The organism is Pedobacter nototheniae (genome assembly GCF_032678625.1).
In the GTDB taxonomy this organism is placed as follows: Bacteria; Bacteroidota; Bacteroidia; order Sphingobacteriales; family Sphingobacteriaceae; genus Pedobacter; species Pedobacter nototheniae_A.
On the sequence record NZ_JAVTSO010000001.1, the window covers coordinates 57,361 to 115,031 of the forward strand.

Here is a 57,671-nt window from a genome sequence, read left to right on the forward strand (position 1 = left end):
TCATTAAAATCAAATCGGTTAATGAGCTCACCCGCATATCTCTCCAGGCCTCTCCGTAATCATGATTCTTAGCAAACATTAAGTCCTTGGTTTCATTTACTTTTTCATTGAAAGAATCTTCAACAAACTGGTATGGAAGTTCGGTAGGGTCAGTATCTGTGAGCTCCAGCTGCATCATTGCAATTACGCAATAATTAATAATGCCAATATATTCCGAAGTAATATTTTCACCAACTTTATTAATCTTCTTTTCCTCGAGCGTACGGATTCTTTGTGCTTTAATAAAAATCTGATCGGTAATAGAACTTGGTCTTAAAATACGCCATGCGGTACCATAATCTTTCGTTTTCTTTAAAAATAATGATCTGCAAACGCCGATTACGTGATCAAATTCTGTAGAGGTATTTGTTTCTGCCAAAGCCAATAATTATTTAGTTTTTAGTGTATTTTTGTATCGAAAAAACAAAAGCTAAAGATACATTTTTAAAGCGAAACCCAAATCCCGAAAGGGTTTATTATGCCACAAAACTTTTTTGAACCGAAGCAAAGTATTAATGTTAAAGGCAAATTAATCGACTTGTCTAAGCCTAAGGTAATGGGCATTTTGAATATAACGCCAGATTCTTTTTACAGCAGTAGCAGGACCAATTCTACTGAAGAGGCCCTTAAAAAAGCTGAACAATTCTTAAATGAAGGGGCTACCTTTATCGATATCGGGGGCTATTCTTCAAGACCCGGTGCTATGGACGTAACAGCGGACGAAGAAATTGCAAGGCTTGTTCCGGTTATAGAGACTTTGGCAAAAACATTTCCTGAGGCTATAATTTCTGTTGACACCTTCAGGGCAAAAGTTGCAGAAGAAAGCATTTTAGCTGGCGCACACGTTATAAATGACATTGCGGCGGGAGATATGGACGACCTGATGTTTGATACTGTAGCAAGATTACAGGTTCCATATATCATGATGCATATGCAGGGAACCCCACAAACCATGCAGAAAAACCCCGTTTACGAAAATGTTTTATTGGATGTTATTGATTATTTAGCGAGAAAAATCGCTGCGCTGCAAGCTTTAAAAGTTCATGATCTAATTATTGATCCTGGATTTGGATTTGGTAAAACGATCGAACACAATTATGAATTATTAAATCAGATGCAGGAACTTAAAATATTCCAATTGCCTGTATTGGTTGGCTTTTCGAGAAAAGGAATGATTCATAAAGTTTTAAAAACAACGGCTGCACAGTCTTTAAACGGAACAAGTGTTTTAAATACAATTGCTTTACAAAAAGGCGCTGGTATTTTAAGGGTTCATGATGTGAAGGAAGCGGTTGAATGTGTAAAACTGGTTGATCGGTTAGTTGGTTAATAGGTTATTTATCCGCTCGCCGCGGGGCTTCTCTTCTTTGGGCAACCAAAGAAGCAAAACCGAGCATTTCTGCGAGCTCATTGATACAAATAAAAACATAAACAACTATTAATAGTTGCCGGCTCGCAATCTTTCTTTTAAAGTAACTACTAAGGCTTGTCCAGTGCCCCCCGAAACATTGACCATGCCGGTTTAAAAGCTGAACGGAGAAATAGTAGTTAGGCCTTGCTGGGTGCAAATTGCAAGTTTTACATCATGCGAAACTAACTTTAAATTCCTCTTAACTTACCCAAGTACGCCTCCGGCATAGCAGGATTTCGCTGAATAGGATATTAGAATTCTTGCAGAAATTTTAGTGTTCCGAATAGCCAAGGGAATATGCAGCGGGCGCAGGAATTGTGAAAAGGCTTAAGCCTCATATTGCCACAATAAGAATTCTGATGATGCTATTCAAGAAAGGATGCAAGCCTTGATTTTTGTTTCTTTTTATCAAGAAAAAGAAAAAAGGCCTGTCTGGCGAAGACAATAACTTTATCCGCTGGCCGCGGGGGCTTCTCTTCTTTGGGCAACCAAAGAAGCAAAGTTGCCGGCTCGCAATCTTTCTTTTAAAGTAACTAATAAGGCTTGTCTAGTGCCCACCGAAACATTGACCATGCCGGTTTAAAAGCTTAACGGAGAAATCGTAATTTGGCCTTGTTGGGTGTAAATAGCAATTGCAAAATCATGCTAAACAAACTTTAAATCTTCTACTGTTCTAACCCAAGTACGCATCCGGCATAACAGCATTTCGCAGGAGAGCATATTAGAATTCTTGCAGAAATTTTAGTGTTCCCGAATAGCCAAGGGAATATGCAGCGGGCGCAGGGTTGTGAAAGGACTAAGCCTCATATTACCGCTATTGGAATTCTGATGATGCTATTCAAAAAAGGATGCAAGCCTTGATTTTTGTTTCTTTTTATCAAGAAAAAGAAAAAAGGCCCGTCTGGCTAAGACAATACTATCCAGCCGCTCGCCGCGGGGGCTTCTCTTCTTTGGGCAACCAAAGAAGCAAAGTTGCCGGCTCGCAATCTTTCTTTTAAAGTAACTACTAAGGCTTGTCCAGTGCCCACCGAAACATTGACCATGCCGGTTTAAAGGCTGAACGGAGAAATAGTAGTTAGGCCTTGCTGGGAGATAAGTACAGTTGCTAAATCATGCTAAACTAACTTTCATTTCTCTTTAACGTACCCAAGCACGCCACCGGCATAGCAGCATCTCGCCGAAGAGCATATTAGAATTTTTATACTTCCTTCCATGCTTCGAATAACCAAGGGAATATGCAGCGGGCGCAGGGTTGTGAAAAGGCCTAAGCCTCATATTGCCACTATTGGAATTCTGATCTTGCTATTCAAGAAAGGATGCAAGCCTTGATTTTTGTTTCTTTTTATCAAGAAAAAGAAAAAAGGCCGTCTGGCTAAGACAATACTATCCAGCCGCTCGCCGCGGGGCCTCTCTTCTTTGGACAACCAAAGAAGCAAAACCGAGCATTTCTGCGAGCTCATTGATACAAATAAAAACATAAACAACTATTAAATAGTTGCCGGCTCGCAATCTTTCTCTTAAAGTTAGTAATAAGGCTTTTTCAGTGCCCACCGAAACATTGACCATGCCGGTTTAAAAGCGTAACGTAGAAATAGTAGTTAGGCCTTTTTAGGAGGAAATTGCAAGTTTTCCATCATGCGAAACTAACTTTAAATTCCCCTTAACTTGCCCAAGCACGCCACCGGCATAGCAGCATTTCGCTGGAGAGCACGCTAAAATCCTTGTACCCACTTTCTTGCTTCGAAGCGATTTGGCCGGTCGAATTTCTCTAAAAAGAAGAAAAACAACATCAAACACTAAATCCTCAGCAAACTTCAAGTAGACAAGCACATTATCAATTAATCAGTTATTGAAAATTGTATACTGAAAACAGTTTTACTATCTTGCCGCAAATGAAAACAGCATTAGATTTTGATTTCGTAAAGTTCACGGTTACTGATGTTATAGACATTGTGCTGGTTGCACTACTAATCTACTATGTGTACACGCTTATTCGCAATACATTAGCCGTAAACCTATTAGTAGGCATGCTTATCATTGCTATTTTTTATAGAATAGTTGATGCTTTGCACATGAAACTTTTAACCGCCATCATAGAGAAATTTATGAGCGTAGGAATTATCGCCCTGATTGTAATTTTCCACCCGGAAATACGACGCTTTCTTTTATTAATTGGGAAAAATGCATTCTTACAGAAAAACAAAGCCTGGTGGGGTTATTTATTCGGTCGCAAAGAAATAGAAAGGAATAATCTTGCCCGTATAAAACCTATTATCGACGCTTGTAAAAGCATGAAAAAAACCCGAACAGGTGCATTAATTGTATTTGTTAAATTTTATGATGAACAATTTTTCGCAAATAGCTGCGAAGTTGTGGATGCTAAAATTTCTAAACGCTTACTTGAAAGTATATTTCAAAAGAACAGTCCGTTGCATGATGGAGCTGTTGTTATTTCAGAAAATAAGATTAAAAGTGCCAGTTGCATTTTACCTTTAACAGATAATGATCAGTTGCCTTCCCAATTTGGTTTAAGGCACAGGGCAGGAATCGGGGTGTCAGAAACTACAGATGCCGTGGCGGTTATTATATCAGAAGAAACCGGAGAAATATCTTACGCTAAACAAGGCAGGGTAAGAATGAATGTTTCTTTTGGAGAGCTTGAAAAGCTGCTTAATAAAGATTTTTAAATTTATTATCGGTCAACCTGCGGAACGAAGAATTTCTATATTGGCGTATATAAACAGCCTCAGTAGAGATTCTTCGTGCCTCAGCATGACAAATATTTATTAGCAATATTGCTCAAATGCTCCAATTAAGTTATCCGCAATCATTTGTGCAGGACGGCCTTCAATTTGGTGACGCTCGATCATGTGAACCAATTTACCATCTTTAAACAAAGCCATAGCTGGTGAAGATGGAGGAAAAGGCATCATGTAATTTCTTACCTGATCTACTGCTTCTTTTTCCATTCCTGCAAATACAGTAACCAATTTATCCGGGTGTTTTTCGTGTGCTGCTGCTGCTCTTGCCGCAGGGCGTGCATTAGCTGCCGCACAACCACAAACAGAATTTACCACAACTAAAACAGTCCCTTCGCCTTTAATGGCCTGATCTACTTCCTGTGCATTTTTTAACTCTTCAAAACCTACGTTAGTTAATTCCTTACGCATTGGTTCTACTAAATATTCTGGATACATTTATCTTCCTTTTTTTTATTTACTGATATCAACGTACAAAAATAAGAAAATCGAACAGTAGAAACTGTTCGATTTATATTTTTAAGGTAAAATTAAAAGTTATTCGTCTCTTACTGAAGACCTTTTTGTTGCAATAACTCTTTCATCATCTGTGGATCTCTAAGTGCAGCCCATCCAAAAATTGCGATAGATGCAATTAAAGCGATGATATATAATGCACTTAAAACAACGCCGATGATGGCGCAAATTTTACCTGCTTTAGTGTTTTTATAAGAGGATAATGAATATCCGTTAGGATTTAGGTTGTATTTTTTAATATCACCATTTGATAAAACCCAGGCAATAATTCCAAATACCAAGCCTATACCATAACAGCAGCAGCCAGGAATAGACAAAATACCTAAAACTAATGCGATGGTAGCATTAGGCAAATTTGGTTGCCCCATTCCTCCTCCAAACTGGCCAAATGGCGGCGGTTGTTGAAATGGTGGCGGTTGACCCGGTCCATTACCTATTGGTTCTACAGCATTTGACTCGTTCCTAATTGGTTCGAATGGTTGATTTTCTTGTTCTTCAGACATAGCTAATTTAGTAATTGGTGGTTGTATATTTTGTAAATGTAATTGATTATGATAATTACTGCAATACCTGCAAACACAATTTTTATCAACTGTGCTCCAAATTTAAAATCAAATTTAAGATGCAGCAGCGTAAAAATAACGATAAATATTAAAGGTACTGTTGCCGGATATAGTTTAAATGATTCAATAATATTGCCTCTAAACAAACTGATAACCGATCGCTGCAAGCCGCAACCGGGGCAATCTACACCCAAATGGGATTTCAACGGACAGGTTAAAAGGTGATGGCTTAACCAATCTAAAAAACCACTATGTTGATGCGCCATCTATACTTATTATATTATTCTGCTGGTCTTTCCAGATTTTATATTTCTCTAAATCCTTTACCACTTGTTTATAAACCAAATTTAAAACAAATACGTCATCAATTAAACCCAATACCGGAATAAAATCTGGCACGACATCAATGGGAGAGAGAAAATAAATTAAACCTCCTAAAATTGCTACAATAGAGCCTTTAGGTATTTCGGTATAATTACCATTTACATAATCTTTAGAAACGGCAAACAGCAATAAGAGTTTAGTCCAAACACCTTCTAAATCGCCCTTATTCGTTACGGCTTTACCCAGCGCATCCTGGATAGTTGCCGAAGCCTTTTTCGGATCACTTAGTACAACCGTTGCCTTATCTTTCGATTTTTTAAAAAAATCTAATATTTTTTGCCTGTTCAATTTCATAATAAAATGTATTACAAATTAACGACCAAAAGCATCGTAATTGTCTTCAGCATATTTTACAAAACGATCAATTAGCTTTATATTTTTGTTTTCTATTGCGGTAAGATCATTGTCTACGTTATTAGAAATGGGCACATACCATTCTACAGGATCGAAAAAATTCCTATAAGTTGCTTTTTTAAAAGCATAACCATGCCGCGCAAAAACTGTATTTTTAATAATCTGTAAATCCAGTTTCCGAAGGTTTTTTAAGTCACTTTCTGTTAATGCTGTAGTTGATGCATTTAATTTAAAAATTTCTTTTGAAGCACTTCTGTAAAAAGCATTAGTCATTGTATCTACTTTACCATCGTCTAACGTATCCATTTTACTCATCACTTTATGATCCGTCCAGTCTATATAATCAATTTCGTTTGGAAGCATCAGGTTAGCATTATAAACAAACTGTTTTCTCACCAATTTATACTTCTTTTTGGGCCATTTTAAATCTGTTTTATAAGCGGCCCAAACTCCTTTTAAAGTATCACCGTCTAATTTAATTTCAAAACGACCATCATATTTATCAGAACCGGGTTCGTCTAAAATAAAACTTATTTTACCACCGTCATCAGAAAGCTTACCCAACAAAGGACGGCTGTTTCCCGATACAACACTTTGAGCAATTACGGTATCTTTAGTTATTCTTTTAATTACGATGTTTAGTTTAGGCGTAGCGTCAGACATGTCGCCTTCGTATTCATCTTCAGTATCAACTAAAAAATCGCCTACCCAAAAACCATATAATTCTTTATGAATTTCTGTTTGCGCAACAGCTGTTTCAGTTTTTTGACCTGTTTTTTTCTTCTCTTTACACGAAAATATAAAAAGAGAAACCAATGCGAGGAATAAGAGCTTTTTCATTATACTATTTTTCTTTTAATAAACCATTCGGCGATCAATAAATTAGGTATCCAGCCCAACCAGGCTATAATTTGATAAACATCCATTGGCGCAGGATGAAATAAATATACTAAAATTACTTTCCAAAGCCGCAAAGTAATGGCCGAGCACGCTAAAGCAAAGCTGCGCCACATGTACTTTTTATGGTTAACCACATCACGTTTCAGTATAAAAATTATAGCTTTTAAAGTAAAGTAAAACCATAAAATACCTAATAAAACAAATGAAACTTTTGAAATGATCCCACCATTGGCGAAACAACCAATAAATATACCCGATGGTGCGGCAAACAACAACACTACACCAGCATAGAAATAGCCTAAAACCCGATGAACCTTTTTGTAACTGGATTGAATTTTAGTATTGAATTGTGTAAAGCCTGCAACCAATACAAAAATGGCACTGTAAACATGGAGGTAAAATAAAGGCAGATAAGATTTTATACTGCTTACCTCTGTTTGTTTTATTTGAAGAAAAGCAATTCCATTACTTGCAGGAATGTAGCGCAAGGTAATTTGAAGCATTAAAATAAAGAAATATGCAAAAAACAATACCCAAATGAGTTGTGTATAATTAAAATACTTCTTCATCGGAATTTTAAGGCTTTTTATTAAAAAGAACAAGCAACTTCCGGTCAAACGTTATAGGCACAAGGGTTGTGTTAGCCACATCATCTTCGTAAAGCTGTTTTTTAACCGGATCAAAAACAAACCTTGCAATTACAGGCATTCTGTCTTCATAACTCTCGTGAAGGTTAAAATCATAAGTCTTAGAATAGCTCTGAGCCAAATCAGCTTTAGGGTTAGGACTGCTTTCTAACATTAATCCAAATGATTGCCCGCCGTTTTTAACCACTCTTTCGTAAAGTCCCTTGGTGTATTGTTTGTATTTAGCCGAACTTTGTACAATCTTATAGGTTATACTGGCTTTGTAACTTTCCTTTTCTTGTGCAAAAACACTTGCAGATAGGAAACCAATTATAAAAAAAACAAATGCACTTTTCTTCATCAGGTCAAATTTTAGTGGTTGGATTTAATCATGTCTAAAATATCGTCTACATACTTGCGTTCGTTGGCTAAACGTGGCACTTTATGCTGTCCACCCAATTTATCTTTTGCCTTTAACCAGTTGTAAAATGTATTTGGAGGAGCATTATGTACTTGTGGACGGCGGAGTGCCATATCTTTAAAACGCTTGGCATCGTAATCAGAATTTACGTCTCTCAAGGTTTGGTCCATTATATCCACAAATTTTTCAAAGTCATGAGGTTGCTTATCAAATTCAATAATCCATTCATGTCCACCTGCATGCTCTCCTTTAAAATATATGGGTCCGGCTGTGTAGTCTTTAATTTCGGCACCCGTTTCCAAACATGCTTTTGTTAGGGCTTGTTCGGCATTGTCTATAATTACTTCTTCACCAAATGCATTGATAAAATGTTTGGTTCTGCCCGTAATTTTTATTCTGTAAGGTGATAATGAAGTAAACTGGATGGTATCGCCAATCATGTAGCGCCACAAACCTCCATTGGTAGAAATTACGATCGCATAATTTTTATAAAGCTCTACCTCTCCTAAAAGTAAGGCCATCGGGTTTTCATCATGAATATTTTCCATTGGAATAAATTCATAAAAAATACCATAATCAAGCATCAGCAACATTTCTTCAGAATTATCCTGGTCCTGAATGCCAAAAAAACCTTCGGAGGCATTATAAGTTTCCAGGTAATACATCTCATCTGATGGAATGAGTTGCTTAAACTGTTCGCGATAAGGTGCAAAATTTACGGCACCATGTACGTAAAGTTCTAAATTTGGCCATACTTCTAATAAGTTACTCTTTCCGGTAAGTTCGAGCACTTTCTTAGCCAAAACAATCGTCCATGTAGGCACTCCAGAAATGCTGGTTACATTTTCCTGGATAGTTGCCTCAGCCATCCGATCCATTTTTATTTCGTAATTGCCCATCAAGGCAATTGACATGTCCGGCGTACGGTAATATTCGGCCCAAATTGGCAGGTTTTTAATCAGCACAGCAGATAAATCGCCGTAAAAACAATCTTCATTTAACTGATTTACCTGGTGGCTGCCGCCCAACACCAAACCTTTACCAGTAAACATCTGATTATCCGGACGGTTATTGCAGTAAATAGAAAGCATATCTTTACCTCCTTTAAAGTGGCATTCTTCTAAACTTTCCTCCGAAACGGGAATAAATTTGCTTCTATCGCTGGTGGTACCGGATGATTTGGCAAACCATTTAATATCAGACGGCCAAAGGATATTTTGTTCTCCGGCCAGCATCCTTTCTATGTAAGGTTTTAAAGTATCATAATTTTGAATCGGAACACGTTCCTGATATTGCTGAGGGGTTAAAATAGATTTGTAATCGTATAATTTGCCCCATTCCGTATTTTCTGCACTATCTATAAGTGTATGAAACCACTCTTCCTGAACATCGTGGGGGTATTTCATAAAAAGCTCGATCTGGTGGATCCGCTTTTTCATTAACCAGGTAAAAATCGAATTTACAAATGCCATGTGCTTACCAGAAAATTAAAAATTCTTTCGTTTTAGAACGAAGTTAGAACCCAGGTATACTTTCCTAACCATTTCATTTTCGGCAAGTACCTCGGGCACACCTTGCTCTAAAATTTTACCTTCAAAAAGCAAATATGCTCTATCAGTAATGGAAAGTGTTTCCTGTACATTGTGGTCGGTAATCAGGATGCCAATATTTTTATGTTTCAGCTTTGCAACAATGGATTGAATTTCTTCTACCGCAATTGGATCTACTCCGGCAAATGGTTCATCCAAAAGAATAAAATTAGGATTTGCCGCTAAAGCCCGAGCGATTTCTGTTCTACGCCGCTCGCCTCCTGAAAGTAAATCGCCCCGGTTTTTACGAACTTTATGTAAACTAAATTCATTAATGAGTTCTTCTAATTTATCACGCTGTTCTTCTTTACTCATTTTACTCATTTCCAAAATGGCAAGGATATTGTCTTCAACCGTTAATTTCCTAAAAACAGAGGCTTCCTGGGCTAAATAACCAATGCCTTTTTGTGCTCTCCGGTACATGGCATCCTCTGTGATGTCTTCGTCCTCTAAATAAATACGACCTTGATTTGGCTTAATCAGCCCAACAATCATATAAAATGAGGTGGTTTTTCCCGCACCATTTGGCCCCAAAAGTCCAACAATTTCTCCCTGGCTTACGTTAAAAGAAACATCATTTACAACGGTTCGTTGTTTATATTTTTTAACCAGGTTTTCGGCTTTTAAGATCATATATATTGATATTTCGTCAATCTGAATTTGTTTCAGAATCTATTTAACAAGTTGCTGAAACAAGTTGAGCAAGACGATTGGTTTTAATTGTTAACTTTTATTCCTTTAATGTTTAATTGCAAACGTCTTTTTTCACGCCATACATTTTCTTCAATTGTATAACAAACGGAAAAAGGAACTTTTGGTTGCAAAAGATTTTCAAATTCTGCCAATCCAAAAGCGATGCCTTCAAAAATACTGGAATTTTGTTGTTTTATATTAATTTTTAGATGATTTGCTCCAACAATCATTGCATGCTGGGCAAGGTAGACATTGTGTGTTACAAAAACCGGCGACATATTCTCGGGACCAAAAGGACCCATTTGGGCTAAAACTCTAAAAAACTTACCGTCAATCTGAGCCAGTTCAATCTCGGCATCAATTTTAATCATCGGGGTTAATAGTTCATCTGTAATACTCGCAGCAACAATTTCTTCAAATTTTTCTGATAGGGCGTTTACATTGTCTTGCTGCATGGTTAAACCTGCGGCAAATTTATGCCCACCATACTGGTCCAGTAAGTCGGCACAACCACTCAGCGCTTCATACAAATCAAAACCGGCAACCGAACGACAGGAACCTGCTACCAATCCGTTAGATTTTGTGAGTACAATTGTTGGCCGATAATATTTTTCTGTTAACCTCGAAGCTACAATTCCGATTACGCCTTTATGCCAGTTTTCATTAAAAACAACAGTAGTTTTGCGGTTAATCAAAATTTCACTCTCATCAATTAAGGCCAGCGCTTCACGGGTAATGTCCTGGTCAAACGTTTTCCGCTCTGTATTTTTCAGGTTAATCAGTTCACTTTGTTCTGCAGCATTTACTTCCTCATCGCAAAGCAGCATTGCGACTGCATGTTTTGCATGATCGATACGCCCTGCGGCATTAATTCTTGGGCCTAAAGTAAATACCACATCCATAATGCTATAATTTTCGGTTTTACCAGAAATTTCCATTAAAGATTTTAATCCCTGGCAAGGATTGGTATTGAGTTTTCTTAATCCATAAAAAGCTAAAATTCGGTTTTCGCCAACTACAGGAACAATATCTGCAGCTATACTAACCATTACCAGATCCAGGTATTGCAGATAAGTATTTTGAGGTAAATTATGCTTTTGAGCATAAGCCTGGGCCAATTTGAAGCCGATTCCACACCCGGCCAATTCTTTAAAAGGATATTCGCAATCGCTTCTTTTTGGATCTAAAACGGCAATGGCCTTGGGCAGTTCATCACCGGGTAAATGGTGATCGCAAATGATGAAATCAATATTCAAAGTATTGGCATACTCAATTTTATCGATGGATTTAATTCCGCAGTCTAAAGCAATTATTAATGTAAATCCATTGGCATGTGCATAATCAATTCCGGCTGTAGAAATGCCATAACCTTCCGAATAACGATCAGGAATGTAATATTCAATTTTCTTAGTGAGTTGCAGAAAAAAACTATAAGCCAGTGCAACAGAAGTGGTTCCATCTACATCATAATCTCCATAAATCAGGATTTTTTCTCCATCGGCCATTGCTTTTTCAATGCGGTTAATGGCTACATCCATATCCTTCATTAAAAAAGGATCGTGAAGGTGTTCTATTTGCGGCCTGAAAAAATCTTTTGCCTGGTCGAAATCGCAAATATTCCTATTGACTAAAATTTCCGCAAGCTTTCGGTCTATATTAAGTTGTTCAGCTATTTTTGTTACGGTATCATCATTGCATTTTGATGCCAGCACCCATCTTTTTTCCATCTATTATTGTTTCCGAACAGTAAATATACATTTTAATTGAAAATCTTACCAGTCCTTTTAAGGCCATAAAACATTTCATTTAAAAGCATTATACGAAAAATATTGGTATTTACTTATTTAGAATTGCCCGGATATTCTTTAAAAAGTTTTAAAAGATGCACTTTCTGCTGCACAAATTTAGGGTCATCAATTAAGTTTACCCTTTCAGATGGGTCCCAGGAAAGATTGAATAACTCAACCAACTCCTGATTATCTTTTTTAGTAATTCTTAATTTCCAATCGCCATCTTTCACGCCTTCCAAAACGTAATTGTGGTAATAAATTGGACGGTGTATTTTTTGATCATTTTTATTCGTTAGCAAACCTGAAACAGATTCACCATCATAAATTTTCTCCGGAAGTTTAGTTTTCGTCCACTCAGCAAGCGTTGGAAAAACATCAAGATTAGAAAACGGCTTTGTAAGCTGTCCGTCTGTTAAGGTGTGCCCTTTCCAATATACAATAAAAGGAACGCGGTGGCCACCCTCGTAAGAAATGGCTTTCGACCCTCTAAAAATACCGGCAGAACCTACATGATAAAATTTAGTGAATCCATCTTCGTACATTCTTGCAGGGGCATTAATCCAGGGTCCATTATCACTGGTAAAAATGAAAATGGTATTATCTGCCTGCCCCGAAGCCACAACTTGTTTCCAAATTTGTGCTAAGCCTGTATCCATATCTTCGATCACATCGCCCAATTCTCCTCCGGCTGATTGATTTTTTCTGCTCTTTTGAGCGGCAAAAGCAACAGGTAAATGAGGCATATTCTGAGCTAAGTACAAAAAGAATGGTTTTTTGCTTTTGGCACTTCTTTTTATAAAATCAATAGATTCTTTGGTATACAAGCCGGTTAAAGTACTATCCTGTGGTTTGTAAATCTCAGGCTTGGTGTTTCTGAATATCTTAATGGTTGTATCTGTTTTTACGTAAGGTGCCCGGTAATCGTGGCTGTACAGCATTCCATAAAACTCATCAAAACCCTTTTTATTTGGTAGTGAAACGCCATAATCGCCCAAATGCCACTTCCCTACCAAAGCTGTGTTATAACCAGATGTTTTAAGCATTTGTGCTATGGTTATCTCATCTTCTGGTATTCCTCGTTTATCGCCAGGACCAATTGGCCAGGGCAAATCCATCCTACTGCAATATCGTCCAGTTAACAACGATGCTCTTGAGGGTGTACAGGTTGGCGAAGTGGTTACAAAATTTGTAGCTTTAATCCCTTTACTGGCCATGCCATCCAAAAAAGGTGTTTTTATCAAGGGGTTTCCATAACAGGATATATCACTGTAACCCATATCATCAGCCAGTACAATAATTACATTTGGTTTTTGCTGTGCCGATAAGGCTGTAGCCACGGTTAAAAGGAATATAAAAATTGGCAGTGCTTTCTTCATGGAACAAATTTGCCTCAATTTAGGAATGATTTTTTACAATTAAAGGAAGTAACCAGGCTTTTACCAAAACGATACTGCAAATAGATTGTTAACTTTGCATTGAAAAAATAAATTTAGATATTTTGCAAGTTTACACCTTATTTGAAGGAACTTACTCTGTTGATGCCAGCAAGAAATTTGTTCCGTTTGATCCTGCCATACACAGTTTTAAAGAGCGGCCCGCATCTTTATTTATTAACGTTCAGCCGTTTTTAGTGGAATTGAAAGATGACCTTGTTTTATTTGACACCGGACTGGGTTTCAGCGACGAACAGGGAGAATTAATTTTACATAAAAACATTCGAAATGCAGGTTTCGATCCTACTGATGTAACCAAAGTATTGATGTCGCATTTACATTTTGACCACTCAGGCGGAATGGTGCACAACCAGGGAAATAAAGTAGAATTGAGTTTTCCTGACGCTGAATATGTAATCAATCGGGGCGAATGGGAAACGGCTTTCAGTACAAAGTCTTCTTCTTACCGTACCGAGATATTTGATTTTGTACAACGTAATGCTCAGATTGAATTTGTAGAGGGTAATGGAAAATTAAATGAATTGATTAGTTATGAATTTACAGGCGCACATACGCCAAACCATCAGGTTTTCTTGTTAACAGAAGGTAATCAAAAAATATTTTTCGGTGGTGATGTTTTACCCGAACCTGAGGAGCTGGTTAAAAACTTTATTGCTAAATATGATTTTGACGGGCGTAAAGCAATGGAATTACGCAAAGATTTTGGTAAAAGAGCCGCTGAAGAAAATTGGGAGTGTTTATTTTATCACGGCAAAAGTGCTGCAACAGGCTTTGTAGATGAAATTGAGGGTGGATTTAAAATCAGATAAAATATTTGTAAAACAATGGTTTGGCCTCGCGCGCTGTTTAACCACATCATTAACCTCAAAGGCTAAATCAAAAAGCATAAAAAACAAAAAAGGCTTACTCAATGAGTAAGCCTTTAATTCTCCAATAAGGAAATAATTATTTTTTCGCTACTAATTTCACTGCGATTTCGAAGTTATCATCAATTGCTTTGTCGCCAATGCTATCAAAGAAAGATTTCGAACCGTATCTGATGTCATATTTAGTTCTGTCAACTAAAATTTTACCCGCCAAAGCAGATACAGTACCATCAGCATTTACCGCTACAGTTGCAGGAAAACTTAATGGTTTAGTAATGCCTTTAATGGTTAAGTTACCTGAAACAGTTACGTTAGCACCAGAACCAGCAACTTTAGTAATGACGAAAGTTGAGGTTGGAAATTTAGCAACGCCAAAGAAATCGTCAGCTTTTAAGTGACCTTCTAATTTTTCACTTCCATCAGCATCTTTTATTGAGTTCATATCAATGGTGAAAGTTCCACCAGTTACATTTTTACCATCAACGTTTAACGATCCTGATTTTAAAGTGATTGTTCCGTTGTGAGAACCTGTTACTTTTTTACCAACCCATGTAATGGTCGATTTTGCTGCATCAACAGTATAAGTAACTGGTTTTGTAGGGTTTTTAAAAGCTGACAATGCGACTACTGCCACTAATAAAAAGATTGAGCTGATTTTTAATTTCATTTTCTGGTTTTTTAATTTTTTGTAAAGGTATGTAAATGGTCTATCTCTTGTTATTGACCTATGTTAAGATTTTAAAAATAATTAGAATTATTTTAATTAAGTGGATAGAATAAAAATTAAGCAGAAGGTTTAATCTGTTTATAGATTAATATAGTTCACAGGGATAAAAACTACCTTAAATCGTTACACAGCAGATTAGTTACAACAAAAATTATCGTTAATATTGTGTTATCATTTAACGCTAACCATGAATTTACCTCAAATTTTAATCTTATCCAGATTTTTAAGTGCTCCTGTTATTGTTGCCGCTGCCTATTTTATGGGCGAAAGTTCTAAAACTTTAATTGTTGTGCTCATGTACATTGGGTTATTTACAGATATTTTTGATGGAATTATTGCCCGCAAACAAAACATATCTACAGAGAAACTTCGAAGATTAGACAGCCAAACCGACCTGGTTTTCTGGTTATCTATTGCCATTGCGACATGGATTTTAAGGGCTGATATTCTTAGAGACAACTTAACAGGCATCTGGATTATCCTGATAATGGAAGCGCTTTGTTATGTAATAAGCCTCATTAAGTTTAAGAAAGAAACCTGCACCCATGCCATTATCTCAAAAATATGGGGCATTACGCTAATTATAGCCTTCACAAACCTCATTGGTTTTAATCAAGCTGGTTTTACTTTTTATTTAACACTTATTGTAGGCCTGATATCACACCTGGATGTAATACTGATTATTTTAATTTTGCCTGAATGGAAGCATGATATCCCCAGTTTTTACCATGCCATCCAGATTAGAAAAGGAAAAGAAATTAAACGGAATAAATTATTTAACGGTTAGGCATTTAGAAAAAACAGTCTTAGCAATTGTTGTAGAATCTATTTCCATAGAAATTTAAACATGAAAACTCAGAACAAACTAAATGATACGGATCTTCCGGAAAACCTTAAAAAAGGCCTTGAAGACCTTTCGGGTAGGTGTATAGACGATGTTAAAGTCCATTACAATGCTGGTAAACCGGATCAGCTGCATACTGAAGTTTTTAATCAGGAATCTAATATCCAACAGGAAAATCATTTACCTCATGAAGCGTGGCATGTAGTACAACAAAAACAAGGAAAGGTTAAGCCAACTGGGGTTATACAGCCATCAAATATTAATTTAAACGAGGATGAAACTTTAGAAAAAATTGCGGATGAGATGGGCGAAAAAGCTTTAAAACAATCAAAATAATTAGTCATTTCCACGTGGTAAAAATCTGAAAAACAACAGATAAAAAGGAGCATTCTTTTAAAATTTCATCAATATAGATTCTTCTTTTTAAAAGGTCATTTTATATATTAGTGCATCATTTACTAATTATTCTTTATTTTTTTAATTATATCTGAACTAATATTTAATCGCTAACCGGATTAATTTTACCTATTGTAAACTAAAATCTAAGATAAATGGGAGAACTATTATTCGAAATTAAGAGCAGAAAGTCCTTAATAATCATTCATTGCATTATTGCCTTTGCGGTAGCCCTTATAGCCATTGCCTACAGTGTTTCGGTATGGACGGAAATGGGAACTGGATTTAAAATATTTGTATTGTTTATAGCTGCATTATGTTTGTGGTATGGCTATGACAGGATAAAAACTTTAAAAAGTAAAATCTCTTTTTACAGTGACGGAATGGTTATCCATAGAGGATCATCTGTAAAAACCTTAATGCTAACCGATATTCAAAGCTATAAATATGTTCAAAAGCGTGATGAATTTGAATTCATTTTTACCAAAACCGATGACAGTACAATCGCACTAAGTTCTGATGATTATGAAAACTTAACTACTTCCCTTGATCAATATGGCAAGTTGGTGGGTTTTGAACTAAGAACCACATTTCAGTAACCAATAAATTTTAAATATATGCCTCTTTCTTTAATCATTACACTTATCGTTATTGTTGCATGCGTTCCAATTGCATATGGTTTTTTCATCGGGAAAAAACTAAACGATTATTTAAAAAACAATCCCACAAAAGCTTTTATCGCCTTTTTAGGAAGTGAACGTCGACAAGGTGTTTACGTGCATAAGGTTTTAAGTCAAAGCTTAGATAATGAGTATAAAAGAACCGCTTTGGGTCAGCTGAGTGGCTTTACGGTAAATGCCGGCGAAGTTGAATTAGAAATAGAATGGATTTCGCAAAGCCATAATGTTGTGCTTAACAAAATAACCTATACTTATAATGGTAAGGTACAACAGAAATTTCATACAGAAGCCGGCAAAAAGTATACGCTTAAATATGATAAAAAAACGAACGAATTCTTTTTGAAGAGTTAACAATACCCTAAGCAACGGAAAGCAAAGTCCTTGCGTTATCAAAAATAATAGCGTTTAAAACGAATAGCCGGTAAAGTGAAATTGGAATACGGTTCAAAAAAAAAACTGCAAGTTTCATGAAATGAATTCATAAAACTTGCAGATGCTATAGCTATGGAATGACAGTGTTTTAAGGCACTATTTCCTCTAAATAACTTTCAACCGGCGGGCACGCGCAAATTAATGAACGGTCGCCATGGCTATCATTAACACGACCTACCGATGGCCAGAACTTGCGTTCTAACACATATGGAAGCGGGAAAGCTGCCGTTTGACGGCTGTAAGCATGATCCCATTCGTTTGCTGTAATTACCGCCACTGTATGAGGTGCATTTTTTAACGGATTATCCGTTTTATCCAATGTACCGTTTTCTACTTCAGTAATTTCTTTCTTGATTGAAATTAAAGCATCGCAAAAACGATCTAACTCATGTTTAGGTTCAGATTCAGTAGGTTCAACCATTAAAGTACCTGCAACAGGGAACGATACGGTTGGCGCATGGAAACCATAATCCATTAAACGTTTTGCAATATCGGTCACTTCAATTCCGAACGCTTTGAAAGAACGGCAATCTAAAATCATCTCGTGTGCACAACGGCCCTGAGCACCTGAATAAAGTACAGGATAATGTTGCTCTAAACGCGCTTTCATGTAATTCGCATTCAAAATGGCATATTTGGTTGCATTGGTTAAACCTTCGCTACCCATCATGGCAATATACGCATGAGAGATAATTAAGATAGAAGCAGAACCCCAAGGTGCCGATGAAACGGCAGAAATTGATTTTCCTTTATCGATATCTACTACCGCATGGCCAGGAAGATAAGGAACCAAATGCTTAGCTACACCAATTGGGCCCATACCAGGACCGCCACCACCATGAGGGATACAGAAGGTTTTATGTAAGTTTAAGTGACAAACATCGGCACCAATATTAGCCGGACTTGTTAGTCCAACCTGTGCATTCATGTTTGCACCATCCATATAAACCTGCCCACCATTTGCATGTATGGTTTCACAAATCTCTACAATACTTTCTTCAAATACGCCGTGAGTAGATGGATAAGTAACCATTAAACACGATAAATTGGCTGCATGTAATTCAGCTTTAGCTTTTAAATCTTCAACATCGATGTTACCGTTTTCTAAAGATTTAACCACTACAATTTTCATATCGGCCATTGCTGCCGAAGCCGGGTTTGTACCATGGGCAGAAGCTGGGATTAAAGCAACATTACGATGAAAATCACCACGATCATGGTGATAAGCACGGATAACCATTAAACCAGCATACTCACCTTGTGCGCCTGCATTGGGCTGTAAACTCATTGCAGCAAAGCCTGTAATTTCGCTTAACCATTTATCCAGCTCATTAAAAACTGAATAATAGCCTAAAACCTGATCGGCTGGTGCGAATGGATGAACGCGACCGAAGTGAGACCAGGTAACCGGAATCATTTCTGCAGTTGCGTTTAATTTCATGGTACAACTTCCCAAAGCAATCATCGAATGACAAAGCGATAAATCTTTTGCCTCTAATGATTTGATGTAACGCAACATTTCATGCTCTGAATGGTGTGAGTTGAAAACCGGGTGTGTCAAATAAGCAGAAGTACGTTGCAAAGCCGAAGGAATTACCGTTTCTACCTGCTCAGTTACTTCAACCTGATCTGCTGCTATCGCTTTAACTTTAGCAAATATTTTAGCGAGAAGCTGCACATCTTCGAAAGTACTGGTTTCATCAAAAGAGATCGTTACAGCATTACCAGCATAATTTAAATTGATTTCATTATCCAGACATGCAGCATGAATACCACCTTTTAATTCGCCCAAATCAAAACGAACGGTATCAAAGTATGCCGAGTTTAGTTGTTCGAAACCTAAGTTTTTTAATGTAGCGGCAAGACTAACAGCTAAACCATGTGTACGCTCTGCAATTGCTTTTAAGCCTTTTGGCCCATGGTAAGCGGCATAAAAACCAGCCATAATTGCCAATAAAGCCTGTGCAGTACAAATATTTGAAGTTGCTTTATCTCTACGAATGTGTTGCTCACGAGTTTGTAAAGCCATACGCAAAGCATAATCTCCATGACTATCAATGGTTACGCCGATAATACGACCTGGAATTGAGCGTTTATACTCATCTTTAGTTGCAAAAAATGCGGCATGCGGACCACCAAAACCCATTGGTATACCTAAGCGCTGTGTAGTACCCACAACAATATCAGCTCCCCATTCGCCTGGAGGCGTTAATAAGGTTAAACTTAAAATATCAGCAGCAACGGTTAATTTTATATTTTGGTTGTGCAATGCCGACGCGAAGTCTTTATAATCGAAAACTTCACCATTACCGGCAGGATATTGAATAATTGCACCAAAGAAATCTTCAGCAGGCTGAAAAGTTTTATGATCGCCAATTACTAATTCAATGCCGTAAGGATTGGCACGTGTTTTTAAAATATCTATTGTTTGTGCAAAAACCAATTCAGATACAAAGAATCTTTTAGCTGCCTGGTTTTTACGTGTGCTGTATTGCATAAACATGGCTTCTGCTGCTGCAGTACCTTCATCCAATAAAGATGCATTTGCAATTTCCATTCCGGTTAAATCGATAACCATGGTTTGGAAATTTAACAAAGCCTGCAAACGGCCTTGTGCAATTTCTGCCTGATAAGGCGTATATTGTGTGTACCATCCTGGATTTTCGAATACATTACGAAGAATTACGCCTGGTGTAATGGTATCATAATAACCCTGGCCAATAAAGCTTTTAAAAACTTTATTTAACAATGAAGTTTGCTTTAAAGTACTCAGATATTCAACTTCTGATTTCGCTGCAGGCAAATTTAAAGCTTGTTTTAACCTGATTTTTTGCGGAACAGTTTGTTCTATTAGCTCATCGATAGAATTTACGCCAACAGTTTGCAACATTTCGGCAGTATCGGCCTCATTCGGCGCGATATGACGGTTTTGAAAATCTTCCTTGTAATGGATATTTAAGCTCATGCGGTATGAATAATAAATTTCGTGCAAAGATAGGTAAATAGCACCTATTTTTAAGCATGAAACACGAGCTAAAACGTCATATTTTGATGGTATGAATAGTCGGTAAAATCTATATTTTCAGTAGGATTTAGTACCAACATCGTTTTACATAAATTTAAGACCTCTTTTTAAATAAGAAGGTTAGCCTTGTATCCTGCAAATCGTTGTCAGACTTTTTTTAAGTCCCTTTAATTTTACTTTTGAACCTTCCACCCTTCGTCCTTACTTAACTTAAGCTTGTAGGTTTTGGTAATGAAGTTGCTATTCTTATTTGCTTCTTTATCGAATGGTTCAAAGTCAGTTGTCATCATTTTTAGTGATACAGTTACTTTTGCAGTGCTTGAATTTACTTGTTCAAAATCTACAGGTTTCTCACTGGATAAAAGGTACTCTATAACCTTTACCGTTGCTTTATCTCCATCCTGCTTTAAAACTAAAGGACTTGCTTTATCAGTTAGTGTAATTTGATAAACATAGCTACTGTCTTTTGACAGGAATTTTTTCTTAGCTTCTTTTAAGCTTAAATTAACCAACCCCTTACTGGCTAACGTTTTATATTTCCCTAACTCAAACATATCGTTTGTGCCGCTAAACTTCATTTCGCCAAATTTAAATCTGGTGGTCTTGTATTCAGGATTAGCTTTTAAATAATCAGTAATTACTTCTCCGGCTTCATTTTGATTAATGGTGGTTTTGTTTTTACAAGCTGAAAAGCCAATCAGAACAAGAGATAAAATATAAATGGTAAGTTTTTTCATAGTTATTTTTTATACTGATTAAAGATATTTAATTTTTTCCGAAAAACCGGAAGCCGGAGATCAGAAGGTTAAAGCTCGTTAGCAATTTATTCTTAAGGTTTAAATAATTATTGCTTAAAACGTCTTAATAAAATTGGTTTCGCAACCACGGCTAATGGATTATCCTTTCTTTAAATATTTCAAATTAGGTATAATCATTGCAGATAAAATTACCGCCACGCCTACCCAGCGCAAAAACGAAACTTGTTCCTGCAGCACCAGTCCAGCCATTATAATCGCAACTGGCAACTCGGCTGCACTTAAAATTGAGCTCAATGCAGTACCTACTCTTGGCACACCTTCTGCATAAAATAACGGGGGTATAACGGTACCAAAAACCGCTATAATTAATCCCCATTTTAGTAAACTCCCGTCCAGGGCGCCATTAAATAAAAATACAGGTGGGAAAATGATAAATATTAAAATGCAGGCACCGGTAATCATTAGTGCACTTTTCTTTAACACCGGATATTCAGTACCTATTCTACCACTCAACATTAAAAAGCCCGCATAACAAAGTGCCGCAAGCAAACCAAAGCCTATGCCAATAAAATTCAGGCTTTCTAATTTTGTTTCGATCATTCCACTTGCTAAAACCGTACCACTAAGCACCAATAAAATGGCCACAAACTGCTGGCTTGTTGGCTTTTTCTTAAAAATAACAAGCTCCATTAAAATGCTCATCCATATAAATTGCATTAATAAAATAATGGCAACAGAATTTGGCACCAGTTTTACGCATTGATAATAAAAAATACTTACCAGGCCTGTACAACATCCGGCAAGCATCATTTTCCACCAGGGGGTTTTTATTACAATTTGTTTTGCCTTAAAGGCTGGTGTTTTGGTTTGAAAAAAGAAAAGTACCCATAAAATTACAGCTCCAAAAAAAGCCTGGGCGCCGGTTACATCACCTAATGTGTAACCATCATGGTAAGCGAGTTTGACAAAAGTAGATAAGATACCAAAACTACAGGCACCAAAAAAAACAAGGAGAATTCCTTTTAACATGCTATTTTTTATTTGATAATTATGGGCATCATCCTGAGCGAAAAGAAGTATCTAATTTAACCGAAGTTCTATTTTCATTATTTAAAAATCCTTCAATGCGTTCAGAATGACAGAAAAAAGAACGTCAACGGTAGCTTGTCAAAAATTTTAACTTTTTAACAAGTATAATCTGACAATTACAAAACACACTACTTAAATTCGGTTGCTTAAACCAATTGTTGCAGATATTTTTGAACAGTTGTTTCCAGACCTAAGTAAAGTGCATCGCTAATTAAAGCGTGTCCAATCGAAACCTCCAGCAAACCAGGAATACTTTGAGCGAAATAGTGCAGGTTATGCAAATCCAGGTCATGCCCGGCATTTATGCCTAAACCTAAAGCATTTGCCTTATGCGCGGCCGCAACGTAAGAAACAATTGCTTTTTCGCGATCTGCATAGTAGTTATGTGCATAAGCTTCGGTATATAATTCAATCCGGTCTGTTCCAGTTTCGGCAGCACCTTCTACCATTTCTACAACGGGATCTACAAAAATAGAAACCCTTATACCTTCCTTTTGAAAAACAGCAACCATTTCTTTTAAATAGTCTTTGTGTTTTATGGTATCCCAGCCGTGGTTTGAAGTAATCTGTCCTTCGGCATCAGGCACCAAAGTAACCTGGGCAGGTTTATTCGCGAGAACTAAATCAACAAACTTATCTTCCTTACAATTGCCTTCAATATTAAATTCTGTAGCAATAACAGCTTTCAGGTTGTATACATCCTGGTAGCGAATATGGCGCTCATCAGGTCGTGGATGCACCGTGATGCCTTGTGCACCAAAACGCTCACAATCAAGTGCAACTTTTACTAAATCAGGATTATTACCTCCGCGACTGTTGCGCAGTGTTGCAATTTTATTGATATTAACGGAAAGCTTTGTCATGCTGCAAAGATAGGGCTTTAGCTTTCTTAATCTAACGGCTTCAGGAATTTTGACATTTTTATTCCCATATTTGTTATTTCAAATGAATATAACAGAGAATAAACTATATAAACTACTAATTACACTTATTGTAATTGTAAGTGCAGTGGCACTTTTTGGCAATGTATTGGAGAACGATTCGGCACTCTATGCTGCTATTGCCAAAAACATGGTTTTAAGAAACGACTGGTCAAATCTTTATTTCAGAGGGCTGGATTGGCTTGACAAGCCGCATTTAACTTTTTGGCTCGCCGCCCTATCCTTTAAACTGTTTGGCATTACTGGATTTGCATATAAACTTCCTTCTTTTTTATTTGGCCTGCTTGGTGCCTGGTATTTGTATAAACTGGCTAAAGATTTGTATGATGAACAAATTGGCTTAATCAGTGCCCTGGTTTTTCTAACCGCATTGCATATTCTGGTTTCTACTTTCGATGTGCGCGCGGAAGTTTACATTACTACTTTTACACTTGCCTCCATTTATCACTATTATAAAGCTCATTATTTTTCTTTCTGGCATATTGTTGCGGGTTCGCTTGCAGCTGCGTGTGCCATTATGATCAAGGGAATATTTGTTCTAATTCCTGTATTTGCTGGTTTTATTATTTACTGGGCTTTTACCGGCCAGCTCAAACAATTATTAAAGTTAAAATGGTGGATTGCTGTTCTCCTGATTTTCATCTTCATTATTCCTGAACTGTATACTTTATATACGCAGTTCGATCTACATCCCGAACTGTTGGTATTTGGGAAAACAAATGTATCGGGCTTAAAATTTTTCTTTTGGGATAGCCAGTTTGGCCGCTTTTTTAATAATGGACCAATAAAAGGGCATGGAGACATTTCTTTCTTTCTGCACACTACTTTATGGGCTTTTTTACCCTGGTCGGTATTATTTTATGCTGCTGTAATTAATCTTTTAAAAAAGAAAAACAGGATTACCTTACCTGCCGAAACCATTATTATCTGGGCAAGCGCTGCGGTTACTTTCTTAATTTTTTCTTTATCGAAATTCCAGTTACCACATTACATATTAATCATATTTCCGCAGTTTGCTATCATCACTGCTTTATACCTGAAAAAACTCGGCGAAAGAGGTTTAAAAGTTTTTTCTATTGTCCAAAATTCCATTTACATTTTAGTGGTAATTCTACTTTCGGCCTTAGCTATTTATTATGGTGTCGACTATAAATATATCGCTATTGTTATAGTTGTTTTAATTTTCGGAATTGCATTTTTACTCTTCAAAGGGAATGCGGCCAGTGCTATAATTGCCCGAAACACCTTCCTGTCTGTTGGTTTAATGCTCTTTATTTCTGTATTTTTCTACCCTTCTATTATGAAATATGAATCGGGCATGCAGGCCGGAAAATGGTTAAACCAAAACTACCCCAACAGTAAACCTGCTGTTTTGCTCAATAGCGATTCTTATTCTTTTGATTTTTATGCACACGGAGAGCCTCAATATTTCTGGAATTACGAGGATTTGGATAAGTCAGGAGATAAAAAAGACTTCGTTATTTACCTCCCTGAAACGGAAATGAGCAATCTCAAAAACAAATATCAGGTCGAAATTTTAAAAGATTTTGAATATTATCATGTAACCAAATTAAAGGGTAATTTTGTAAACCCTAAAACACGTGCTGAAACGCTGATTAAATATTATTTGGTAAAAATACATTAAACATGAACTTATTTTTCCGCATCATAAAGTTTGGATTAACAGGTTTACTTGGCATGGCGATTGATTTTGGTGCCACCTGGCTTTGTAAAGAGCAACTTAAAATAAATAAATACATTGCAAATGCAATTGGATTTACACTTGCCGTTACCAATAATTATTTAATTAACCGTGTTTGGACATTCGAAAGTACCAATACCCATTGGGGAACTGAATTTAGCAAGTTTTTGGTGGTCAGTTTAATTGGCTTGGGTTTAAATACTTTTATTATTTACCTTTTTCACCAGCGGAAAAATGGCACCAATTTTTATGTAGCTAAGTTTTTTGCGATAGTAATTGTATTTGTGTGGAATTTTCTGGCAAATATGCTGTTTACTTTTAAGTAACGTTTTTACCAATAAAATAAAATACAACCAACCAAATTAGCCCTTTAATCAGGAAGAATAGAAAGCCGATAAGCCCTACCCGCTTAAACCATAATTTGACTTTTTCTTTATTCATGGGATACAGGTAAAGATAACAGATTTGATCTAAATTAGAAAGATTTTAAATAAGGAAAATGAATTTATCTAAAGCCGCGTTTCTGCTCATTTTAATGCTTTGTAAATTTAACAATTTACTATTCGCGCAAAATTTTGATGCGATAAAGCGATACAAATTAAATTATGCTTTGGCTGTTAAAAACAATGAAAAGCTGATTGCATTACGCAGCTTTGTAAACAATAACCAGAAATATTTATTGCTGGTAAATCCTCAAACTTTTTATACAAAGGTTGATTTAGCCAATCAATATTCTACAAGTAGTTTACAATATTCAAATGTGCTTGCCATTTTTAAAAACACGGCTTACGTTAAAGCAATGGAAGCTGCAGCCCAAAAGGAGGTTCAACTTCAAAATGCTGGAATAGATCATTCTATACCGAACGAAAAAGGCATTACCTTAACCATCGACCTTTGTCCTTCGCACAAGGTGCTGGACAGAGTAATTTTTCAAACGGTTTTTGATGAGTTTAGAAAGATAGAACAACCTGCTCCGCTGGCCATTTCGGTTTCGGGCAAATGGATGTTAAAGCATCTGGACGATTTAAACTGGCTAAAGGGTTTTGCAGATAGAAAGGAATTAAATATTACCTGGGTAAATCATTCTTACAACCATGAGGTAAATCGCTTGCCACTTGCCGAAAACTTTCTTTTAGCGCCTGGAACAAATTTGGATGTTGAGGTTTTAGATAATGAAAAGCTCATGTTAAAAAACGGTTTAACACCCTCTGTATTTTTTCGTTTCCCCGGGCTGGTTTCCGATAAAAGCATTGTCGAAAAAATAGAAAATTATGGGCTTATTCCAATAGGAAGCGATGCCTGGTTGGCCAAAGGGCAACAAGCAAATGCCGGGAGCATTGTATTAATTCACGGTAATGGAAACGAAGAAATTGGGGTTAAAGATTTTATTCAGCTGCTAAAAAACAAACAAACCGATGTTAAAAATAAGCAATGGTTACTGTTCGATTTAAGGCAGGGTTTAGAAAAAGAATTTGAATAACGCGATTGCATTAAACAACAAATCGTCATTTCGAGCGCAGCGGAGAAATCTTTGAATATGAATTAAACGAAAGCCGCTTAAAAGATTTCTCGACATCATTGCATTTCGCCCGAAAAGACGGAGTAACAGTTTACTTCGTTTAATGTCCACAAGACTCAGGAGCATTAACCAACAAAGCGTCATTTCGACCGCAGCGGAGAAATCTTTGAATATGAACTAAATGAAAGCCGCTTAAAAGATTTCTCGACTTCATTGCATTTCGCTCGAAAGGACGGAGCAATAGTTTACTTCGTTTAATGACCACAAGACTCGGGAGCATTAAACAACAAATCGTCATTTCGACCGTAGTGGAGAAATCTTTGAATATGAACTAAACGAAAGCCGCTTGAAAGATTTCTCGACTTCATTGCATTTCGCTCAAAAAGACAGAGCAATAGTTTACTTCGTTTAATGACCGCATGACTCGGAATCATTAACCAACAAAGCGTCATTTCGGTGAAATCTTTGAATATGCTTTAAACAAAGTCTTTCTCGCAATGACGTCTCGATAAAAGGTTTTCGTAGCCCGATTTTTCTAATTCTTTTCTGGCAACAATTTGATTTCTTTTGCCTTAAAACGATTATTTACAATTTCGCCGGTTACTTCTGCTTTGCTTACCGCATTACAAAAACCATGTTCGCCATGGGCATCGCCAAAATCATCAATGTTCTTTCCATCAACAAAGTATGGCTTGCCATCAATACGAACAGCTAACTCACAATCTTTGCCTTTCATTTTAAACTGACATTCCCCACAGGCAACATCTACCACTTGCTTGGTAATCACTTTTACCGAAGCTGATTTTTTAGGTGCTGTTTGGGCGTTCGCAGAAAGTGCAAGTACACCAATAAACAGAGCAAATATTAACTTTTTCATCATTTTATTTTTTCAAATGTAAACTTATTTTTCGAGCAGCCATTTAATAAGATCTGCAGCTTCTGCTATACTCCATGAATGGGGATGTTTTTGCGTATTGTTCCTTATACCTCTATCCTTAGTTAAAATCAGTTCAACTTTATTATCGCTGGCGTTCTGTCGCAGTTTATTGATGTATCCGGCACAATCTGTTACATTCATATCCGATAAATCCATGTTTCTGTTTTCCATCCACCACAAAATATCTGGTTCACAATAAATGCGAAGTGGTGTTGAACTGTAAGATGGCAGGGCTTTCACATCCGTAAAATCGGGATTGTAAACAGACAATTCTACTAAACTCTCCTGCTGAGGCTTATTTGATGTATTTAGCACATCAATTTTTGACACAAAACTGCTTTCACGTCCTTTTAACAACGACTTCCTAAGCCTTACCATATCCAATGGGGGATCAATTGCAAAAACCTTATTAATTTTTATCTCTTTATTTTTGTTCGTATAAAACCTCAACGCAGCCGTACCTCCAATAGAAAAACCACCAATGTATAAATCTGTAGTCTCCTGGATTTTTCTTTTCTGATAAAAATCGCCAATCATTTTATTTAAAAGATTAATGCATTTTTTATCAATTGGAAAATCTTCGTTATTTAAGGTTAGGTTAACCATAACAACTGCAATATTATTTTTATTTGCCGTTTGAACAATGGTAGATTGGGCCATTACTGCAACCGGGCTTTCGAGGAAACCTGGTATCAGAAATAAAACACCAGCATAATTATTCTTTTCAGGGAGACTTTCTATATAATAACATCCTTTGCCAAAAAGTATATCGTTTTCTATTTTGTTTGTGGTTTGCGCTTTTATAGTGAAGCCAAACAAGAAAATAAATGAGGCGAGGATTAGAGTTTTCATAAGTATTATTTCCTCAAATGTAGGGCTTTCAAGAGGAAAATAAATACGCCAAGTCATATTAGAATTGCAGCAACTTTATCTAACGGATGCCTAATGCCTCAGCATGACAATTTGATTAATAAAAAAGGGATGTACAATTTGCACATCCCTTTTGATATTCAGACTCAAGACTCCGAACTTCGGACTCAAGGACTAATTAGTAACGATATTCGTCTGATTTAAACGGACCTTCAACAGGTACACCGATATAATCGGCCTGGTGCTGATCTAAAATATCTAATTCTACACCGATTTTTTCTAAGTGTAAACGGGCAACTTTTTCATCTAAATACTTAGGTAAAACATAAACTTTGTTTTCGTATTTATCTGTGTTTGTCCAAAGTTCTAACTGCGCCAAAGTTTGGTTGGTAAAGGAGTTACTCATTACAAAACTTGGGTGACCAGTTGCACAACCTAAGTTAACCAAACGACCTTCGGCCAATAAGATGATGTCTTTGCCTTCAATGGTATATTTATCAACCTGAGGTTTGATTTCTACTTTGCTTGAACCGTAATTTGCATTTAACCAGGCAACATCAATTTCATTATCAAAGTGACCAATATTACAAACGATGGCTTTATCTTTCATGGTTAAGAAATGCTCGCCACGAACGATATCACGGTTACCAGTTGTGGTTACGATAATATCTGCTTCTTTAACAGCTGTTGCAAACTTTTTAACTTCATAACCTTCCATTGCTGCTTGTAAAGCACAAATCGGATCAATTTCAGTTACAATAACACGTACACCTTGTGAACTTAAAGATTCTGCTGAACCTTTACCTACATCTCCGTAACCACAAACAACAGCTACTTTACCAGCCATCATAACATCAGTTGCACGACGAATTGCATCAACTAATGATTCGCGACAGCCATATTTATTATCAAATTTAGATTTAGTTACTGAATCGTTAACGTTGATTGCAGGTAAATGCAATGTTCCGTTTTTCATACGCTCATACAAACGGTGAACACCAGTTGTAGTTTCTTCTGATAAACCTTTAATCGCTGCAATTAACTCAGGATATTTATCAAAAACCATATTGGTTAAATCACCACCATCGTCTAAGATCATGTTTAACGGTTGTTGCTCCGGACCGAAGTGTAAAGTTTGCTCAATACACCAGTCGAACTCCTGCTCATTTAAACCTTTCCAGGCATAAACCTGAATACCAGCAGCAGCAATTGCAGCCGCAGCGTGATCCTGGGTTGAGAAAATATTACAAGATGACCAGGTTACTTCTGCACCTAAAGCCACTAATGTTTCGATTAATACAGCCGTTTGGATGGTCATGTGCAGGCAACCTGCAATACGCGCACCTTTTAACGGTTGTGTTGGACCGAATTCTTTACGTAAACTCATTAAACCTGGCATTTCTGCTTCGGCTAATTCGATTTCTTTACGGCCCCATTCTGCCAGTGAAATGTCCTTAACTTTGTAAGGGATATAAGTTGTCTCTACTGATGACATAATTTATTGTTTTTAAATGTGATGCAAAGTTACCACATAGCTTTGTGAAAGCCAAATTATAGCGGGTTTGTTAAATGTAAAATAGACCTAAAAAGATAGGTGATAAATTAAAACAAGCTTAATATAAGGTTCAATTAAATTAAATCTCATAAAAAATGGGCAGATGAGTTTTGCTCAATGCCCATTTTAACTGAAGGTGCAAAAAATTATCTTTGAACTCTTACTCCTGTATAAACAACCTCATTCGGTGTATTAGGAAATAATGTTATGTCAACAGCAATGAAGGTGCCATTTCTTCCGATCAAATATATGCCACTAAAATCGGTAATTTCGGTTAAGACGCCATTTGTATTTTTTATAACCCTTGTGATAATGCCATCATTTCCTTCAACTTGGTATACGTCGGCGCCTAAAGTAACCGTACCTAAATATCCATTTATAGTTTCAGAATTGGGTTGTTGATTTGGTGGAATATAAGTTTGGCTAACTATACTAACATGAGTAGGTGAGGTTGGATCTTTAATAAACTGCCCGGTAATTAGAATAATTCCATCTGCAGATCCTCCATACCGTTGAACAGTAAAAGCGGGTGGAGAAGATGAACCGTCATTAGAATTTAAAATCCAGGAATGCCAATCCGTATAATACATGCCTACTGCTGTTCCTATACCATTGACGAATGTTCCGAAAAAAGCAGAAAAGCGAGAATCGTCTTGTAGAAAGGATAACAAATTATTTTGACTTGTAGGACCAGAATATGAAGGTGACCAGCTTTGACCATACTCGGCCGCCGTTACCGTTGTGGGATAAGTAAAAGTAGGACCAAAATTCAATCCTCCGGCATAGGCGGTTTTGTATTCGCCATTCTCATAAACAACCGGTATAGCAGAAGCAGCCGGATTATCACCAGGTAATGTTGCTTTCAGTCCGTTTTTAATAGAGGCTGATGAATAAGATTCAGTTTGGTTCACATCTTTTTTACATGAGATGATCAAGCATAGCCCAGCTAAGGCCGTTAAAATTAGATTTTTTTTCATAAAGTTTTTAATGTAAAAATTTACACAAAATACAAGAAAGTCAGATGACAATGACGCAGTAACGAGTATTTTACCTAAGCATGTAGTTCAAAAAAACTACATAGCTTTTATTTTTCATATACTCATAGCCTTCTATTAATTTATTAGCCATCTATCTGGATCAAATTTCATTAACACACAAAGAGTAAGAAATTAATATATTTACGCCATGAAAAACATATTTCTTCTTATTATAATGACGACATTATTTGGATGCAGCAAAAAAGATAATGTGGTGACCAGACAAGGTATTGATGTTGAATTTACCAAAGATTATACTTTTACTGATGGCGTAACAGCCAACAGGCCATTTAATGTAGCCAGCATGTTAATCTGGAGGGCAGAAGGAAAGCAGTTTACGTATAATGGATTAACAGATAAAGCCACTGCTTATGATGATGTTTCCAAAACAAATATTGCTGCGGATTATACGTACTCAAACATAAAAAGTCAGGTAATTGAATTGCCGGCAGGCGAATATTTTCTGGCTATTCTTACCGATGATGCTGAAACGCCTAAAATGGCTTATACTTATACTTCGTTCTCTCTTAAAGCTGGCGTATTTATTCCAATCAAGAAGAATTTAACAGCACTGCCCAGCAATGCTTATACCCCTTGGTAATCAGCTGCTAACCAAAACAGAAAGCATAAAAAAAGCCTGTCATTGCTGATAGGCTTTAGTATTCTTGAAAAGTGGAAGCTTTCAAGAACGCTGCAAATATAGTCTTTTTAATCATTATTTCAAACAGCCTAATCGTGTTTGCACTTAAAAACATACAAAAACCTAATTTAGAATAAGTTGCATAACGACGATTTATTTAATTTTCCGCCAGCTTATCTATCCATAAAATCTTCTTTCAGCCCTAAACAAAAAAAAACAAAACTTTGATTTTCAGCTAATTATTAGCTAAATTAACATAACCAAATCTAAAGTTATGAAAACCGTTAAACAGTTACTGGATACCAAACAGGTTCAAATATTTTCTGTGTCAGAGCACATTTCTGTTCTGGATGCTTTAAAAGTAATGACCGAAAAAAACATCAGCGCTTTATTAGTTATGGAAACGAATCAGTTATCGGGCATTTTTACAGAGCGTGATTATGCAAGAAAAATTATTCTTCATGGCAAATCATCAAAAGATACCTTGATTAAGGAAGCCATGACTGCAAATCCGATCAGCATTAATTTAAGCGATACGATAGATTACTGCATGGAACTGATGACAGATAAGCACATCCGGCACTTACCTGTTGTTGAAAACAACGAAGTTAAAGGGATGGTATCGATCGGTGATGTGGTTAAATTTATCATCGCCGACCAGAAACAAACCATTTCGCAGCTGGAAAGTTATATTAGCGGATAGACTATTTCCATCTCCATTCGCCTGCAATAGTTAAGGGTTCTTTTAAATTTTGAGATTCTAAAAAGGCTTTTAATTCTTCATCTGTTTGTATACCAACCGGAATATTTGGTGTATTGGCTAAGGCATAGGCAAGCATGGCGCTATAACGAACGGTATTTTTTAATTCCTGTTCATCAACCAGTTTAAAACTATCTCCATCAGAGTGGTAATAAGGCCCTGAGTTATTTGGCAATTTACCTCCAAAACCACCGCCTGTCGGAATTCCTTCTAACATAAATGGCTGATGATCGCTATGCAGGCCTGCGCCAGCCTGGAACAAATTTTTAAAGCCCGTATCTATCTTAACGATATCCGTTCCCCAACTGATAAACAAATCTTTCATTTCAGCCCTTGAAGTTGAAAAACCCTTAGGATCATTGGTCATGTCGTAATTAAGCATAAACTTAACCTGGCCTAAAGTGCCCGCTTTTTTAGCCTGTTCGATATAAGCTTTTGAGCCCAGCAAACCTTGCTCTTCGCCCATAAATAGAACAAATTCTACTGTACGTTTTGTTTTAAGGTTTAATTTTTTGAAAGTACGGGCCATATCCATAATGGCGAATGAACCAATTCCATTGTCTATGGCTCCGGTTGCCAAATCCCAACTATCCAAATGGCCGCCAACAACAATTTTATCTTCCGGCATTTCGGTACCTTTAAAAGTGGCAATTACATTTCTGGCTTTAATCATTCCTGAAAAGTTAGTCATGGAAATACGCGCTTGCTGAGGCTGGGATTTCAGCTTTTCTTTAAGTGCCATACCTGCTTCCAAACCTATACACACGGCGGGGATTGAGATTAACTTACCGGTTACTGATGCTGTTCCGGTCAAAAGTACACCATCCTTCACTGTATTGATGATAATTACGCCTGTAGCACCATATTTGATTGCAATGGCCGTTTTTTCTGACCGGTGAAGAGATTTGGTTCCATCAGGAGAACCAGGCAGAACGCCCAAATAAATTAAGGCTATTTTACCCTTAAACTGTTCAGGATTAGCTTGGTAATCGCGCTCCAGACCATTGCCTGCATCAACAATACCTCCGCTTACATCGGCACTAACCGGAGAATGCGCAAGCGTAACTGCTTTTATCTTCACTAAACTGTTCTGATCTGCGCCTATTTCAACACTCAGCGTTTTTCTATTCCAGCTTTCTACTTCAAATGGCTGAAACCTAACTTCGCAGCCATAAGATTTTAACAGATCGTAAGCATATTTTTCTGCTCTTGCTCCGTTTGACGAACCGGTTAATCGATGGCCAATCGTTTCTGTTTCGAATCTTAATGTTTGGTAAGCCTTAGAATTTTTCTGAACATCAGCATTAATCTGGTTAAAAGCATTGCTGAAATTATCTTGTGCTTTTACAAATAAAGAGGTACAAATTAAGCCTGCGGCGAGTAGGTATTTCATAAAAAATAGTTTAATGGGGCTGAAAGTACAAATTTTAGCGCCTTAATTTTAGCTGTAACGGTTATTTTGCCTTAATCCAATGAAGATCATTACTCAGCGCATATTTTATCCTCGAGAGCAGAGATAAAAATTAGGCAGCAAAACAATTAATAAACGAGTCGTTATTTCGAAGTGCGGGCGATATTCTAAAAATCAATATGAATGATCAACATAAATACAGGGCATACCCTAAAAGCAATTGAGCATATTGCTCCGTTTCGCTTTGTTCCAGTTGCAACGAAAGTTGTTTTTGAAATTAGGCATTAAACATATGTGTTTTTATGCAACGTGTTTAGCTTTCTTTTTGGGGAAAACTAATGAAGCAACAATACTAATCACCAAAATGGCCAAAATGATAATTAAAGAATGTTCGGTTGTAAAACCCAATTTTTCTAAGTAGGTATGGCCAAGCATTTTAACACCTATAAAACTTAACAATACGGCCAATCCTGTTTTTAAGTAATGGAATTTATGGATAATATTTACCAGAAGGAAGAACATAGAGCGTAATCCCATAATGGCAAAAATATTAGAAAAGAATACGATGTATGGGTCTTTAGTTACCGCAAAAATAGCCGGTATAGAATCTACAGCAAATAATAAATCCGTAAATTCTACAATTAACAACACCAAAAACAAGGGTGTTACCATTCTCTTATGGTTAATTCGTACAAAGAAGTTTTTTCCTTCGTACTTGGGATGTATGGCAAAAATTTTTGAGGCCCATCTTACAACAGGGTGTTTTTCAGGATCAATCTTTTCATCTTCTTCTTTGCTAAAAAACATTCTAACCCCGGTAAATACGAGAAATGCACCAAACACATACAATATCCAGGCAAACTTGGTAATTAAGGCGGCCCCCACAAAAATAAAGATAAAACGCATAATAATAGCGCCTAAAATCCCCCAGAACAATACCCGGTGGTAGTATTTTTCTTCTACAGCAAAGGCCGAAAATATTAATACAATAACGAAGATATTATCAACAGAGAGTGCATATTCAATCACATAACCCGTTAAAAATTCAAGCCCAAGGTTTTGCTTGTAAATGGCTAAACTCTGGTCAAAATCATCCGGAATGAGTTTAATGTGATGCTGGTGCTTAGTTACGATTTCTTTGAGGTGAGCAAAATCTTTTATACCGTGCAGCTGGTGTCCTTCTGTAAGTAATAAATAGTAGAAACCCAAAGCCAGCGCTACCATTATTAAACTCATTATACCGGCTTGCTTTAAGCTTACTACATGCTCCTTTCTACTAAAAAGACCTAAATCCAAGGCCAATATTAATACAATAAATAAAAGGAACCCTATGCTGAAAATTAATTCGTTGCTCATTATTTTTTACGTTCTGTAGTATATAGTACAAGTTGTTCTAAACCTGTTCTTGCTTCTCCGGCTTCAAATTGGTGTAAAATATCAAATGCTTGTTGCTGGTATTCCAGCATTTTTTGGTTGGCATAATAAACACCTTCCTTCGCATTCACAAAATCAATAATCGTTTGTATCTTAACCGGGTCGTCCTGATGATTTTTAACCAGGTTAATGATCTTTTTCCGTTCAGTTTTTTCTGCTTTATTCAGCGCATAAATTAAAGGAAGGGTTACTTTCTTTTCTTTAATATCTATGCCCAGTGGCTTCCCTACATCATCCGTTCCAAAATCGAAAGTATCATCCTTGATCTGAAAAGCAATACCTACTTTTTCACCAAATAATCGCATTCTCTCAATCGTATCATCATCTGCACCCGAAGATGCAGCACCAGCAGCACAACAAGATGCAATTAATGATGCTGTTTTCTGCCGGATTACATCGAAATATAATTCCTCCGAAATATCCATTCTCCGTACCTTTTCTACCTGTAACAATTCGCCCTCGCTCATTTGCTTTACAGCCTCTGACACAATCTGTAACAAACGATGTTCATTATTGTTTACCGATAACAGCAAACCTTTTGCCAAAAGGTAATCGCCTACTAAAACAGCAATCTTATTTTTCCATAATGCATTAATCGAAAAGAAACCTCGACGCTCGTAAGCATTATCCACCACATCATCATGCACCAATGTTGCCGTATGCAAAAGTTCGACTAGGGCAGCGCCGCGATGGGTAGATTCAGTAATACCACCGCAAAGCTTCGCGGCAAAAAACACGAACATTGGCCGCATTTGTTTACCTTTTTGCTTAACAATATAATGGGTTATCCTATCCAGTAATGGTGCATCACTGTGCATAGATTCTTTAAAGGTTTTTTCAAACGCTTTAATATCGGCTGCAATGGGTGTTTTTATTTGATCTATTCCCGGCATTAATGGAAAAAATTTTGATTGCAAACTTAGGTTAATTTCCCATAAAAAGGTAATGTATATTCGTAATATTAAGGATTTGAAACGCAACAGCCATAATTGCCAATTTATTTGCGCCTGCAATTACGATGCCCTTGCTAATTATTCTCAACTTGTAGATCAATTGGTACGATTGTTTTAACAGGCAATTAAAAACGCTTCATCATACTCCTTCAATCCTTTAAAAAATTAGCTTTATCTATTTCAAAAGTTTACATTTAAATCAATTTAATTCGTACCAATGAAAAAACGCTATAAAATCCTGCTCGGTCTTTCGGTTCTTATTGTCGGCGCTTATTTTGCCGGTCCTAAACCCAAAAAACCACTATATAGCGAAACACCTGTTAAAGTTCCGGAACTCAAAGATCTTGAAAACTACGTACAATCAATAAACAGCCAGCATAAAATTAAACCTGGAAATGAAGCTGAAATTGTTTGGGCAGATTCTTCCCACCAACAAACTGAATATGCCATAGTATACCTTCATGGTTTTTCGGCATCTAAAACAGAAGGAAACCCGGTACATTTAAATCTTGCTAAAAAGTTAAAAGCAAATTTATACCTGGCCCGGCTTGCCGATCATGGAATTGATACCATTGCGCCCATGCAATATTTTACGGCAGACAGGCTTTGGGAAACCAGCAAACAGGCTTATGCTATTGGACAGAAACTAGGTAAAAAAGTAATTTTAGTAGGCACTTCTACTGGTGGAACTGTAGCGATTAAACTTGCTGCTACTTTTCCTGAGGTAAATAGTTTGATTTTAATTTCTCCGAATATTGCTATCAACGATAAAAATGCCTGGTTACTGAATGATCCCTGGGGATTGCAAATTGCAAGAAGGGTGACGGGAGGTGATGAACGTAAAGCTGAAGGCAAAACAGAAGAATATAAAAAATACTGGTATACAAACTATCGGTTAGAATCGGTAGTAGAATTGGAGGAACTTGTAGAAACAACGATGACCAAAAGTGTTTTTCAAAAAGTTAAACAACCGGTTTTGATGCTTTATTATTATAAAAATGAACTGGAGCAAGATCCTGTGGTGCGCATAGATGCGATGCTTAAAATGTATGATGAACTTGGAACAAGCCCGGATTTAAAGCATAAGGTTGCTATTCCTGGTGGAGCTAATCACGTTTTGGGTTCTTATATCACTTCCAAGGATTTACCATCAGTAGAAAAGGCTATGGAAAGTTTTGTCAGTAACCAACTGAAAATTCCGATACACAAATAACACCGCAATGCGTAAGTTTAAAATGCTCTTGACTGAATTACTTTGGATTGTAATTTCTGCCGCATTAGTCTTATCTGTTTTAGGCTTGGTACTTGGGAAAAGACTTTTTAAGAAAACGATTGATATCAATCTTTATGATACCTATTTTATTACAACAATCTGGGCTTTGTTAATTCCACTCTTTATTTTATGTTGTTTCGTTATCTATTATTTCAAGGAAAGAAAATATGGGTATCAAAGAAAAGGACAGGTTTTGTTTATCATTTTTACGGGATTGGGGATATTAATCTTTCTGTCCAGAATTAGTGGCTTACTATCAAATTTCTCAACAAGAGGCTGGACGGTTTATCCTTCATTAAACCCTATAAAAGAGATAAATAACAACTCATTCGACCTTTCGGATGTTATACTTATTTTTCAGACGATGATGGTATTGTTATTAATCAATATAGGTTATAAATGGGGAAAAGGCGTATCAAAAAACGCTTAATAAAAAACCAAAAATTAATTATCTACCGAACAATGTCTCCCACAATCATTTCAGCATGCACCCTTGAGTTTTCTATAAATAATTTATGGGTATCCATTCCACCACAAACAACACCTGCCAGGTACAAACCCTTAACATTGGTCTCCATGGTTTCCTCGTTATAGACCGGACAAAGATTTTGAGGCAAATCAATACCGAATTTTCTAAGCATATCAAAATCAGGCTGATATCCAGTCATGGCAATTACAAAATCATTTTTAATTGTTTGAATTCCTTCCGGTGTTTCTATATCTACCTCGCCTTCCCTGATTTCGAGCAGCGACGAATTGAAATGTGCAGTAACTTCACCTTCTTTAATCCGGTTTTGAATATCGGGACGAACCCAGTATTTTACATGAGGTCCAAGTTCGCCACTACGCACAATCATGGTTACGTTTGCACCCTTACGAAATGTTTCTAAGGCAGCATCAACGCCCGAATTATTTGCGCCTACAACCACAACATTTTGAAAAGCGTACAAATGTGGATCTTTATAATAATGGGTTACTTTTGGCAAATCCTCACCAGGAATATTCATTAACAACGGAACATCATAAAAACCTGTAGAAACAATTACGTGGCCTGCAGTATAATTTATTTTAGAAGTAGACACTTCAAAAATGCCAGCATCATTCTTTTTAACTGCATTTACCCTTTCGAATAAATTGATATTTAAATTAAATTTCTCTGCAACGCGACGATAATACTCTACTGCTTCGTTACGGTTAGGCTTGGGGCTTATGGTTACAAATGGCACACCTCCTATCTCTAACTTTTGAGAGGTAGAAAAGAAGGTCATGAATACAGGATAATTGTATAAACTGTTTACCAGGGCACCTTTTTCCACTATCACGTAAGTTAACCCGGCTTTTTGTGCCTCTATTGCACAAGCCATACCAATTGGTCCGGCACCGATAATTAATACGTCGTAATGATTTTTATGTTGAGACATTCAAATATTTTTTTTTATTCGCTACAAGATTGCTTTTCCCGAAAGGAGGAGATAAACGGTACCGCTCCATGGCGAAATCAGGAAACTTTCATTGCTTTACTTGGGCATGCAAAATCAGTCCTTTTTAAATTTGTATTTTTTATAGCACCATAACCACCAGCCACATCGATTACATTTTCTACCCCACGCGATTTTAAAATTGAAGCTGCAATCATAGAGCGGTAACCACCTGCACAATGAATGTAATAGGTTTCTTTAGGATTAATTTCACCTGTCCATTCATTAATATAATCCAATGGGCGGCTTAAAGTAAACTCCAAGTGTTCAGATTCGTACTCGCCGGGCTTACGAACATCAAGTGCTTTAACTTCAGCATTGTTAACTACTTGTTCAAATGCATCTGCGGAAATTGATTCAATGGTATCAATTTCTTTATTTGCGGATGTCCATCTTTCAAAACCACCTTCTAAATAACCAATGGTACTGTCGTAGCCTACGCGGCTTAAACGGGTAATGGTTTCCAGTTCCTTACCTTCATCCGTAATGAGTAAAATAGGTTGTTGTAAATCAGTAATTAAGGCGCCTACCCAAGGTGCAAATTGTCCGTTTAACCCAATGTTAATTGCGTTCGGAATAAAACCTTTAGCAAAAACCTGCGGATCGCGGGTATCAAGCATAATTGCACCGGTCTGGTTTGCCGTATCTTCGAACTCCTGAGGGGACAAAGCATTCAGTCCTTTTTCAAAAACTTCATCAAGACTTTCTACACCACCTTTATTAATGGCTGCATTTTTAGCAAAATATTGTGGCGGTGGTAAAATTCCATCTGTTACCTCTTCAATAAACTGCTCTTTGGTAACTGCTTTTAAAGCATAATTTACTTCTTTTTGATGCCCTAAAGTATCAAAAGTTTCTTTACTCATGCTTTTACCACAGGCTGAACCTGCACCATGCGCAGGATAAACGATTACATCATCAGCCAATGGCTTGATCTTTTCATTCAAAGAATCATATAGCATCCCTGCTAAATCCTCCATGGTTAAATTACCTTTTTGAGCTAAATCCGGTCGGCCAACGTCACCAATAAAAAGTGTGTCCCCACTAAAAATACAGTGGTCTTTACCATTTTCATCCGTTAATAAATAGGTTGTAGATTCTAATGTATGGCCTGGTGTATGAAGCGCTGTAATGGTTAAGGCTCCAATTTTAAACTGTTCGCCATCTTCAGCAATATGCGCCTTAAAAGCAGTTTTAGCCGTTGGACCGTAAACAATTTCTGCCCCCGATTTTTCGGCTAAATCAACATGGCCGGAAACAAAATCGGCATGAAAATGCGTTTCGAAGATATATTTTATGGTTGCATTGGCCTTATCAGCTTTCTTTAAATAAGTTGCAACCTCTCTAAGCGGATCTATAATTGCCGCCTCGCCGTTACTCTCAATGTAATAAGCAGCTTCTGCCAAACAACCTGTATATATTTGTTCTATTTTCATGTTAATAAGTATCAAGAAGCAAGCGCATTAAGTTGCAAGGCTGCTTTAAGCCTTAAAACCTACATCTTACACCTCCTTGTTAGCAAAAATAAGGCTAAATACTTACAACCGGAATGACTTTCGTCATAATTGCAGAAGTTTTACTTAATGGGTTAATTCTCCACGAAGTGATTGCTCCATCAGTTTACGACTCTTATCGTTTGATAAATTTAAACCCATTACAAACATTAGTTTGGTTACTGTAGCTTCAAAAGTCATATCATAGCCACTTAAAATGCCCATTTGTTGTAACTTTTTACTGGTCTCGTAACGCCCAAGTTGTACCGATCCTTTTTTGCACTGAGAAATATCCACGATGATTTTTCCACTTGAAATGGCATGTTGCAAACAATCTATAAACCAATCTGCAGTTGTGGTATTGCCCGAACCAAAGGTTTCCAGAACAATTGCATCCACTTCCGAATGGGTTATGGCTTTTACCGCCTGAGGTGTAATGCCGGGGTATAATTTCAGAACTCCGATATTTGAATTGAAGCTGGTATGTAATTTAAGTTCTTCGCCCGAATTTTTAAGTACAAAGTTTCGGTGAAACTCCAGGTGTACACCTGCTTCTGCAAGAATTGGGTAGTTTGGTGAACGGAAAGCTTCGAATTTTTCAGAATTGTATTTGATTGATCTGTTGCCTCTAAAAAGTTGTGAATCGAAATAAATACATACTTCCGGCACAAAAGATTTGCCTCCCTTTTTCATCGCTGCAATTTCGAGTGCAGTAATTAAATTTTCTTTTGCATCGGTCCTGATTTCCCCAATCGGCAATTGAGATCCGGTTAAAACAACGGGTTTATTTAGGTTTTCGAGCATAAAACTCAATGCGGAGGCTGTAAAAGCCATGGTATCAGAACCATGAAGAATTACAAAACCTTCATAATGATCGTACCGATCGTAAATCAACTGCGCAATGGTTTTCCAGATTTCCGGGTCCATGTTTGATGAATCAAGTACCGGATTAAAAGAGTGTACATCCAAATGATAATCCAACCGTTTAAGTTCAGGAACATTTTCTTTGATCTGTTCGAAGTTAAAAGGTACTAACGTTCCTTTAATTGGATCGTTAACCATACCGATTGTACCGCCGGTATAAATTATTAAAATTTTGGTCATTTGGTTGATGAAGGTTGCTCACCGCAAAGAAAGCAAAAATTTATAAATGATATAGCGATATTTCAAAATTCATAATAATAAACATATAAATAGATCATTATTTATTAAAACAATAACTAATTAACCTATATTTTAATAAAACACTAACAGAAGAACATAATCTATCCATTCGTCATTTCGAGCGCAGCTGAGAAATCTTTAAAAACCAACTTATAGATTTCTCCGTTACGTTGCACTCCAGTTGAAAGGACGACCTAAAAACTATAATAGAACTCAAGTAGTCAATTCGTCATTTCGAGCACAGCCGAGAAATCTTTATAAACCAACCTCAGGTTTCTCCGTTACGTTGCACTCATAATCTCATGCTGAATTTATTTTAACATCTTTTAATGGGAAAGACCCTGAAATAAATTCAGGGTGACGTACCAAATAGTCAATTCGTCATTTCGAGCGCAGCCGAGAAATCTTTAAAAATCAACCTATAGATTTCTCCGTTACGTTGCACTCCAGTTGAAAGGACGACCTAAAAACTATAATTAGATTTCCTATATCCCAAAAACCTTTTTAGAATTTTCGGTGGTGATAGTTGCGATTTCTTCTATCGAAGTATTATAAATATCAGCAAGTTTTTGGGCCACATAAATTAAATAGCTGCTTTCGTTGGGTTTACCACGAAAAGGAACTGGAGCCAGATAAGGAGAATCTGTTTCTAAAACCAGATTTTGTAACGGTACGCTGGCAAGTACAACATCCAAGCCTGCTTTTTTATAGGTAACAACACCACCTATACCTAAATAAAAATTTAAATCGATTGCTTGTTTAGCCTGTTGAAGATTACCGGTAAAGCAATGAAAAATTCCACGAAGTTTTTCATCACGTTCGCTTTCCAATAACTCAAAAACTTCATCAAAAGCTTCTCTGCAATGGATTACAATAGGCAAACCTAATTCTTTAGCCCAGTGAATTTGCTTACGAAAAGCATCCAGCTGAATGGCTAAAGTTGTTTTATCCCAGTATAAATCTATCCCTATCTCACCGATGGCATATATTTTACGCCCATCAATGCTTTTGTAAATTTCATCAAGTTGCGCTAAATAGCCTTCCTTAACATCACATGGATGAAGGCCAGCCATAGCAAAACAATTTTCAGGATATTTATTAACCAGGCCGTTAATCATCGCAATAGAAGCCACATCTACATTTGGCAAAAACAAACGGTTAACACTATTTTCAAAACAACGCTCCATTAGCTGAGCCTGCTTTTCTGCATCCTGTTCGTAGTAAATATGGGTATGTGTATCGGTAAAAATCATTTTTAATGTAGTGGTGATTTAAGATTACCCTAAACGGTTAATCTTTCTTTTTCTTCGATTTTTTTACTTCAGTTTTTTCAATTTCAGACGCTGAATTCCAGTCCATTTCTTTTTTCAAAAACTTTCCGGTTAAGCTAATTGGGTTCTGTATTAATCCTTCAGGTGTACCTTCAAATAAAATTCTTCCGCCACCTGCTCCACCTTCTTCTCCAAGATCAATTACCCAATCGGCCACTTTAACCACATCTAAATTATGTTCGATCACCAAAATGGTATTTCCTTTATCAACAAGTTCATTTAACACACCCAGTAAAACATTAATATCTTCGAAATGTAAACCTGTTGTCGGTTCATCAAGAATATAAAATGTTTTTCCAGTATCTTTTTTGGACAGTTCGGTTGCTAATTTTACGCGTTGTGCTTCTCCACCCGATAAAGTAACAGATGATTGCCCTAAAGTAATGTAGCCCAAACCAACATCTTTTAAGGTTTTAATTTTTCTGTAAATGATCGGGATGTTCTCGAAGAATATACAAGCATCTTCGATACTCATATCCAAAACATCACTAATTGATTTTCCACGGAAACGCACTTCAAGCGTTTCGCGGTTATATCTTTTGCCACCACATTCTTCACAAGGTACCTGTACATCAGGCAGGAAATTCATTTCAATTACTTTTAAACCTGCACCCTGGCAAGTTTCACAACGTCCTCCTTTAACATTAAAAGAGAAACGACCTGGTTTATAACCCCTGATTTTTGCCTCGGGCAATTGTACAAATAAGTTCCTGATGTCAGAGAAAACGCCTGTATAAGTTGAAGGGTTGGAGCGTGGGGTACGCCCAATGGGTGCCTGATCGATTTCAATTACTTTATCGATTTCCTTTAAACCACTAATTTTTTCGTACGGTAGTGGTTGTTTTTTTGCCCTGAAAAAATGGTGATTTAAAATCGGGTATAAAGTTTCAGTAATTAAGCTTGATTTTCCACTTCCTGAAACTCCGGTTACGGCAATAAATTTACCCAAAGGAAAATCTACAGAAACTTCTTTTAAATTATGTCCTGTAGCTTTAATAATAGATAATTTATGCCCGTTGCCTTTTCTCCTGGTTTTTGGGGTTTCAATTTTCTTCTTTCCGTTAAGATAGGCGGCAGTTAAAGTTTTCGATTTAAGAATATCTTTTGCGGTACCTTCTGCCACAACTGTTCCTCCATGAATACCTGCACCCGGGCCAATGTCAATTACCCAATCGGCTTCCAGAATCATATCTTTATCGTGCTCTACCACCAATACGGTATTGCCCAGATCACGAAGATTTTTCAATGCATTAATTAAGCGTTCGTTATCCCTTTGATGCAAACCAATACTTGGCTCATCCAGAATATACATCACGTTCATCAACTGGGAACCAATTTGGGTAGCCAAACGAATTCGCTGTGCTTCTCCTCCAGATAGTGTCCTGGCCGTTCTATCCAAGGTTAGATAAGTTAAGCCTACATCGGTTAAAAAACCAATACGGGCTTTGATCTCTTTTAAAATTTCTTTAGCTATAATGTTCTGACGTTCGGTTAAACGTTCATCTACATTTTCAAACCAACTTCTTAAATTGTTCACATCCATTGAGGCGAGGTCGAAAATATTCTTTCCATCTACCTTAAAATGCAAACTTTCTTTTTTTAGCCTTGCGCCATTACATTCGGGGCAAGTTTTTAATTTGCGGAAAGCTTCCATATCATCAACCGCACCTTCTCCCCTTTTTTCATTTTGTTCTTCCAGCATTTTAATAATGCCGTCAAAGGTTATATTGTAATTCTGAACATTCCATTTATTATACTCAACGGCTACATTGATTAAGTCATTTGAACCATTCAGGATAATATTAATCACTTCGTCGCCCAATTTTTCAATTGGTGTAGATAGCGAAAAGCTATATTTTTTTGCCAATGCTTTTAACACCTGAAACATCCAGGTGTCGCGGTATTCGCCCAATGGGGCCAAACCGCCATTTAAAATACTCAGTTTTGGATTGGGAATAACCGTTTCCTTATCTACAACGAAAATATAACCTAAGCCATCACAACGTTCGCAGGCACCATAAGGCGAATTAAACGAAAAACTATTGGGTTGCGGTTCATCATAAGAAATACCCGTTGTTGGGCACATTAAAAACTTACTAAAGTGGGCTACATGATTATCTTTATCACTGATTTTTATCACACCTTTCCCCATTTTCATGGCAATTTGTAAGGAATCTAACAGGCGTTTTTTATCTTTTTCATCTATTATCAGGCGATCAATCACAACTTCAATATCGTGAATTTTATATCGATCGACCTGCATTTTTGCGCTAATATCTTTAATTTCTCCATCAACGCGCACTTTAACATAACCCTGTTTACGGATTTGTTCAAAAAGTTCGCGGTAATGCCCTTTTCTACCTTTAACTACCGGAGCAAGAATGTTTACCGCTACGCCATTAAACTTGTTGAAAATATTTTGCAAAATCTGATCTTCGCTCATGCGCTCCATCTTCTCGCCTGTGTTGTAAGAATAGGCATCGGCAACGCGTGCGTAAAGCAAGCGCATAAAATCATAAATTTCGGTAATGGTACCTACTGTTGAGCGTGGGTTTTTACTGGTTGTTTTTTGCTCAATGGCAATAACCGGGCTTAAACCAGAAACTTTATCCACATCAGGGCGCTCCATACCGCCCATAAACTGGCGGCTATAGGCACTGAAAGTTTCCATATATCTGCGTTGCCCTTCTGCATATATGGTATCGAAAGCCAATGATGATTTCCCACTGCCACTTAAACCAGTAATTACAACCAGCTGGTTGCGTGGAAAACTTACATCAATATTTTTTAAATTATGTACCCTGGCACCGTAAACTTCAACATCTCTTTGCTCTCCAAGATCGACAGATTCTTTGCTCATATATATCAAAAAAGTTTGAAGAATCAGGCCTTAAAAATAAGCCAAATTCCAATCCGCAAAATTGCTAAAAATTTTATCAATCTGAAAGTCTAAACCAATCATTATTAAGGTTTAATTGTCATAATGTTTATGCCGGTTTCTAATAAATCCGGTTGACACGCCAAAACGCATATAACCATAATGATCTTTAAAATAAATATTATAGGGATCCTCTCCGTAATAACCCGCAGCAGCCATTAAAAACACATTATTCATGAAAGGAAAACTATAATTAAAATTTATTTCGGCATTTAAACGTTTCTTTAAATTGATGATATTTTTATTGGGTATATTATTTACCGCATAAGATACCTCAGTATTTAAACGCCATATTTCTTTCACAGTTTTTAGTTTCTCTTGATTTTTGTAATTCTTTTCAATTGGTCCATATTTCCGAAGTGAAAAGTTATGCAGTAAACGCGTAAAACCAAAATCATCTTTCAATGCGGGTTCATAGTTAAACCATTTGTACCATAAAAAACCTACACGCTGATTAACGGAATAATAATTCTCTTCTGCAGGGTTAATTAAATGCCCAAAACGATAAGAAAGGGTAAGGTAATTGGCATTAAAATTTCCTGTACGGGTATTTATTGTTCCATCCGGGTTTAGTGCTGCCACATCCTGCCCGTTAGAGTGATGTGTAAAATCCAGTTCCGCATATTCGTATCGGATCAGACTTTTATTTAAGCGCACATAAAATGCACCACCCAACCTAAAACTGGGTGTTCTTACACCTGCAGAAGCCTCATTTCTTACACGCGCCGTAAAATCAGGAATAATAGCAAAAGCAATGGGAAGTTTATAAGTCGCCAAAACCATGTAAGTGGTGGTAAGCCTGCCATTGAGCACATATTTAGAAGGCGCCCCTATTTCGCCGAAAGGAGAAGTATAGGCAAAATCTGCATTTTCTTTGTATAGGTTGATGTATTCTTTATTGGCGAGCTGCCTCGAGGATTTAAGCGAATCTAAATTTTGTGCATGCAAACACAAAGGGAAGATAAAAAACAAAAGTACAACGTATTTATTCATGAACAGATTAACGTTGTGTATCTCTTAACGGTTTTTTTTTAATAAAAAGTTATTGATTCCAGGTATCGGGATAAAATGAAAAATTATAATATCTATCGTAATTAACAACAATGTATTTACTTTAGCTCCTCAATCAAGCAGAGAAAATGGATAGCAAAGTTTTAATGGATTCGGTTTCGGTAATAAGTTTTGTTATTGATCTTATCTTTTTACTTTTTGTTGTATTTCTGTTAACTGTAAAAACAAATAACAAAATCAGAAACTGGCTGCTCGCTTTCTATCTGATTATTATAGCTTTTGACATTAGTGTATTTTTTTATTACAGATATATTACACTACCTCCAGAGCTTGAAATGCTAAGGGCAATTTGTTTTTCTTTCTTTAAAAATCCCTTGCTCTATCTGTATGTACTATCTTTAATTTATACTGATTTTCGGCTTAAGCCAAAACATTTAATACATATTTTACCCTTTTTATTATCGATATGTGTTCTTATTCCACGGTTTTTTCTTGCAAATAATCCTTCTCAAAGCTTGTTCCTGAAACACTTGAATGATATGCCCGAAGTAACCTTTTTAATGAACTTTATGCAAGCTCTGGGCATTATTTATATCATTGCCATCATTTTAACTATAAAAAAATATAAAGTATTGCTTTTAGAGAATTATGCCAGTAACATTTCCTTGTCCAATTATAAATGGTTAGTTCAGTTAGCCACTATAATTATTACTTTAACCTTAATTACTTTAGCTAAAGACATATTAAAGGTAACCAAGCACACAGAAATAGCCAATACATTAACTATTATTATGTTAATTGGTGGCTTAGGCTTTATCTTCTGGATTGTTTTAAATGCATTATATTTCCCTGATTTATTTAGAGGAATTGACACAAAACTGCAACCGGTAGAAACACTGATAGCGCGCATAAAAAATACTGACGCAATTTATTTAAATGCCGGACAGGAAGAAAAAATTAAAACACTTAAGGCCTATATGGATCAGGAAGAACCTTACCTTGAACCGTCTTTAACGGTACAGGGTTTGGCAAACCAAATGAAAATTCCAGTTCGTGATCTGTCTATATTAATTAATCATCACCTTAATCAACACTTTTTCGATTTTGTAAATGAGTATCGGATTAATAAATCCATGAAACTTTTAAAAGATCCTGCTAAAATTAAATTTACCATTCTTGAAATTTTGTATGAAGTTGGATTTAATTCAAAATCTTCTTTTAATACAGCTTTTAAAAAGTATACTGGCTATACCCCTACAGAATACAGAAATAACTCATTATAAACAACTTACAAAAAAGCCGTACACCTTGTAAAAAAGTCGAACGCTTTTTATTTAAAGAAATGCGTTCGAGTTTTATAAGTCGGTCGTAAATTCTCGCTTTCCGAGGCAACTTGCATCATATTAATTTTTTCATCTAAAAGAAAATTTATGAATCGAGTTATTGCAGTTATCTGTTTCATCTTTCCATTATCTGTTTTTGCACAAGTAAACCTAAAGGGAACAGTGCGAGATCATTTAAATCCAATTCCAGGAGCTACTATAATTATTACAGATCAACAGGGCAAAATGATAAATAGTACCATCACAAAAGATGACGGCTCTTTTGAAACTATTGTTAAAAGTGCTAATTATAAAATAAGAATTGGCTTTATTGGTTACGCCTACTGGGAGAAAGATATATCTCTGGATAAAAACACGGACTTAGGCATTATTATTTTAAAAGAAGTAACCCCCAGCCTGAAAGATGTGGTTATTGTTGGAAGAAAACAGATTATTGAACAAAAGGCCGACCGCATTGTATTTCATGTAGAAAATAGCATTGCTGCAACAGGCGGCGGTGCTACTGATGCTTTACGTGCTGCACCAGGTTTAAGCATACAAAACGGAACCATAAGCATGCTGGGCAAAGGCTCATCGCGAATACTGGTAAATGGCCGCCTAATTGAATTAACAGGACAAGACTTGATTAACTACTTAAATTCCATATCGGCAAGCGATATAAAAAATATAGAAATCATGAGCAACCCACCTGCAAAGTACGAGGCATTGGGAGATGGCGGGATTATCAATATTAACTTAAAAAAGGGTGCTGCCAATGCATGGAAAAGTACAACAACCTTATCCTACGACCAAAACAAGTATGCCGTTTACAGTTTAAGGAATAATTTTTTCTACAACAAGAATAAAGTTAAATTTTCCTTTAACGCCGGTGGTAAATTAGGAAACCTAAAAACAAGAGAGGATTTAGACACTTACTATCCAAATGGTTTGTGGGAATTAAATAGCACGGGCAAACAAAAGCAGGATAACCTATCAGGCGGTTTTACATTTGATTATGATGTTTCGCCAAATACAACTATTGGGGCTCAATATAATGGCAATTATAATAATCCTGATAGAAAAGACAACACAATTATAAAAATTGGCAATCAAAACCAAACGCTTGATTCTACATTGATAAACATTGGATTAAATGATTTACGGTCGGCAAACCATGCCTACAATGTCCATATTCTTACAAAATTAGATACTTCTGGAAGAAAGATTTCTTTTGACGCTGATTACTTCAGCTACAACTCAAAAATTGATAATAATTTTACGGCGACGACTTACGCTCCGGATCTGTCTTTTTTAAATGTTAATCAATCTGCCAGAAACTTATCAAACCAACAGATTAATAACTTAAGTATAAAAGTGGATATGGAGCATCCTTTAAAATTTGTAAACCTTAGTTATGGTGCAAAAATCAGCTTTACCAATAGTAACGGCAACATTCAATATTACGATACCATGAGTGGTAATCAGCTATTAGACCTAAACCGTTCTAATAACTTCAATTACAAGGAGGATAATCAAGCTATTTATTTAAATGGGGTTAAGGATTTTAACAGCCGTTTAAATATGCAAATCGGCTTGAGATTAGAAAACACCCAGACCAAAGGTTTTTCTGAAACACTGAATCAAAACAATAAAAATAATTATTTAAAGCTATTTCCAACCTTCTATCTGACTTACAAGAAAAACGACAACCACACTTTTTTATTCAATTACGGAAGAAGAATTAACAGACCGGGTTTTGAAGTCTTAAATCCGTTCCGTTCTTACCTCAACAGCAAAAGCTATTCGGAAGGAAATCCATTTTTACAACCTTCTTTTAATGATAATTTTGAATTTACACATGTATATAAAGGCAAATTGAGAACCAACGCTTTCTTTAATATTGTTAGTAATGGTTTTGGGGTGGTATTTACGGCTAACCCTGAAAACAATACACAAGTTGTAAGTAGGCAAAACTATTATAAAGAGTATTACTATGGTTTAGGCGAAACTTATTCGGCTAACCTGGGCTCATGGTGGCAAATACAAACCATGGCTTATCTTTTAGGATCAAATAGTAAATTTACCGACGCTTTAAATTCCTCACCAAATAATAGCCCTCAAGTATACTTAAGCACTAATAATACTTTTTCGATCGGTAAGTCTACCAAATTTCAAATTGATTACTTCTATAGTTCACCGTTTAAAAGAGGATTGTATACCTATGGAAATATGACTGGTTTAAATTTGGCGGTTAAACAAAATGTATTAGATAATAAGTTACAACTTGCCTTACTGGCTAATGATATCTTTAATACTTCTTATTTAAAAGATTACACTTCGGTTGTGAATGGCATAACACAAATCTATGACCAGAATAACAGCAACCGCTATTTTAGATTTTCACTTACCTACAGTTTCGGCAACAGTAAAATCAATGTTAAAGGACGAGATTTTGGCAATGATGATGAAAGGAAGAGGACTAATTAGCCATTAAATTATTCACATACACTGCAATTGTTTTTTCGGCTTATAATTGATAGATTTATAACAACTTATATTAAACGCAAACTTAAATTATGAAAACCAACCGATCTCTTTCACGCAGTGAAATGAAAAACATTCTTGGGGGCCTTGAAACTTATCAGCCGCTGTGTCCAATTTGTTACGATTTTTGCTTCGGTCCAAATTACACTCAAAAAAATTGCGTGGAAAACCCTTGCGCCGTACTTTATGATCCAAACAACCCTGACCCTTGTCATCCGGTATTAATTGATCAATAACAAATAAGGCTGCGAATTTGAAAATTCGCAGCCTTATTTGCTTTAGGATTTTTCGCAAATTACCATTCCAATGTTGTTCCATTCTCTGTAGGATGCCCTGTGCAAACCAAAACCCGTCCTTTTGCAAGTTCATCATCAGTAAGCACTTCATTATAATCCATGCGTACACCACCTTTAGTGCAGTTGGTTACGCAGGTACTACACATGCCCGCATGGCAACTGTAAGGTAATTTTATTTTATGCTCAAGGGCAACATCCAATATCCTCTTAGGCCAGGGAATATCCAGGTGATATTTTTCGCCCTGAAACTTTAAAATAACCGAATATGTATTTTTATCGACTACCTTTTCTGCTGAACCATCATCTTCATCCATTTCATCTTCAGGCAACACAAAAGTTTCCCTTTTAATTTGTTTAATATCGTAACCCATTCCCAATAAAGTTATACGGCATAAATCCATATAAATGATTGGTCCGCAGGTATAAAAAAGGGCATTATCCCGATTAAACTTTAAATGTTCTTTCAACAGCCGCTCTATGTAAAACTTATTTAACCTGGCTGTCATCAGGTTTTTGCTGTTACTGAAAACGTAGATAATTTTTAATCTTTCAGGGTACTGATGCTGCCAATGGCTTAGTTCATCAAAAAACAAGGTATCTTCTTTTGATCTGTTGCTATATACTAAGGTAATTATCGATTTTTTCTCGGTTACCAATGCAGTTTTCAGAATGGAGAATAATGGCGTAATACCAACACCTGCCGCAAACAGGAAAACATCTTTTTCCAAGTCATCAGGCAAATAACTAAACATGCCTTGCGGTTCTTGTGCCAGCAAAGTATCGCCTGCAGTTGTTTTATGATGAAGTAATCTTGAAATTTCTCCATTCTCTACCCTTTTAACCGTAATTGCCAATGGTTCGTTCACATCAGGCGAACTGTTAAATGAATAGGAACGCCTGATTTCCTTGTGCTTTCCTTCAAAAATCAATGAAATAAACTGTCCTGCTAAATATTTAGGATATTCTTTTTCGACAGGTTTTAATTGAAAAGTTATATTTTCTCCTGGCTGGTTAATGATTTTTTCGATTCTCAGTTTATACATTCCTTCAAAAATAAAAAAATTATGCTGTGCAAAATATGAATCATAAAAAAAGCGTCCTGTTTACCAGGACGCTTTACCAAATGCTTGTCTTTTATTTTTATTATTCGGCGTTGTACGCCAATAGTTGTTTAGGCTTTTCATAACCATAACGAACAGGATTTTCCATAATCTGTTTCATAGAAATTAGCTTATAAACGTAACCACCGGTTTCACGGTTCAGTTTCATTTTATAATAATTATCCTGATTCTGATCATTGATTTGCCTGCGTAAACGGCCATCGCCAACATTGTATGCCGCAGCAACCAATGTCCAGCTTTCTAAACCGCTATACATTTCTTTAATGTATTTGCACGCTGCAATAGTAGATTTGCGCAAGTTGTAACGTTCATCAACGTTACCATTAACTTTTAAGCCATACATGCGGGCAGTACCCGGCATAAACTGCCAGATTCCGGCTGCGCCTTTTGGCGATACGCCACCTTGCAAACCGGATTCGACCAGTGCAACGTATTTAAAATCATTAGGAATTCCATAAGCGGCCAGAATAGGCTCAATTATCGGAAACCACTCTGCTGCTTTTCTGTGTAAGCGATGCGTTTGCAGATTACCATACGTGTGGGCTGCAAGAACTTTTTTCATTTTACTTTCTACCTTTTTATCGCCTAATGGCAAGGTTTCTTTAGCAAAATTTAACTGGGCCATTAAAGATACTGATTCTTCTTTCGGGCTTTCAGTTGCGGGTATTGTAGTGTTTAATTTTTCTTCTTTTAAAAGACTTTTTTGTGCTAAGGGCATTTGGTAAGCGAACACTTTTGCCATAATAAATAATGCTGCCACTATTAAAAATGGTACTATGTGTTTCTTTAACATCTTCCTCCTTTTTTTGGTGAACTTATAAAAAACGTTGGCAAAGGTAAAAAATAATAGTCAGATTACCAAGTAGTTACAAAAAATAGCGTCAAAATCAAGCTTTAAAGTACTTTAAACGTGGGTTTTAGATTTTGATTTTTGGTTCATTTTCCCTATATTAGAGGCTATTTTTTGATCAAATTTTTACGCTTCTCAAAATTGTATTATTCATCAATTTTGCATAAATTTGCAGCCCGCATTTTTGATGTGGTTAAAAGCGTATCATGATAAATAAAAACAACAGGAACAGTCGGGATGACAAGTCCAAACCGGGCAACCGGAGAAGCGAAGGCAAAAGTTATTCAGCCGGATCAGAAAAAAAAGGTAGCTCTGAAGACAGAGACAGTAAATTCAAAAAATCATCCGATCAAAGAGAGGGTTCCCGCCCAAGAACATCAGGAGGTAAAGATTTTAAATCAAAATCTTTCGGAGACAAAAAAGATTTCAAACCAAGAACGGGAGACCGTGATTTCAAATCGAGAGAGGGGGAATCAAAAGGCTTCAAATTTGGCGACAGGGAGTTTAAATCAAAAGATTCTACTTCAAGAGGTGGTGATCGCGATTTCAAACCGAGGGAAGGTGGATCAAGAGATTACAAACCCCGAACAGGCGATCGTGACTTTAAATCGAGAGATGGCGGTTCGCGCGATTTCAAACCAAGAGAAGGTGGTTTAAGAGATTTCAAACCTAAAACGGGTGACAGAGATTTCAAATCAAAAGATGGTGCAAGAGATTATAAACCAAGAACAGGAGACAGAGATTTCAAATCTAAGGATAGAGATTCGAGAGATTTTAAACCGAAAACTGGCGACAGGGATTTCAAATCAAGAGATGGCGGATCAAAAGGTTTTAAACCATGGGAAGGTAAATCAGATGGTTTCAAACCAAGTGCCGGAAGCTCAAGAGATGTAAAACCAAGAGAAGGTGCAGATAGCCGACCGTTCAGAAAACGCGAAGAATCGCAACCGAGAGATACTGAATTCAATCGTCCGGAAAGAACAGTTATCGCCCCGGTTCGTAAAACAAATGAAGATAAAGGCTTAATTCGCCTAAACAGATATATTTCAAATGCAGGCATTTGTTCTCGCCGTAAAGCCGATGAACTTATTGCTGCAGGTATTATTACCGTAAACGGTGAGGCCGTTACTGAACTTGGACACAAAGTGGATCCTGCTAAGGACCAGGTTCGTTATAATGGCGAATTGCTTAAACGTGAGAAAAAAGTTTACGTTTTATTAAACAAACCTAAAGATTACATTACCACTACTGACGATCCACAGGAGCGCCGTACCGTAATGCAACTGGTTGATAAAGCAAGTCGTGAACGTATTTACCCTGTTGGCCGCTTAGACCGCAATACAACGGGTTTACTTTTAATGACCAATGACGGAGATTTAGCGGATAAATTATCTCATCCAAAAAACGGAATCACCAAAATTTACAATGTAGAATTGGATAAAGCTTTATCACAAGGAGATTTAAATAAAATCTCTTTCGGCTTGGAGCTTGAAGATGGTTTAATTAAACCTGATAACATTTCTTATGTTACCGGTGGTACTAAAAAAGAAATTGGCATTCAAATCCATAGCGGTAAAAACCGTATTGTACGTCGTATTTTCGAACATTTAGGTTATAATGTAGAAAAGTTAGATCGTGTAGTTTATGGTAATTTAACCAAAAAAGATTTACCAAGAGGAAGATGGCGTTATCTTGAAGAGCATGAGCTTATTCAAATCAAACATCTGATCAGATAATACATTAAAGGCAATCGAAAGATTGCCTTTATCGTTTTTCAACAGTACAGTGTGGCAATGGTTGTTTTTGTTAAGTTTTTCTCATATTTGTTTATATCAATAAATACTTATGAAAAAGATCGGCTCCCTGTTCTTACTTATTGCAATTTCTATTTCTGCATTTGCACAGCAAAAACAAGTTACCTATAACCTTCTTATTGGCACCTATACGAACACAGGCAAAAGTGAAGGGATTTACACTTATGGCTTTAATACCTTAACCGGAGCAACCAAGCTAAAAAACATTACAAAAAATGTGGCCAATCCAAGTTACCTGGCCTTAAATCCGGGTGGTAAATTTGTTTACGCGGTAAATGAAACTGGAAACACCAGCAGTGTTAGTGCTTTTGCTTTTAATGCAGCCAGTGGACAGCTTAACTTTCTTAACAAGCAGGAAAGCCATGGTGCTGACCCATGCTACATTACAGCCGACAACCAGAACGTAATTATCGCAAATTACAGCGGTGGAAGTCTTGCCGTATTTGGGCGCAACACGAACGGCACATTAACTGATCCAAAACAAATTATCCAGCATAGCGGAAAAAGCATCGATCCGAAAGGCAGGCAGCAAAGTGCACATGTGCATATGGTAAAGTTCACACCTGATCATAAATATTTAATATGCAATGATTTAGGCGAAGACCAGGTCTACATCTACAACTACAATCCAACAGCTAAGGATAAAGTTCTGTCCATTAAAAATGTATTAAAAACCAATGCAGGGACCGGTCCTCGCCACATTACGTTTAGCCCGAATGGGAGGTTTGCTTACTTAGTTCATGAATTTAATGGCAGCATTACCGCTTTTACCTATTCGAAAGGGAGCTTAAAAAAAATTCAGGAAATTGGCACAACGGAGAAAAGCTTTAGCGGCAAAATTGATGGGGCTGACATTCACATTTCTGCCGATGGAAAATTTCTTTACGAAAGCAATCGTGGCGATGCCAATTCTATCTCTGTGTTTTCGATCTTATCTACGGGTATTTTAAAACATGTGGAAACTATAGGTACTTTAGGTAAAGGGCCAAGAAATTTTAGTATTGATCCAAGTGGGAAATTTTTGTTGGTAGCCCATCAATACACGAACGATGTGGTCATTTTTAAACGCGATAAAATTTCAGGCAAATTAACCGATAGTGGTAAACGTATTGAAGTTGGTGCTCCGGTTTGTTTGGTTTTTGGCAAATAACATAATTACTTATGGAAAACTTCGATTGGACAAAATTTACCATCAGAATTGCTATTAAGGCCGCTATTGAAGATGTGTACAATGCCTGGACAAAGGCCAGCGAAATTGAGAAATGGTTTCTTAGTGATGCAGCGTTTTATGATGAGAATAAGGTTTTGCTCAGCAAAACACAAAACGTACTAAGCGGCGATAAATACAAATGGATCTGGTACTTGTATGATGATATCGAAAATGGAACGATTACAGAAACGGATGGCAAAAATCACGTTCAGTTTACTTTTGCAGGCGCATGCCTGGTTGACATTAACCTTAAAGAAGAGTTTGAATATGTAATTGTAGAACTGACTCAAAAGAATATCCCGTTAGATGATAATTCAAAAAGAAACATCCGCTTAGGCTGTCACAATGGCTGGAGCTTTTACCTCCTAAACTTAAAATCAGTTTTAGAAGGTGGTTTAGATTTAAGGAATAAAGACAATCGGTTTAAACCTATGCTGAACAATTAAACAGATGAAGGCAGAAGAAATAAACCTGCAATACATGCATATTAAAAACCAAAGCAACCTGGCCAAGTTTTTTATTGCATTTGTATTCTTTTTTAGCTTTATCTCTCTTTCTAATCTAAGTTATTCTGTTCAGCCACAAAAACAACATAACCAAACTGAATACTTTAGCACAAAAATAAGTGCCAATAAAAAATGTACTGTTTCTTACCTTGCCCAAACCTTTAATCAGGTTTTCAGCCTTACATACCTTCATGTTTGCTCATTACTCGCTTTAAATAAGCAAATAACAATCAAATTTATTAACCTAAAGGCGCAAAGCCATGTGCTCAAATCCTTAAAAACACAGCTTCTTCATAAAATAATCATACAATCCTTAAAATTTGGAAGCCCGCTTTAAGCCGTTTCATTTTTAAAGAACGATTTGATTAACCTGCAACCATTTTCTTTTTAAAGGAAATCTTTGTTGCTTATTTATGATAACATGAAGTTTATGAAGAGATTACTCAGGCTAATTGCCCTGGTTTTTCTGCTCAGTTTGGCATCAATTGGCATAGGCTTAGGTGGTGGAGTGCCCATTCCTGCATCTGGCAGAAAAGAAAACGCCATAGAAATTGTAGCCGCATATAAAGCAAATGAGGAGGAGGATGAAATTAACGAAATACCTTAAATAGTTACCATTAAGATTGCAGTCATTTACATCAAACACGCTGAAAGCCTTTTAAAGAATATATCCAGCAGGCGGATATTTCAGGCAGCTATGTAGCTTAAGGTTTATAATGTAAAAGGCTCACCATAAGGTAAGCCTTTTACATCTTTACAAGTTATGTTATTAAGCTGGCTCAGCCACTTTAGCTACGTTACGATAAGGGAAAGAGCTACAGATATGACGGCGGGCAAAACGGCCAGGCGAATCTGCATTGACTAATTTAATATAAATCGCTCTTGGAACATCAAAATATTCGTAAGCACTTCCATCAAAAAACTGAATGTTTAAAACAGATTGCTTGTATTCAAAATCTAAAATGTTAGAGTTTGTAATGGTTTGAGTATATGATTCTATATTTTGCTCACGTGTTTCTGGGGCAATGCTAACCAGGAAATGATACGCTTCGATGATGTCTTTACTTCTGGCTTCAGCCGCTAACCGCTCCTCCTCAACCTGAAATTTATCTGGATGGCACTCTTTCATTAAAGTACGGTAAACCGATTTAAGCGCCGCAAGCTCAGCCGTTTTATCCACGTTTAAAAGCTTTCTGTAATCTACTATTTTTTTCATTTGGCGCAAAGGTACGATTTATAATGATT

The 57,671-nt window shown here is 36.6% G+C and carries 54 protein-coding genes (1 of these 54 running past the window's edge); 21 read left to right on the top strand and 33 right to left on the bottom strand.

Going from position 1 to position 57,671, the window contains the following annotated elements; genetic code table 11:
- Nucleotides 1–418: the 5' portion of a DUF1599 domain-containing protein gene (locus R2Q77_RS00310; RefSeq protein WP_316801710.1), read on the bottom strand. Its footprint begins 128 nt before the window's first position; the window shows 418 of its 546 coding nt (coding positions 1–418); its start codon is at nt 416–418; the stop codon falls past the left edge of the window.
- Nucleotides 419–517: 99 nt separating this feature from the next.
- On the opposite strand from R2Q77_RS00310, the gene folP reads away from it, so the two are divergent.
- Nucleotides 518–1,369 (top strand): dihydropteroate synthase, encoded by an 852-nt coding sequence (gene folP / locus R2Q77_RS00315; protein WP_316801711.1) that lies wholly within the window; start codon nt 518–520, stop codon nt 1,367–1,369.
- A gap of 1,973 nt (nt 1,370–3,342) precedes the next feature.
- The gene (gene cdaA, locus R2Q77_RS00320) at nt 3,343–4,137 is read left to right on the top strand and encodes a diadenylate cyclase CdaA (RefSeq protein WP_316801712.1); all 795 of its coding nucleotides are present in this window, start codon (nt 3,343–3,345) and stop codon (nt 4,135–4,137) included.
- A 99-nt stretch (nt 4,138–4,236) separates the two neighbouring features.
- Here cdaA and R2Q77_RS00325 read toward each other — a convergent pair whose 3' ends face one another.
- The 11 genes from R2Q77_RS00325 to R2Q77_RS00375 form a co-directional block, all read right to left on the bottom strand.
- Nucleotides 4,237–4,647 (bottom strand): BrxA/BrxB family bacilliredoxin, encoded by a 411-nt coding sequence (locus R2Q77_RS00325; protein WP_316801713.1) that lies wholly within the window; start codon nt 4,645–4,647, stop codon nt 4,237–4,239.
- 110 nt (nt 4,648–4,757) lie between these two features.
- The gene (locus R2Q77_RS00330; protein WP_316801714.1) at nt 4,758–5,228 is read right to left on the bottom strand and encodes a CCC motif membrane protein; all 471 of its coding nucleotides are present in this window, start codon (nt 5,226–5,228) and stop codon (nt 4,758–4,760) included.
- A 2-nt stretch (nt 5,229–5,230) separates the two neighbouring features.
- A complete protein-coding gene (locus R2Q77_RS00335) occupies nt 5,231–5,554 on the bottom strand; it encodes a DUF2752 domain-containing protein (RefSeq protein ID WP_316801715.1) in 324 nt (107 codons plus the stop codon).
- The gene (locus R2Q77_RS00340; protein WP_316801716.1) at nt 5,538–5,966 is read right to left on the bottom strand and encodes a YkvA family protein; all 429 of its coding nucleotides are present in this window, start codon (nt 5,964–5,966) and stop codon (nt 5,538–5,540) included. The genes R2Q77_RS00335 and R2Q77_RS00340 overlap by 17 nt, the downstream gene beginning before the upstream one ends.
- 18 nt (nt 5,967–5,984) lie before the next feature.
- Nucleotides 5,985–6,866: a YARHG domain-containing protein gene (locus R2Q77_RS00345; protein WP_316801717.1), complete on the bottom strand. Its 882-nt coding sequence runs from the start codon at nt 6,864–6,866 to the stop codon at nt 5,985–5,987.
- Complete coding sequence (locus R2Q77_RS00350) at nt 6,866–7,495, bottom strand: DUF2306 domain-containing protein (protein ID WP_316801718.1); 630 nt, start codon at nt 7,493–7,495, stop codon at nt 6,866–6,868. The genes R2Q77_RS00345 and R2Q77_RS00350 overlap by 1 nt, the downstream gene beginning before the upstream one ends.
- A gap of 7 nt (nt 7,496–7,502) precedes the next feature.
- Nucleotides 7,503–7,913, bottom strand: coding sequence for a hypothetical protein (locus tag R2Q77_RS00355; protein ID WP_316801719.1), 411 nt, complete (start codon nt 7,911–7,913; stop codon nt 7,503–7,505).
- Between the two features lie 11 nt (nt 7,914–7,924).
- Nucleotides 7,925–9,445 carry a GH3 auxin-responsive promoter family protein gene (locus R2Q77_RS00360; RefSeq protein ID WP_316801720.1) on the bottom strand — a complete coding sequence of 507 codons (1,521 nt, stop codon included), beginning with the start codon at nt 9,443–9,445 and terminating at the stop codon, nt 7,925–7,927.
- A 15-nt stretch (nt 9,446–9,460) separates the two neighbouring features.
- Nucleotides 9,461–10,195, bottom strand: coding sequence for an LPS export ABC transporter ATP-binding protein (gene lptB / locus R2Q77_RS00365; RefSeq protein WP_316801721.1), 735 nt, complete (start codon nt 10,193–10,195; stop codon nt 9,461–9,463).
- Nucleotides 10,196–10,278: 83 nt separating this feature from the next.
- Complete coding sequence (recJ, locus tag R2Q77_RS00370; protein ID WP_316801722.1) at nt 10,279–11,982, bottom strand: single-stranded-DNA-specific exonuclease RecJ; 1,704 nt, start codon at nt 11,980–11,982, stop codon at nt 10,279–10,281.
- A 113-nt stretch (nt 11,983–12,095) separates the two neighbouring features.
- Nucleotides 12,096–13,421 carry a sulfatase-like hydrolase/transferase gene (locus R2Q77_RS00375; protein WP_316801723.1) on the bottom strand — a complete coding sequence of 442 codons (1,326 nt, stop codon included), beginning with the start codon at nt 13,419–13,421 and terminating at the stop codon, nt 12,096–12,098.
- Nucleotides 13,422–13,543: 122 nt separating this feature from the next.
- On the opposite strand from R2Q77_RS00375, the gene R2Q77_RS00380 reads away from it, so the two are divergent.
- The gene (locus tag R2Q77_RS00380; protein WP_316801724.1) at nt 13,544–14,308 is read left to right on the top strand and encodes an MBL fold metallo-hydrolase; all 765 of its coding nucleotides are present in this window, start codon (nt 13,544–13,546) and stop codon (nt 14,306–14,308) included.
- Nucleotides 14,309–14,444: 136 nt separating this feature from the next.
- On the opposite strand, the gene R2Q77_RS00385 is transcribed toward R2Q77_RS00380, so the two are convergent.
- Complete coding sequence (locus R2Q77_RS00385) at nt 14,445–15,032, bottom strand: YceI family protein (protein WP_316801725.1); 588 nt, start codon at nt 15,030–15,032, stop codon at nt 14,445–14,447.
- Nucleotides 15,033–15,279: 247 nt separating this feature from the next.
- Here R2Q77_RS00385 and R2Q77_RS00390 point away from each other — a divergent pair, with 247 nt between their 5' ends.
- The 4 genes from R2Q77_RS00390 to R2Q77_RS00405 all read left to right on the top strand — a co-directional run bounded on the left by R2Q77_RS00390 (nt 15,280) and on the right by R2Q77_RS00405 (nt 17,363).
- Nucleotides 15,280–15,879 carry a CDP-alcohol phosphatidyltransferase family protein gene (locus tag R2Q77_RS00390; protein ID WP_316801726.1) on the top strand — a complete coding sequence of 200 codons (600 nt, stop codon included), beginning with the start codon at nt 15,280–15,282 and terminating at the stop codon, nt 15,877–15,879.
- Between the two features lie 60 nt (nt 15,880–15,939).
- Complete coding sequence (locus R2Q77_RS00395; protein WP_316801727.1) at nt 15,940–16,272, top strand: hypothetical protein; 333 nt, start codon at nt 15,940–15,942, stop codon at nt 16,270–16,272.
- 215 nt (nt 16,273–16,487) lie between these two features.
- Complete coding sequence (locus tag R2Q77_RS00400; protein ID WP_316801728.1) at nt 16,488–16,931, top strand: DUF6585 family protein; 444 nt, start codon at nt 16,488–16,490, stop codon at nt 16,929–16,931.
- Nucleotides 16,932–16,949: 18 nt separating this feature from the next.
- On the top strand, nt 16,950–17,363 hold the full coding sequence (locus R2Q77_RS00405; protein ID WP_316801729.1) for a hypothetical protein: 414 nt from the start codon (nt 16,950–16,952) through the stop codon (nt 17,361–17,363).
- A gap of 169 nt (nt 17,364–17,532) precedes the next feature.
- On the opposite strand, the gene gcvP is transcribed toward R2Q77_RS00405, so the two are convergent.
- From gcvP to R2Q77_RS00425, 4 genes are all read right to left on the bottom strand, one after another.
- On the bottom strand, nt 17,533–20,409 hold the full coding sequence (gcvP, locus tag R2Q77_RS00410) for an aminomethyl-transferring glycine dehydrogenase (RefSeq protein WP_316801730.1): 2,877 nt from the start codon (nt 20,407–20,409) through the stop codon (nt 17,533–17,535).
- 233 nt (nt 20,410–20,642) lie between these two features.
- The gene (locus R2Q77_RS00415) at nt 20,643–21,206 is read right to left on the bottom strand and encodes a hypothetical protein (protein ID WP_316801731.1); all 564 of its coding nucleotides are present in this window, start codon (nt 21,204–21,206) and stop codon (nt 20,643–20,645) included.
- A 159-nt stretch (nt 21,207–21,365) separates the two neighbouring features.
- Complete coding sequence (locus R2Q77_RS00420; RefSeq protein WP_316801732.1) at nt 21,366–22,256, bottom strand: DMT family transporter; 891 nt, start codon at nt 22,254–22,256, stop codon at nt 21,366–21,368.
- Between the two features lie 206 nt (nt 22,257–22,462).
- Nucleotides 22,463–23,179 (bottom strand): pyridoxine 5'-phosphate synthase, encoded by a 717-nt coding sequence (locus tag R2Q77_RS00425; RefSeq protein ID WP_316801733.1) that lies wholly within the window; start codon nt 23,177–23,179, stop codon nt 22,463–22,465.
- A gap of 82 nt (nt 23,180–23,261) precedes the next feature.
- Here R2Q77_RS00425 and R2Q77_RS00430 point away from each other — a divergent pair, with 82 nt between their 5' ends.
- The 3 genes from R2Q77_RS00430 (at nt 23,262) to R2Q77_RS00440 (ending at nt 26,439) form a co-directional block, all read left to right on the top strand.
- A complete protein-coding gene (locus tag R2Q77_RS00430; RefSeq protein ID WP_316801734.1) occupies nt 23,262–24,902 on the top strand; it encodes an ArnT family glycosyltransferase in 1,641 nt (546 codons plus the stop codon).
- A 2-nt stretch (nt 24,903–24,904) separates the two neighbouring features.
- Nucleotides 24,905–25,285, top strand: a complete 381-nt coding sequence (locus R2Q77_RS00435; protein ID WP_316801735.1) for a GtrA family protein — start codon at nt 24,905–24,907, stop codon at nt 25,283–25,285.
- 173 nt (nt 25,286–25,458) lie between these two features.
- Nucleotides 25,459–26,439, top strand: coding sequence for a polysaccharide deacetylase (locus tag R2Q77_RS00440; protein ID WP_316801736.1), 981 nt, complete (start codon nt 25,459–25,461; stop codon nt 26,437–26,439).
- A 574-nt stretch (nt 26,440–27,013) separates the two neighbouring features.
- On the opposite strand, the gene R2Q77_RS00445 is transcribed toward R2Q77_RS00440, so the two are convergent.
- The 4 genes from R2Q77_RS00445 to R2Q77_RS00460 form a co-directional block, all read right to left on the bottom strand.
- Nucleotides 27,014–27,358: a DUF6370 family protein gene (locus R2Q77_RS00445; protein WP_316801737.1), complete on the bottom strand. Its 345-nt coding sequence runs from the start codon at nt 27,356–27,358 to the stop codon at nt 27,014–27,016.
- Between the two features lie 21 nt (nt 27,359–27,379).
- Nucleotides 27,380–28,267, bottom strand: coding sequence for a hypothetical protein (locus R2Q77_RS00450; protein ID WP_316801738.1), 888 nt, complete (start codon nt 28,265–28,267; stop codon nt 27,380–27,382).
- Between the two features lie 196 nt (nt 28,268–28,463).
- The gene (gene ahcY / locus R2Q77_RS00455) at nt 28,464–29,780 is read right to left on the bottom strand and encodes an adenosylhomocysteinase (protein ID WP_316801739.1); all 1,317 of its coding nucleotides are present in this window, start codon (nt 29,778–29,780) and stop codon (nt 28,464–28,466) included.
- 206 nt (nt 29,781–29,986) lie between these two features.
- Nucleotides 29,987–30,817, bottom strand: coding sequence for a hypothetical protein (locus tag R2Q77_RS00460; RefSeq protein ID WP_316801740.1), 831 nt, complete (start codon nt 30,815–30,817; stop codon nt 29,987–29,989).
- A gap of 208 nt (nt 30,818–31,025) precedes the next feature.
- Between R2Q77_RS00460 and R2Q77_RS00465 the strand changes: the two genes are divergently transcribed.
- Nucleotides 31,026–31,478 (top strand): hypothetical protein, encoded by a 453-nt coding sequence (locus R2Q77_RS00465; RefSeq protein WP_316801741.1) that lies wholly within the window; start codon nt 31,026–31,028, stop codon nt 31,476–31,478.
- Nucleotides 31,479–31,791: 313 nt separating this feature from the next.
- Nucleotides 31,792–32,220, top strand: coding sequence for a CBS domain-containing protein (locus R2Q77_RS00470; RefSeq protein WP_316801742.1), 429 nt, complete (start codon nt 31,792–31,794; stop codon nt 32,218–32,220).
- Nucleotide 32,221: 1 nt separating this feature from the next.
- Here R2Q77_RS00470 and R2Q77_RS00475 read toward each other — a convergent pair whose 3' ends face one another.
- The 3 genes from R2Q77_RS00475 to R2Q77_RS00485 all read right to left on the bottom strand — a co-directional run bounded on the left by R2Q77_RS00475 (nt 32,222) and on the right by R2Q77_RS00485 (nt 36,015).
- Nucleotides 32,222–33,670: a M20/M25/M40 family metallo-hydrolase gene (locus R2Q77_RS00475; RefSeq protein ID WP_316801743.1), complete on the bottom strand. Its 1,449-nt coding sequence runs from the start codon at nt 33,668–33,670 to the stop codon at nt 32,222–32,224.
- Between the two features lie 318 nt (nt 33,671–33,988).
- Nucleotides 33,989–35,044, bottom strand: a complete 1,056-nt coding sequence (locus tag R2Q77_RS00480) for a TerC/Alx family metal homeostasis membrane protein (RefSeq protein ID WP_316801744.1) — start codon at nt 35,042–35,044, stop codon at nt 33,989–33,991.
- Nucleotides 35,044–36,015: a polyprenyl synthetase family protein gene (locus tag R2Q77_RS00485; RefSeq protein WP_316801745.1), complete on the bottom strand. Its 972-nt coding sequence runs from the start codon at nt 36,013–36,015 to the stop codon at nt 35,044–35,046. The genes R2Q77_RS00480 and R2Q77_RS00485 overlap by 1 nt, the downstream gene beginning before the upstream one ends.
- 277 nt (nt 36,016–36,292) lie before the next feature.
- On the opposite strand from R2Q77_RS00485, the gene R2Q77_RS00490 reads away from it, so the two are divergent.
- Together R2Q77_RS00490 and R2Q77_RS00495 are read left to right on the top strand one after the other, a co-directional pair.
- Entirely contained in the window at nt 36,293–37,288 is a 996-nt protein-coding gene (locus R2Q77_RS00490; RefSeq protein WP_316801746.1) for an alpha/beta hydrolase, read from the top strand.
- Between the two features lie 7 nt (nt 37,289–37,295).
- Nucleotides 37,296–37,778: a hypothetical protein gene (locus tag R2Q77_RS00495; RefSeq protein ID WP_316801747.1), complete on the top strand. Its 483-nt coding sequence runs from the start codon at nt 37,296–37,298 to the stop codon at nt 37,776–37,778.
- A gap of 22 nt (nt 37,779–37,800) precedes the next feature.
- Here R2Q77_RS00495 and R2Q77_RS00500 read toward each other — a convergent pair whose 3' ends face one another.
- From R2Q77_RS00500 to R2Q77_RS00525, 6 genes are all read right to left on the bottom strand, one after another.
- Complete coding sequence (locus R2Q77_RS00500) at nt 37,801–38,769, bottom strand: YpdA family putative bacillithiol disulfide reductase (protein ID WP_316801748.1); 969 nt, start codon at nt 38,767–38,769, stop codon at nt 37,801–37,803.
- Between the two features lie 77 nt (nt 38,770–38,846).
- Nucleotides 38,847–40,262, bottom strand: a complete 1,416-nt coding sequence (locus R2Q77_RS00505) for an MBL fold metallo-hydrolase (RefSeq protein WP_316801749.1) — start codon at nt 40,260–40,262, stop codon at nt 38,847–38,849.
- A gap of 144 nt (nt 40,263–40,406) precedes the next feature.
- Nucleotides 40,407–41,423, bottom strand: coding sequence for a type I asparaginase (locus R2Q77_RS00510; protein ID WP_316801750.1), 1,017 nt, complete (start codon nt 41,421–41,423; stop codon nt 40,407–40,409).
- A 545-nt stretch (nt 41,424–41,968) separates the two neighbouring features.
- Entirely contained in the window at nt 41,969–42,736 is a 768-nt protein-coding gene (locus R2Q77_RS00515) for a TatD family hydrolase (RefSeq protein WP_316801751.1), read from the bottom strand.
- A 37-nt stretch (nt 42,737–42,773) separates the two neighbouring features.
- The gene (uvrA, locus tag R2Q77_RS00520) at nt 42,774–45,674 is read right to left on the bottom strand and encodes an excinuclease ABC subunit UvrA (RefSeq protein WP_316801752.1); all 2,901 of its coding nucleotides are present in this window, start codon (nt 45,672–45,674) and stop codon (nt 42,774–42,776) included.
- A 111-nt stretch (nt 45,675–45,785) separates the two neighbouring features.
- Nucleotides 45,786–46,745: a hypothetical protein gene (locus R2Q77_RS00525; protein WP_316801753.1), complete on the bottom strand. Its 960-nt coding sequence runs from the start codon at nt 46,743–46,745 to the stop codon at nt 45,786–45,788.
- A 557-nt stretch (nt 46,746–47,302) separates the two neighbouring features.
- On the opposite strand from R2Q77_RS00525, the gene R2Q77_RS00530 reads away from it, so the two are divergent.
- Entirely contained in the window at nt 47,303–48,046 is a 744-nt protein-coding gene (locus R2Q77_RS00530; RefSeq protein ID WP_316801754.1) for a helix-turn-helix transcriptional regulator, read from the top strand.
- Between the two features lie 147 nt (nt 48,047–48,193).
- Complete coding sequence (locus R2Q77_RS00535) at nt 48,194–50,572, top strand: outer membrane beta-barrel family protein (RefSeq protein ID WP_316801755.1); 2,379 nt, start codon at nt 48,194–48,196, stop codon at nt 50,570–50,572.
- Between the two features lie 352 nt (nt 50,573–50,924).
- Here R2Q77_RS00535 and R2Q77_RS00540 read toward each other — a convergent pair whose 3' ends face one another.
- The gene (locus tag R2Q77_RS00540) at nt 50,925–51,968 is read right to left on the bottom strand and encodes a ferredoxin--NADP reductase (RefSeq protein WP_316801756.1); all 1,044 of its coding nucleotides are present in this window, start codon (nt 51,966–51,968) and stop codon (nt 50,925–50,927) included.
- A gap of 100 nt (nt 51,969–52,068) precedes the next feature.
- Complete coding sequence (locus R2Q77_RS00545; RefSeq protein ID WP_316801757.1) at nt 52,069–52,839, bottom strand: lytic transglycosylase domain-containing protein; 771 nt, start codon at nt 52,837–52,839, stop codon at nt 52,069–52,071.
- A 263-nt stretch (nt 52,840–53,102) separates the two neighbouring features.
- Between R2Q77_RS00545 and R2Q77_RS00550 the strand changes: the two genes are divergently transcribed.
- The 5 genes from R2Q77_RS00550 to R2Q77_RS00570 all read left to right on the top strand — a co-directional run bounded on the left by R2Q77_RS00550 (nt 53,103) and on the right by R2Q77_RS00570 (nt 57,033).
- Complete coding sequence (locus R2Q77_RS00550) at nt 53,103–54,632, top strand: pseudouridine synthase (protein ID WP_316801758.1); 1,530 nt, start codon at nt 53,103–53,105, stop codon at nt 54,630–54,632.
- Between the two features lie 109 nt (nt 54,633–54,741).
- Entirely contained in the window at nt 54,742–55,860 is a 1,119-nt protein-coding gene (locus tag R2Q77_RS00555) for a lactonase family protein (RefSeq protein WP_316801759.1), read from the top strand.
- A gap of 11 nt (nt 55,861–55,871) precedes the next feature.
- The gene (locus tag R2Q77_RS00560; RefSeq protein ID WP_316801760.1) at nt 55,872–56,366 is read left to right on the top strand and encodes an SRPBCC domain-containing protein; all 495 of its coding nucleotides are present in this window, start codon (nt 55,872–55,874) and stop codon (nt 56,364–56,366) included.
- A gap of 4 nt (nt 56,367–56,370) precedes the next feature.
- Nucleotides 56,371–56,763, top strand: a complete 393-nt coding sequence (locus tag R2Q77_RS00565) for a hypothetical protein (RefSeq protein ID WP_316801761.1) — start codon at nt 56,371–56,373, stop codon at nt 56,761–56,763.
- Nucleotides 56,764–56,856: 93 nt separating this feature from the next.
- Nucleotides 56,857–57,033, top strand: coding sequence for a hypothetical protein (locus R2Q77_RS00570; RefSeq protein WP_316801762.1), 177 nt, complete (start codon nt 56,857–56,859; stop codon nt 57,031–57,033).
- Nucleotides 57,034–57,195: 162 nt separating this feature from the next.
- On the opposite strand, the gene R2Q77_RS00575 is transcribed toward R2Q77_RS00570, so the two are convergent.
- Nucleotides 57,196–57,642: a KTSC domain-containing protein gene (locus R2Q77_RS00575; RefSeq protein ID WP_316801763.1), complete on the bottom strand. Its 447-nt coding sequence runs from the start codon at nt 57,640–57,642 to the stop codon at nt 57,196–57,198.
- Nucleotides 57,643–57,671: the final 29 nt, after the last annotated feature.

Excerpts from the sequence above, each read along its gene's own strand:
- folP (WP_316801711.1), top strand. The coding sequence starts at position 518 with ATGCCACAAAACTTTTTTGAACCGAAGCAAAGTATTAATGTTAAAGGC.
- cdaA (WP_316801712.1), top strand. The coding sequence starts at position 3,343 with ATGAAAACAGCATTAGATTTTGATTTCGTAAAGTTCACGGTTACTGAT.
- R2Q77_RS00325 (WP_316801713.1), bottom strand. The coding sequence starts at position 4,647 with ATGTATCCAGAATATTTAGTAGAACCAATGCGTAAGGAATTAACTAAC.
- R2Q77_RS00330 (WP_316801714.1), bottom strand. The coding sequence starts at position 5,228 with ATGTCTGAAGAACAAGAAAATCAACCATTCGAACCAATTAGGAACGAG.
- R2Q77_RS00335 (WP_316801715.1), bottom strand. The coding sequence starts at position 5,554 with ATGGCGCATCAACATAGTGGTTTTTTAGATTGGTTAAGCCATCACCTT.
- R2Q77_RS00340 (WP_316801716.1), bottom strand. The coding sequence starts at position 5,966 with ATGAAATTGAACAGGCAAAAAATATTAGATTTTTTTAAAAAATCGAAA.
- R2Q77_RS00345 (WP_316801717.1), bottom strand. The coding sequence starts at position 6,866 with ATGAAAAAGCTCTTATTCCTCGCATTGGTTTCTCTTTTTATATTTTCG.
- R2Q77_RS00350 (WP_316801718.1), bottom strand. The coding sequence starts at position 7,495 with ATGAAGAAGTATTTTAATTATACACAACTCATTTGGGTATTGTTTTTT.
- R2Q77_RS00355 (WP_316801719.1), bottom strand. The coding sequence starts at position 7,913 with ATGAAGAAAAGTGCATTTGTTTTTTTTATAATTGGTTTCCTATCTGCA.
- R2Q77_RS00360 (WP_316801720.1), bottom strand. The coding sequence starts at position 9,445 with ATGGCATTTGTAAATTCGATTTTTACCTGGTTAATGAAAAAGCGGATC.
- lptB (WP_316801721.1), bottom strand. The coding sequence starts at position 10,195 with ATGATCTTAAAAGCCGAAAACCTGGTTAAAAAATATAAACAACGAACC.
- recJ (WP_316801722.1), bottom strand. The coding sequence starts at position 11,982 with ATGGAAAAAAGATGGGTGCTGGCATCAAAATGCAATGATGATACCGTA.
- R2Q77_RS00375 (WP_316801723.1), bottom strand. The coding sequence starts at position 13,421 with ATGAAGAAAGCACTGCCAATTTTTATATTCCTTTTAACCGTGGCTACA.
- R2Q77_RS00385 (WP_316801725.1), bottom strand. The coding sequence starts at position 15,032 with ATGAAATTAAAAATCAGCTCAATCTTTTTATTAGTGGCAGTAGTCGCA.
- R2Q77_RS00390 (WP_316801726.1), top strand. The coding sequence starts at position 15,280 with ATGAATTTACCTCAAATTTTAATCTTATCCAGATTTTTAAGTGCTCCT.
- R2Q77_RS00395 (WP_316801727.1), top strand. The coding sequence starts at position 15,940 with ATGAAAACTCAGAACAAACTAAATGATACGGATCTTCCGGAAAACCTT.
- R2Q77_RS00400 (WP_316801728.1), top strand. The coding sequence starts at position 16,488 with ATGGGAGAACTATTATTCGAAATTAAGAGCAGAAAGTCCTTAATAATC.
- R2Q77_RS00405 (WP_316801729.1), top strand. The coding sequence starts at position 16,950 with ATGCCTCTTTCTTTAATCATTACACTTATCGTTATTGTTGCATGCGTT.
- gcvP (WP_316801730.1), bottom strand. The coding sequence starts at position 20,409 with ATGAGCTTAAATATCCATTACAAGGAAGATTTTCAAAACCGTCATATC.
- R2Q77_RS00415 (WP_316801731.1), bottom strand. The coding sequence starts at position 21,206 with ATGAAAAAACTTACCATTTATATTTTATCTCTTGTTCTGATTGGCTTT.
- R2Q77_RS00420 (WP_316801732.1), bottom strand. The coding sequence starts at position 22,256 with ATGTTAAAAGGAATTCTCCTTGTTTTTTTTGGTGCCTGTAGTTTTGGT.
- R2Q77_RS00425 (WP_316801733.1), bottom strand. The coding sequence starts at position 23,179 with ATGACAAAGCTTTCCGTTAATATCAATAAAATTGCAACACTGCGCAAC.
- R2Q77_RS00430 (WP_316801734.1), top strand. The coding sequence starts at position 23,262 with ATGAATATAACAGAGAATAAACTATATAAACTACTAATTACACTTATT.
- R2Q77_RS00435 (WP_316801735.1), top strand. The coding sequence starts at position 24,905 with ATGAACTTATTTTTCCGCATCATAAAGTTTGGATTAACAGGTTTACTT.
- R2Q77_RS00440 (WP_316801736.1), top strand. The coding sequence starts at position 25,459 with ATGAATTTATCTAAAGCCGCGTTTCTGCTCATTTTAATGCTTTGTAAA.
- R2Q77_RS00445 (WP_316801737.1), bottom strand. The coding sequence starts at position 27,358 with ATGATGAAAAAGTTAATATTTGCTCTGTTTATTGGTGTACTTGCACTT.
- R2Q77_RS00450 (WP_316801738.1), bottom strand. The coding sequence starts at position 28,267 with ATGAAAACTCTAATCCTCGCCTCATTTATTTTCTTGTTTGGCTTCACT.
- ahcY (WP_316801739.1), bottom strand. The coding sequence starts at position 29,780 with ATGTCATCAGTAGAGACAACTTATATCCCTTACAAAGTTAAGGACATT.
- R2Q77_RS00460 (WP_316801740.1), bottom strand. The coding sequence starts at position 30,817 with ATGAAAAAAAATCTAATTTTAACGGCCTTAGCTGGGCTATGCTTGATC.
- R2Q77_RS00465 (WP_316801741.1), top strand. The coding sequence starts at position 31,026 with ATGAAAAACATATTTCTTCTTATTATAATGACGACATTATTTGGATGC.
- R2Q77_RS00470 (WP_316801742.1), top strand. The coding sequence starts at position 31,792 with ATGAAAACCGTTAAACAGTTACTGGATACCAAACAGGTTCAAATATTT.
- R2Q77_RS00475 (WP_316801743.1), bottom strand. The coding sequence starts at position 33,670 with ATGAAATACCTACTCGCCGCAGGCTTAATTTGTACCTCTTTATTTGTA.
- R2Q77_RS00480 (WP_316801744.1), bottom strand. The coding sequence starts at position 35,044 with ATGAGCAACGAATTAATTTTCAGCATAGGGTTCCTTTTATTTATTGTA.
- R2Q77_RS00485 (WP_316801745.1), bottom strand. The coding sequence starts at position 36,015 with ATGCCGGGAATAGATCAAATAAAAACACCCATTGCAGCCGATATTAAA.
- R2Q77_RS00490 (WP_316801746.1), top strand. The coding sequence starts at position 36,293 with ATGAAAAAACGCTATAAAATCCTGCTCGGTCTTTCGGTTCTTATTGTC.
- R2Q77_RS00495 (WP_316801747.1), top strand. The coding sequence starts at position 37,296 with ATGCGTAAGTTTAAAATGCTCTTGACTGAATTACTTTGGATTGTAATT.
- R2Q77_RS00500 (WP_316801748.1), bottom strand. The coding sequence starts at position 38,769 with ATGTCTCAACATAAAAATCATTACGACGTATTAATTATCGGTGCCGGA.
- R2Q77_RS00505 (WP_316801749.1), bottom strand. The coding sequence starts at position 40,262 with ATGAAAATAGAACAAATATATACAGGTTGTTTGGCAGAAGCTGCTTAT.
- R2Q77_RS00510 (WP_316801750.1), bottom strand. The coding sequence starts at position 41,423 with ATGACCAAAATTTTAATAATTTATACCGGCGGTACAATCGGTATGGTT.
- R2Q77_RS00515 (WP_316801751.1), bottom strand. The coding sequence starts at position 42,736 with ATGATTTTTACCGATACACATACCCATATTTACTACGAACAGGATGCA.
- uvrA (WP_316801752.1), bottom strand. The coding sequence starts at position 45,674 with ATGAGCAAAGAATCTGTCGATCTTGGAGAGCAAAGAGATGTTGAAGTT.
- R2Q77_RS00525 (WP_316801753.1), bottom strand. The coding sequence starts at position 46,745 with ATGAATAAATACGTTGTACTTTTGTTTTTTATCTTCCCTTTGTGTTTG.
- R2Q77_RS00530 (WP_316801754.1), top strand. The coding sequence starts at position 47,303 with ATGCCCGAAGTAACCTTTTTAATGAACTTTATGCAAGCTCTGGGCATT.
- R2Q77_RS00535 (WP_316801755.1), top strand. The coding sequence starts at position 48,194 with ATGAATCGAGTTATTGCAGTTATCTGTTTCATCTTTCCATTATCTGTT.
- R2Q77_RS00540 (WP_316801756.1), bottom strand. The coding sequence starts at position 51,968 with ATGTATAAACTGAGAATCGAAAAAATCATTAACCAGCCAGGAGAAAAT.
- R2Q77_RS00545 (WP_316801757.1), bottom strand. The coding sequence starts at position 52,839 with ATGTTAAAGAAACACATAGTACCATTTTTAATAGTGGCAGCATTATTT.
- R2Q77_RS00550 (WP_316801758.1), top strand. The coding sequence starts at position 53,103 with ATGATAAATAAAAACAACAGGAACAGTCGGGATGACAAGTCCAAACCG.
- R2Q77_RS00555 (WP_316801759.1), top strand. The coding sequence starts at position 54,742 with ATGAAAAAGATCGGCTCCCTGTTCTTACTTATTGCAATTTCTATTTCT.
- R2Q77_RS00560 (WP_316801760.1), top strand. The coding sequence starts at position 55,872 with ATGGAAAACTTCGATTGGACAAAATTTACCATCAGAATTGCTATTAAG.
- R2Q77_RS00565 (WP_316801761.1), top strand. The coding sequence starts at position 56,371 with ATGAAGGCAGAAGAAATAAACCTGCAATACATGCATATTAAAAACCAA.
- R2Q77_RS00570 (WP_316801762.1), top strand. The coding sequence starts at position 56,857 with ATGAAGAGATTACTCAGGCTAATTGCCCTGGTTTTTCTGCTCAGTTTG.
- R2Q77_RS00575 (WP_316801763.1), bottom strand. The coding sequence starts at position 57,642 with ATGAAAAAAATAGTAGATTACAGAAAGCTTTTAAACGTGGATAAAACG.